Below are 44,545 nucleotides of genomic sequence, written 5' to 3' on the forward strand. Positions count from 1 at the left end.
TAATTGTAGGATTAAAAGCAGTATTGTATGTCTTGTTAGGGTATACATTTTTTGAAGTGTTTGCACTACAAAATGTCGGACTTAATTATATCTCACGAACACTAGGGACAACCATGATGACATTCGCTGTCGTTGGAATCTTAATGCTCACAGTGTATGGTAACTTTGAAATTGGAAAAAAGAAAAGTAAGCCAATTATATTCTCTACTACGGTGGCTGTAATGTTTACAGACTTTGTCTCATACCTACAGCTAATGATTATGAACACCAATCCCAACAACAATCATTCATTCCGGTTGGAACAACTTGATCTCTTACTGATTGTATTGTTAATTCAAATTATTGCGATTATTATCTTTGCATATTTAGGAAACTGGATTTACTTCAAAATTAATGATCCGGTGAATGCGTTAATCATCTATGATGGGAATCACCCTGAAGTGAGTGTACGAAAAATTCAACGCTATATCTCACGCTTTAAACTTCAGTACCGAGTCATTGATACAATTGATGCTTCGCAATGTGATTTAGGAAAATATGTTGATAAAGTAGACTATGTTATTTTTTCAGATCTACCAGAGTCAGTGCGTAAACCATTAGTGGATGTTTGCTATGAGCATGCAATTAACTTTACGTTTGCACCATCAATTACCGATGTAATTCAGTTAAGTGGAGAGCATATTACATTTGATGATAAACCGATGGTGGATGTCAATGTATCTGGTCTAACAATGGAGCAACGTTTCTTCAAACGTGTTCTTGATATTGTTGCCGCACTTGCTGGTATTGTAATCTCGTCGCCAATTTGGATTGTATCTGCAATTGCAATTAAACTTGGTGATGGTGGGAAAATTCTCTTTACGCAAGATCGATACACCATTGATGGTAAAATCTTTAAAGTTTATAAATTTAGAACGATGAAAGAGAATGTGGAGAATTTCTCATCTACAGAGAATGATGATCGTATAACCAAAGTTGGGCGTGTACTTCGAAAAATCCGCATGGACGAATTACCACAACTTATCAACATTCTCAATGGCGACATGAGCCTTGTTGGGCCGCGTCCAGAGATGACAGAGAATGTAGATAAATATGAATCAGAATTACCTGAGTTCCGTTACCGTCTTCGAGTAAAAGCTGGGCTCACAGGTATTGCTCAAATTGAAGGTAAGTATAATACGAGTCCTTATGATAAATTACTCATGGATCTCGTATATATTGAAAACTATAGTGTTTGGTCTGATATTCGACTCATTTTGAGAACGGTCATTGTTCTCTTCAAATCGGATAGTACAGAAGGATTTGAAAGTAACGACTAACTTAAAACATCACTTAAAAAGTGATGTTTTTTTCTGCGTAAATTTATAGAGTCTTCATAAAAATCAATTGAAAAGAAACATTTTCAAATTGTTTCTGTAAATAGTTACATATTGTGTGAAACTATGTTACAATCATACACATTACAAAGGAGAAAGTGTATGCAACAGATTATAAGTAGCTTTACAGAAAACAATAGCTTATTCTATTTTTTTATAATAATGCTAGTGTTTGGGTTCGCCGATTTTATGGGCGTATTTACGAAGGCCAAGGTATCCTCGGTCTTCGTAGTTATGGTTGTTTTCCTGGTTGGATTTATGACGGGAGTATTTCCAACCGATATCGTTGAGCAAGCATTTTTGACTCAATTTGCGTCAATGTCAGCCGCAATTCTAATTTTCCACATGGGAACAATGATTAATTTAAAACAACTACGTGATGAATGGAAAACCGTGGTTACGGCCGTCGCATCTATGCTTGTCGTAATCGTAACATGCTTCGTCCTAATACCTATTATTGGTAGAGAAAATGCAATGGTTGCAATTCCAGTCCTCAATGGCGGAATTATATCAACACAAATCATGAGTAGTAAAGCAGCAGAGTTGGGATTGGTAGTTCCTGCAGCCTTCGCCGCTATCCTCTATGCCGTTAAAAAATTTGCGGGATCGTATCCTGCTTCGTATGTTGGGATGCAAGAGGCGAAAACAGTTTTAGCTGCCTATCGTAACGGGACCTATGAATCGAAACAAACGCAAGATGCTGAGAAGAAACGAAAAGGACTTGCAACCAAGCATACGAAGTACTTTACAGACTTTGTATGTTTGATGATTGCAGTCTGCTTTGCGTGGATTGCTGTTTCTCTTGGGAAACTCATGCCAAGTATTAACTATTCAATTTGGTCATTGTTATTTGGAGCAATCTTAGGTTATTACGATGTCGTGCCAACACGCATTCTTGAAAAAGGTAAAGCATCAGGTGTCTTCTCAATGTTAGTTTATGTCACCATTATTCCTTCGTTAGGTAAAGTAACGTTTACAGATCTTATGGCATTGGGAATGAATATTGTTGTGACTTTAGGTGCAACGATAGCGGTGCTCTATGTTGTGTTTGCCATTTTACCAGGTTGGAAACTCTTAAAGTCCAAACATCTTGCCTTTGGTGTTGCTTTAGCCCAGTATCTTGGGTTTCCGGCAACATACCTGGTCTCACAAGAAATTTCCAAAGCAATTACTGATGATGAAACAGAACAACAAATCGTCTTTGACCACATCATGCCACGTTATGTGGTTGCGGGAATGACTACTGTAACGACACTTTCGATTGTGGTTGCGGGAATCTTTGTCGCATTCTTATAGGAGGAAATAACATGATTAACTTTGATCCATATATGCATCGTTATCCATCCCGTCGTAATTTAGTTTATGGTCGGAAGGGAATGGTAGGAACGGCAAGTCCGTTAGCGTCACAAATTGGCTTAGAAATTCTTAAACTGGGAGGGAATGCAATTGATGCAGCGATTGCGACTGCAGCGGCATTAACTGTAGTTGAGCCGAGTGGGAATGGTTTAGGGGGCGATTGCTTCGCAATTGTTTGGCATGAGGGTCAAATGTACGGGCTGAATGCGAGTGGTGCAGCTCCAGGGCTGATGACGAAAGATGCCATCACTGCAAAAGGAGATAAAGCAATTACATTGTTTGGCTTAGATCCGGTGACGGTTCCGGGTATTCCTAGTGGTTGGGTGGCCTTATCTCAGAAATTCGGGAAACTCCCGCTCGAGACGGTTTTAGAGCCCGCAGCGCGCCTTGCAGAAGAAGGCTTCCCTGTCGCACCTAATGTCGCACGCTTATGGGAAAGATATTATAAAATCTATTCAAAAAATATTGAACAGTATCCGGTTCTTAAAACCTGGTTCGATACATTTTGTCCACATGGGCGCGCAATGCGTGTCGGAGAAATTTTTCACGCTCCGGGTCATGCAAAGACGATTCGTGAGATAGCGAGAACGCAAGGTGATTCTTTCTATAAAGGAAAGATAGCTGATGCAATTGATGCATTCTCAAGAGAAAATGGCGGATATATTCGCAAAGAAGATTTGGAAAAGCATCAAGCTGAATGGGTAAATCCAATGTCGGTCAATTACAAAGGCTATGACGTGTGGGAGTTGCCGCCCAACGGTATTGGTATCATGGTACTGATGGCATTAAATGTTCTTGAGAATCTTCCATTAACAGGAAAAGACGAAGTAGATACCTATCATAAACAAATTGAATCTTTGAAGCTTGCATTTACAGATGGCATGAAGCACATAGGTGAGCTCTCATTCATGCGCAAAGATTGGGAGTATTTATTATCCAAAGAGTATGGGTCCCAAAGAGCTGCAACAGTTACGGATCATGCTATGGAACCTGCACCTGGTGAACTGGATAATGCTGGGACGGTATATTTTGCAACTGCGGATGGAGATGGAAACATGGTTTCGTTCATTCAAAGTTGCTATACAGGATTCGGGTCAGGAAGTGTCGTTCCGGGATATGGGATTGCATTGCATAATCGAGGCTCTCAATTTACGTTAGATGAAGCGCACCCGAACTGTCTTGAACCTGGCAAGCGTCCCTTACATACGATTATTCCAGGATTTATTACAAAAGACGGTAAACCCGTAGGTCCCTTTGGAGTGATGGGAGGGCCACTGCAACCACAAGCTCATATGCAGGTTGTTAGTAGTATGATAGACTTCCACCTTAATCCACAAGATGCATTGGACGCACCACGTTGGCAATGGACTCATGGAAAAAAAGTTCAAGTCGAGAATACATTACCATTCCATATTGCCGAGGGCTTGATGCGAAGAGGTCATGATATTGAGATTCTAAACGAGACCATAATGCTAGGACGTGGTCAGATAATTCTTCGTGATGAATCTGGAGTTTTAATTGGTGCTACCGAGTCACGATCCGATGGGCACCTTGCGGTCTGGTAGAAATGAAATAATTTACAATGGCAAATGAAAACAGTTCCAAACACTGTGAAAATATGTTACAATCTAACAAATCGGTGGGAATCGTTTCGAACAGATTCTAGACTCTACACGATTGCGTCAATTTGTATTTGTAAAATGCATGAAAGGTCGTAGTGTCACTACTCCTTATCATCAATACAAACATCAAACAATTACGGCCTTGCTGAGCACATGTACGGTACGAATGATGGAGGAACAAATTGATAATGTGTGCTATTTTGTAGAGTCTCCTAGATGTAATGAGCGATTGATTAAGGCAGTGTACACATTCACTGCTTTTTTTCTTACAAAAGTGTAACCCTAGTGTTAGGTTATCTGTATTGTTCGTGTGATACAATGGTTGTGTTACACGAGGCATACAGCCGTGGAGGGATTATATGAAAAAAAATAAAGCTGGAGCATTTCTTGCTGTTGCAATTCTTGCAGTTGTGGGTATTGGTGGATACTTCATCAAAGACTATTATGACGGTCGTTACAAAAAATCGGATACGTTCTATGTTCATGTACCAATGTCACAAGAAGCAACGGTTACGGATATAAAAGATAGTAATGGTAAAGTTGTTGATCGCGGTCGTTCTTATACGTTTACAGGGTATAATGAAAAAGGAAATGCACGCGAAGTCAGTTTTTCTTATCAAACAAATGACGCATCAAAATTATTGCAACCTGGACAGTATCTAGCTGTTGATGTAAGTAAGACAATCGTGATTGGCCAAGAAGTTATTGCGGAAAGTAAGGTTCCGGATGCAGTGAAGCCATTCTTAAAATAATTTTCAAGGTATGATATCAAATCATACCTTTTTCAATACAAAAGTTCATAAATTCACAAAGAACTTAAATATAAAATTGTATTTCTTAATTTTAATAGAAATATTGATTAATAATTTCGGAATAACCGCCATGTCGCATAGGAAGTGCTAAACTATTAGTATAAGAATACAAGCAGAAAGGAGGGGGGGTACTTGTATTCAAGCACACACAATCGAAGAAAAGAGGAATAAAATGAAATACAATAAAATTGCAACAGTAATTTTAACTATTGCTATGGCGTTTGTTTCTTTTGGAATTGCGCCAAGCACCTATGCTGAAACATCGCCTGTGCAACAAGCTGGTGATTTTTATGAAGACTATCCTCAAGCCCGAAACCATATCTTAGGGGCAGCAGGTTTCTTTCATATTTTTGGTCGAGATATAACATCGAACTCGCATACAAATGGCAATATAGCGGCGATTAACTTTGGTGGCCAAGGCGATATCGGAACAAAACAATATGCAGCTACAGGTAACGTCGATGTTTCGTATATTCGTAGTTACACCCACCTACAAAGTGGCTCATTTCCGAATAAGGGGATGAATAAATTTGTCGTCGGAAGTGGGATGAATGTTGACTTAAGTAATCCAAATCAACCACGCATTAATGGTGGAACACTTGATAACTTAAGTGCTACTTCGATTTACCAAGACCCTGCAGATCATTACTATATCGATATTGACGCCGAACTCAATAAACTTGCAACGACAAGTTCAACACTATCTCAGGAAGTTGCAGATCTTGTAATTACTAATGACTCATTTCCGGATCGAAACAACCGCGTAATTGATGTAACAGACATTGATAAGGATCAAATTTTTGTTAAGGTTGATGGAAGTGTTTTAGATATTGAGACACCAATTATCGTAAAAGGCCTTGAGAAAAATGAAGGCAGTGAGTTCAAACAAGTCTTTATTACAGTTGATTATAGCGGTGCGCAATCAGCAACTATTCAGTCGACCGTCATGCTTGAGTATGCTGATGGTTCAAGACGGGGAAACAAAGAAACGACAGACTTTGCCGATAGTACCTTACTGTGGAATTTCACGGCAAATGGTACGCCAATGGAAGGAACAATCACTTTCAGAGGAACGTGGATTGGCTCGATTCTTGCACCCAAAGCCCATGTTGTGAATGAGAAAAACATTGATGGAACAATCATCGTTGATACTTTCACGAGTTCTGGTGAAACACACCGGTGGGACTTCCAAGATCCTGAACCACTGATGATTCGCTTGCGTAAAGTAGATGCAAATGATTCCGCTCGCGCTCTCAAAGGCGCCGTCTTTAAATTGGTAAATGAATCAGGAAAAGTACTCTACGATCATTTGACGACAGATATCCTTGGTGAAATCAAAGTTTCCATTCCAAAAGCTGGAAGGTATTGTTTTATTGAGACACAGGCCCCAGATGGATATACTTTGGACACACGAGAAAAATGTATAACCATAACAGAATCCATGATGTCTAAAGCAGAAGTTTTATTCGAAGTTACGAATACTAAAATACCCGATATGCCCAATTCACTCCTATTGCGTTTGCGCAAAATGGATGCTGCTGATTCGAGTAAAGTTTTAGCAGGCGCTGAATTCAAACTTGTAGATGAGAATGATTCGATTATCGCTGAAAACCTCACTACTGATACATTGGGTGAACTTACAGCTACAGTGACAAGTCCGGGAACTTATTGCTTTATCGAAACGAAAGCACCTGATGGCTATACGTTGGATGTGACACCAAAATGTGTGACTGTGACAGAAGCCATGTTGAACCAACCCGAAGTGCTTATCGAAATGACAAATGTGAAGACACCGGATAAACCAGAACCACTCTTATTGCGTTTGCGTAAGATGGATGCTACTGATTCGAGCAAAGTTTTAGCAGGCGCTGAATTCAAACTCGTGGATGAGAATGATTCGATTATCGCTGAAAACCTCACTACTGATACATTGGGTGAACTTGTAGCTTCAGTGACAAGTCCGGGAACTTATTGCTTTATCGAAACGAAAGCACCAGATGGCTATACGTTGGATGCGACTCCAAAATGTGTGACTGTGACAGAAGCCATGTTGAACCAACCCGAAGTGCTTATCGAAATGACAAATGTGAAGACACCGGATAAACCAGAACCATTAAATCTTCGACTACGAAAAATTGATTCAAAAGATAGTCTCAAAGTTCTTGAAGGTGCTGAGTTTAAGCTCATTTTTGAAACAGGTGAGGTTCTTTACGACAAACTTACAACGAATGCTCTCGGAGAAATTAACGTATCTATCCCTACAACTGGAACGTATTGTTTCATCGAAACGAAAGCACCCGAAGGTTATACTTTGGATGCAACTGAACACTGTGTGGCGGTAACAGAGTCAATGATGACTCAATCCGAAGTGCTTATATCAGTTACGAACGTTCGAATACCAGAAAAACCAACACCAGAAAAACCAACACCAGAAAAACCAACACCAGTCAAACCAGTTGATCCTGAAAACAAGGTATTACCAAAAACTGGTCAATCGGATGACCTTGTTCGATGGGGGTTAATTATCAGTGCTATTGGAATTGTGATAGGTGGTATTGTAGTTTATACAAAAAAAGAAATGATGATCAATAATTGAAAACCTTCAGAAATGAAGGTTTTTTTTCGATAGATGGGGAAAGATAATGACGGATATAAGGGAAGAGTATAAATCGTCATGATAGACCTATAATTTGTCTCTATTGTAAGCGGTTAACAAAATCGTACAATATCATGGTATAGGAGGTAACACATGAAACGACTGTTACAATGTCTCGTAACAATGGGACTTTTGCTTACGAGTTTAGTTTTACCAGTTATGGCAGAAACATCCGGGGAAGATGGATCTGTACAAACAACTGATGGGATTCCGGTCATTGAAGATCGCCCATATTCTTCATTTTTCTTTCCAAATGATTTCTTAGAATGGGATTTCAATACGGACCCCGATGCAATTCATAATGTATCAAAGGTACCGTTACAAAAACGTGTCAAAGGAACACCGGTGAATCCGGACCAAAATCCGGATGCAAAAGTAGTATCACTACCGATTGCAAACAAGAATACAAGTGGGACACCGTCACAAGGTTCCAGTGAAAAAGCAATCTACAACTTTACAAACTGGCAATATGTTGATGCCCTTGTTGGATGGGCAGGATCAGCTGGAGAAGGGATAATTGTTCCTCCCAGTGCTGATTTAGTTGACGTTGCACACCGCAATGGTGTCCCTGTTATGGGAACCGTATTCTTTCCTCCGAAAGCCTATGGAGGACAAAATCAATGGGTCAGTGAATTCTTGGTTAAGCGCGATGATGGCAGTTTTCCAATGGCAGACAAACTCATCGAAATGGCAGAGCTGTACGGATTTGATGGTTGGTTTATAAACCAAGAAACCAGTACAGGTAGTCCTGAACATGGTCAAGGATTTTTAGACTTTTTAGCGTATTACAACAATAACAAAAAAGACCATATGGAGCTCGTGTGGTATGACTCAATGCTTGAAAGCGGTCAAGTTAGTTGGCAAAATGAGCTAAATGATCGCAACAAGCGTTATTTCCAAAATGGTGAGCAAAGAACGTCAGACTACATGTTCTTAAACTTCTGGTTTGGACCACAAATGGTTGCAGGAAGTCGTGATAAGGCGATTTCTTTAAACCGCAGTCCATATGATGTATTAGCAGGCTTTGATGTTCAAGCTCGAGGTGTGAACAGTGGTGATAAACTGTCAAATGCAGTTGGAAGCGACAACAAGGTAATGACATCTGTTGGTCTTTACGCTCCAGACTGGACATTACGCGATGGTGGTCAGTATAATGTCGACAAATACTGGCAAAATGAAAGTGACTTCTGGATCAATCAGGCGGCAGACCCAAGAGATACATCCCAAGGGAAAAATACCTGGCAAGGAATGTCACGTTACTTTGTTGAGAAATCTCCAGTAACAAGCCTTCCATTCCATACAAGCTTCAATGTTGGAAATGGGGATAACTATTATCAAGATGGCGTGATTGCGAAAGCTGGCACATTCAATAACCGCTCAGTTCAAGATATTATGCCAACCTACCGTTGGATTCTTGACCAAAGTGACAATGAACTTTCCGCATTTATTGATTATAGTCGTGCGTACAATGGCGGTTCTTCCATTGGATTGAAAGGAACCATGACTGAAGGTGCTACAACACGCATGGACCTGTATGCAAGTGATCTTGCATTAACTGCAAACAATAAAGGAATCGTTCGTCATCATGGGAATGCAACAATCGATTTGGTGTTAGATTTTACTGACGGAACCCAAGAAGTGGTCAAAGGAACACAAACACCGAAGGGTGAATGGATTGAGACTCACTTCGAACTTGCAAGCCTCAGTGGAAAAACAGTTAAGAAAATCGCAATTGATATTACCGCAGATGAAACGATTGCATCGGGCTTAATTAATATCGGTTATTTAGGTATTGATGACAATACAGATAAAGCAGTGTCAGCGGTGAGTGACGTAAAAATCGTTGGGAAAAATGTCACCGATAACGTGAGTGCAAACTTACGATTGACATGGAACCATGATCAAGTAAATACACGTCAATACGATATTTATCGTGTCGAAGATGGTGTTCGCTACTATGAAGGAAGCACCGCAAATACAGCTTATTATGTAGAAAATCAACAGAGACCAGAGACTGGAAAACTTCACTATGAAGTCGTTCCAGTTGACGAAACAAATGTAAAACATTTTAATAAAGCGGCATCCGTAGACTTTAAATTTGAAGCTGTGGGTCTTCCAAGTGGAGACTTTAGAATATCCTCAAGTTTTGTTAAGGTTGGTGAGGAAGTAACCTTAACAGCGGTTCCATCACAATCAACAAAAACAGTTAACTGGCTTGTTGAAGGTGCTGTGACAGATCGACTTGAAGGTGTTGAGACAACCGCCTCCTTTGATCAAGCAGGTGTCTACAGCATAACTATGACGTTAGGCAATGAGGCAGGAACTACGGATGTTCGTAAACAAAATCTAATTTACGTTTATGATGATACTTTAGTTACGAAACCACAGTCCCTTTCAAATCTTGCACAAAATTTCAAAGTGTCAAATTCATGTGCGCCAAGTGAAGGTGCAGCTCAAGCTTTTGACGATTCAGACGCAACGAAGTGGTGTGATAATAAGACAGAGAAACCATGGCTAGAAGCATCATTCCCACAAACTGTAACACTAACTGACTTTGAACTTCATCATGCTGAAGCTGGTGGGGAAAACAAGGAGTGGAATACACGTGACTATGAAATTCTAACAAGCATGGATGGTGAAACATGGGAAACTGCCGTCATGAGAACATGGAATACAGATGCCATTACCAAAGACGCGATTCCTGCAACGCAAGCAAATCATATTCGACTTGTGCTCCATAAAGCTGAAAGTACCGGAAATGTTGCACGAATTTACTCATTCAAAGTAAATGGTATTAACGGTGTGGATATTGAAGTACTACCAAACCAAAACGAAATAAGTGCACTTCGAAGTTTACAGTATGAAACAGATGTAGATTTAACAAAATACACGGACGAATCAGCACGTGTTCTTGTCAGTGCACGTACACGTATGAATGAAATTCTTGCTAACAATGGAATTGGTGTGGATAAAGAAACAATTCTGAATGTCATTGCGGAAGTAAAGGATGCATTTGCAGGCTTAGAATTGAAAGATATTGATCCAATCGATCCAATCGATCCAATTGATCCAATCGACCCAATCGATCCGATTGATCCTGTCAAACCCGTTGACCCTGAAGTTGTGAAGCCGAAACCGGAAACGAAGGAAGAGAAGCTACCGGCAACAGGAATTGGAAATACTTTACTAATTTCGGGTGGATTCCTGACTTTAGTGGGTGTTGGTGTTTACGAAGTCAACCGTCGTCGCAAACAATAAACTTAAAAGTATGCACAGATACTGTGCATACTTTTGTATGTAAGTTGAGCCTTAAATGAAGGGTTTTAGCAATAATTTCGAAAAGGTGTTGACATTTGAAACATTATTGGTAATAATAGTGAAAAGCGATGAAAAGGAAAGTAACTTCATGAAAGTTCTTACAGAGAATCTACGTATGGTGAGAGTAGACGAACGGAAACGAAGCGAAAATGGCCTTGGAGCAATGATGCTGAAACACGAAAAGTGGTTTAGGCACATCGGGAGTGCCCGTTAAAGCGCTAGAGAATGATAGTTCTTGAAGAGGTTTATGATCGTGAGACATAAACGAATTAAGGTGGTAACATGAGCAGCGCTCATCCTTAGGGATGGGCGCTTTTTATATGCTTACAAAGCAAAGGGAGAAAGAATATGACACACAAAATTGATGAATATGTAAACCAACAACACGAAATATACAAAAAAATTGCCTTGGATATTCATGCGAAACCAGAAGTAAGTAATTACGAGTTCTTTGCGAGTGAGACCCTCGCAAACCAACTTAAAGCAGAAGGTTTTGATGTTAAGGTCGATGTTGCAGGACACCGTACAGGTTTTGATGCACGATATGTTTCAAAGAAACAAGGACCTGTAATTGCATTTCTAGCTGAGTACGATGCGCTTGTCGGAATCGGGCATGCATGTGGGCACAACCTCTTTGGTGCAACCTCATCCTTAGCGGGTGCTGCTTTAAAACAAATTGTTGATGAAGTCGGCGGTGAAATTCGAATCTATGGAACACCGGGAGAAGAAGGTGGCGAGAATGGATCTGCAAAAGGAAGCTTTGTTCGTGAAGGGTTCTTCGAAGATGTAGACGCTGCATTATGTGTCCATCCAGGTCACTTGCATGGAGGAACGACATCAGGACTTGCAAATGATCCAGTCGATGTTGAATTCTTCGGACGAGCAAGTCATGCGTCTGGTAATCCCCAACATGGAATAAACGCTCTGGACGCAGTCATTCAAGTGTTCAACAGTGTTAACGCATTACGTGAACACTTAACTGATGATGTTCGAATTCATGGAATTGTAACGCATGGTGGTGATGCACCAAATGTAGTACCTGAATATGCATCAGCGCGCTTCTACCTACGTGCCAAAAGCCGTACAACCCTTAATGATGTTTACCAAAAATTTGAGAACATTATAAAAGGTGCAGCACTAGCTACTGGATGTACACATAAATTTGGACTCTTCCAAAACAGTGTTGATAATATCATCCTTACCCCGTCCTTCGATGCAATTTATGAAGCAAAACTTGCAACGTACGGTGAAGTATTCACACCACGCAAAGTCACTGGAGGGCAAGGATCCTCAGACGTAGGAAATGTGAGTCAGGTTGTTCCAACGATTCAACCCTATATTAATATCAACAATACACCAATGGCTGGACACAGTGTTGAATTTAGAGAAGCATCGAAGAGTGAGCTTGGACTCGATTCAATTGCTCTAGGTGCAAAAGTTCTTGCCCATACAGCATTGGAATTACTGACAAATCCTGAATTACTAGAAGCAATTAAAAAAGAACATCGAGAAAATGTGGTATTGCAAGGAGAATAAGAATGATTGAATTTCAAAATGTATCCAAAACATTTCAAACAAAGCAACTGAATGTCCATGCACTTCAAGACGTTAGTTTTAAGGTTACACCGGGAGAAATATTCGGCGTTATCGGATTTAGCGGTGCAGGAAAGAGCACGCTTGTTCGCTGCATTAATTTACTAGAGCGCCCAGAATCGGGAAAAATTATCGTGAATGGCGTTGATGTGAAGTCGTTAAATCCACGCGAACTTCGCAATGAGCGTCGTAAAATTGGAATGATATTTCAAGGCTTTAACTTACTAAATTCCCGAACTGTTTATGAAAATATTGCATTTCCGTTACGCTATAAAGGGAAGACTAAACATGAAATCAAAGATAAAGTTGAGTCCCTTCTCGAACTGGTGGGAATTGCAGACAAACGCGATGTTTTTCCATCACAATTGTCAGGTGGCCAAAAACAACGTGTTGCGATTGCACGTGCTTTAGCGAACGATCCAGACATTCTGTTATGTGACGAGGCCACGAGTGCTCTTGATCCGCAAACCACCCAGACAATATTGAAATTATTGAAGGAAGTTAATGAACGTTTGGGAATCACAATTGTAATTATTACGCATGAAATGGCTGTTGTAAAAACAGTTTGCGATCGTGTGGCTGTGATGGAAAATGGCCATATTAAAGAGTTGGATGCAGTGACCGAAATATTTGCAAACCCACAAGCATCCATTACCAAAGATTTTGTAGACACGACTACCAATCTTACGTCACTGCAAGCATTAATCAACGAGAAACCTGAAGTCTTAGCACTCGATGAAGCTCAGCAATTAGTAAGACTTGATTTCCGGGGGAATATTACCCAAGAGGCAATCATTTCAGAAGTAAGTTTACGTTTCAATGTTAAAGCAAGTATTGTCTTTGCGAATGTCGAAATTGTTCATGACGAAGTGTTAGGGATTCTCGTGGTCATCTTGACTGGTGAACGTCAAATTGAAGCGCTTGAATTTTTACAGGCGACCGGGGTGAAAGTAGAGGTATTTGAAAATGACAAGCGTGCTTGAAACATATTTACCGAACCTAATGAACTATCAAGATGAGTTCGTAAAAGCGATTTGGCAGACGATTGAAATGGTTGTTCGTAGTGGAGTGATTGCCTTTGTCATCGGAATTACTTTAGGTGTGATTTTGGTGGTTACCCGTGAGGATGGTATTCTCGAAAATAAATGGGTGTATCAAGCTTTGGATAAATCCACCAACTTGTTACGCTCAATTCCATTTGTCATTTTGATAACTTTCATTGCACCACTAACACGAATTATTGCAGGAACAAGTATTGGGATTGATGGTGCGATTGTACCACTCGTAATTGGATGTGTTCCCTTCCTAATGCGACAAGTTGATATGGCGCTATCTGATATTGATTCTGGTTTGATTGAAGCAGCAACTGCAATGGGAGTTTCCCCGGTAGGGATTATCTTCCGTGTTTATTTGAAAGAAAGTATTCCAGCACTCGTTCGTGCCACAACCATCACAATTGTAAGCCTGATTGGTCTTACTGCAATGGCAGGTATCGTCGGTGGAGGCGGTCTTGGAGATTTTGTAACTCGTTATGGTCATGCCCGTTACATGCATGATATTACCAATGTTTCAGTTCTTGTAATTCTAATTATGATCAGTGTTGTGCAAGGATTAGGAACCATTATTATTAAGAAAACAACACACTAAGGAGAAAATATATGAAAAAAATAGTCACAATCCTCATCGTAGGATTATTGGTTTTAGTAGGATGTGGATCAAAACCAGCACCAGCTACAGGTGATGAAAAGGTCGTTAAAGTAGGAATGATCGGGAGTGATTCGGTAGTTTGGAAACATGTTGCTGAAGAAGCTGCCAAAGAAGGTATCAAAATTGAAATTGTTGCTTTTAGTGATTATACGCAACCCAATGCTGCCTTAAACAATGGCGAAATTGATTTAAATGCGTTTCAACATCAAGTCTATTTGGAGAATGAAGTTGAAACGAATAAGTATGATTTAGTCTCGATTGCGAAGACATCAATTGCACCACTGGGTCTTTACTCAAACAAAATTACCGATTTAAAAGAGGTTAAAGAAAATGATAAAGTCGCAATTCCAAATGATGTTACAAACGGTGGTCGTGCATTACAACTCTTACAAGCCAATGGGTTTATCAAACTGAATGATGCGAAATTCCCAACCTTAAAAGATATTGTAGAAAATCCACTAAACTTGGAGATTGTTGAATTGGCAGCTGCGCAAATTCCAGCATCGTTACCGGATGTTGCATTTGCAGCCGTGAACTCCGGAATTGCGGTTGATGCAGGGCTTAATCCGACCGAAAAAGCAATCGTTTTAGAAGATGTAAGTATCTCACAAGAGAATCCTTATGTGAACTTAATTGCAGCTCGTAGTGAAGATAAAGATAATCCAACTTTCAAACGTATTGTTGAATTGTATCAAACAGATGCTGTGAAACAACTTGTGATTGAAGACAGTAAAGGTGCCTCAATTCCAGTGTGGTAGAAAAATAGTGCTGCGGCACTATTTTTTTCTGCAAAAGAATCCCTAAAGAGTGGCTGAAATGCTCATTATTAAAAATTATTTCCAATATTTTACCGAATATAGTGAAATATTATTTCTAACGTGTATAATAAATGTAAGCGCTATAGGAGGAAAATATGAAAAAAACTTTGGTTTTATTTCTAGCACTTTTTTTAGGATTATCAACATATCAAGTTGGAGCATCAACCTCTGAACCTCTGTATAAGTACAAAAAACTTGCAGATGAAACAATGGGGTATGACAAAACAGATCCAGTCATGTATTACAACGGCAGTACGGAACAAATCGAAATTCCTGTTGCTTACAATCAAGAACAAACGCAATTTAAATCATCGTGGATTGGTACGATTTTCAACCTACACTTCCCACAAATAAGTGACGAAACGGCATTTAAAGAAATGTACGAATCGCGTCTTGATGATTTTGAATCATGGAATATGAATGCAATGATTTTCCAAGTTAGACCTTTATTAGATGCATTCTATCCATCAGCAATAAATCCAACATCAGAATTCTTAAGTGGTAAACAAGGACAAGATGTAGATTTTGACCCTCTTGCATACATGGTCGATGCAACGCATGAACGTGGTATGGAATACCATGCTTGGTTTAACCCTTATCGTGTCACGAATTCAGATATTATGTCAGCAGGTGTGTTAGCAAAACTATCTGCAGTTGGTTTTAGTAAAGAAGATGTAGCGGCTATGAATACAGGCGAGCGTGTTGCAGCACTTAACAAAGCCGGTGTCCTCGCCGATACAAACTTCGCAGTTAAAAATCCAGGATACGTTCTTGAGTTTCAAGGAAAGTTATTCTTAAACCCAGGTGAGCCGGATGTTATTAACCATGTTGGCGATACCATTCACGAAGTTGTAACTAACTATGATGTTGATGCGATTCACTTCGATGATTACTTCTACCCATATAAAGGGGCAGTACTCAAAGATGAAAATGGCGTTGATATTCCAAATAGCGAAATTTTCGGAAGTAAAAATGAAGATCGAGCAACATTCGAAAAATATGGAAAAGGCTATGAGGACTCCCCAGCAGGAATAGAATCATGGCGTCGTGATAATGTTACCAAACTCATCGACAAAGTGAACGACGTTATTGGAACACACAATAACAAAACGGAATCATCCGTTCAATTTGGAATTAGTCCATTTGGGATTTGGGAACACAAATCAATTGATGATCGAGGCTCAAATACTCCTCAAGGATCATCCAAGTCATACTCCCAAACAATTTTTGCGGATACTTACCAGTGGATTAAAGATGGCAAATTGGATTATGTAGCACCACAAATTTACTGGGCATTTGGTGCTGGAGCAGCCCCATACGGTGAACTTGCACGTTGGTGGGACCAAGCTGTAGAAGGAACTCAAACTAAACTATATATTGGCCATGCCAACTACAAACATGTTAATAACTCATGGGATAGCGATTGGAAGAATCCTGAAGAAATCAACAATCAAATGAAATTTAATCAAACACTATCCAACATTGCAGGTAGCGCGTTGTATGGATACTCAGACATAATGCCATCCAATCTGGATACTGTTGATCCAGCGAAACGTGGGGCCCACGCTATTAAGAATGAGAGTTTAGAAATCCTACGTAATGACTCATTTGCGAAAGTGTCACTATCGCCAAGTCATCCTCAGTTATCACATGGTAACGTCGTGCCATTAGACGGCATAGAATTGAAAGATAATACCCTTTTATGGACTGAAACGAACAATACCAACGCACGTATGTACGTTGTTTATGGTGGCGACGAAGGTCAAAGTGTTGATGACATCATGCAGACAGGTACAATTCTTGGGAAAGTGAATTTCGCTGGAAAACAAGATTATGTATTTGACGTTTCTAATGCCTCATATGATACATATGTTGTGAGTGTTGTAGACAAAGCATATGTTCAAACGGACGGAAAAACGGCGGAAACATTTGTTTTTGATGCAACGCTACAAAACCTTGCGTTAGAGATCAAAAAAGATACGACGCTAACGAAACAACAATTTTTAGACTTACTGCAAATTCAAGCAAATGATACCTACCAGGTTGCTACAAACTTTGATGAAGTCTTTGATGCAAGCAAACTGGGAACAGTTCAGATTTCGGTAACACTGACTTCGGATAGAACAGGCGCAAGTGTTCCGTTCAGCGTAAACTTAAATATTGTGAAAGCTGATACGAATCCGGAAGTAAAACCAGAACCCGAGCCAAAACCTGAAACAAAGCCAGATAAAGATAACAATGAATCACCAACAACCCTACCAGCAACTGGTGTTCAAGAAAATTACCTCGGTTATAGCATTTTGGTTGCAGGATTTGTACTCGTAATCTTTGGTAAGCGTCGCCATAATAAAGCAAAATAGCAGATAAAAATCATCTGTTTCAACGTAAAAAAAGAACGATTAGAGTGTCATAATCATTAATAATCCTCGCAATCAAGTATTAAAAAAAAACTTATCCAAATGCCAATGGATAAGTTTTTTTATGGTATCAAATAGTTGTGGAAGTCGACGAAAATACTGAAAAAAGAGGAAGCAAGAATCAAAAAGAAAATTAGTGTATAATATACAAGTAGGAATGTAAAGATATTAAACATAATTAGAATTAGGAGTACACATGGAAGTAGGATTTTATTTTAGAGACTATATTTATAACCGCGGTGAAACGCTATTAGAAGAATCAAAAGTTCAAATTATTGAAGATACAAAAGAAGTGATACGAGCTCGTGTGCAAGGCAGTGATTTGTATATCGTTCGGATTGAAATTACAGGGAATGCAGTGGATTCAATGTATTGCTCCTGCGAACATGCAAAAAAAGGCAACAACTGTAAACACATGGCTGCAACTATTGCGTCATCGATTAAAAACGGAAATATCCACAACTTTAGTGTTGAGGCACTCGAAACCTTTGATGATTATGCTTCCGACTTGGATATGCAAGAAGGTACTTTGACCCCAGAATTAATGGTTGAAGTTGGTCACCTCTTATCGCTATTGTCGCATGATAATTTGATTGAATATTTAATCGTGTTATTTGAGCGTTATCCGCAATTAGCACAACAATTTTCAGAGTTTGATTTCACATTTGATGGACAAGGTGAAGACTTGTCATAGGAGCCAGTATGAAACGTAAAAGTTATATTCAAATAGGGATTGTCGCTATTTTTGCGTTATACGCAATTTACTCACTCACAAAAATTAAAACACCGGTTGAGTCAATGCAAGATAAAATGACGGTTGAAGTGGGAACAATTATTGATTTGGGTGCCATCGCAAAACAACAGAATATTGAGTCTGGTGTTGTTGAAGTGAATGGGAAAGTTGCCGAAAGTAATCAATACACTATTAATAAACCAGAAAAAGTAAAAGATAAGAATCTAGCCGTTGTCATTTCATCGAAAAAAGAGAATCGTGTGCATCGTTTTGAGATTGCAATTGTTGAAAATCGTGATGTCGCACTAACGGTACGTCATAACGATCAGGTATTGAAAGATCAAGAGCGTGTGAATGCTACAGCGGGATCCTTAGTTGCAAGTGCAGATTATATCAAAGACTATGATAAAGTTGCAGCAACAGTGACGTCAAATCTCGATACAGTCGATTGGGATACGGATGGTGAATATCCTGTAACTTTTGAGACAAGTGCTGAAGGAAAATCGCAAACAATCAACATTACAGTTGTTGTTGGGGCCGCAGAAGAACGTGATACAACAGAAGATGTTGCAGTAAAACCGGAACCTGAAACCAATGAAGAAAAACCCAAAGAAGCATCAAATGAGAAACCACAGTCAGAACTTGCAAGTGTTACTAATGCAGGTTCTGAACTCGTTTTGGTGACTAAGCAACGAGCATTACCGGCAGATTATGTACCTCCACTCAAAGACATTCCTGAAGCATATGCGGTCAGCACCGGGTATGAGGCAACGCCTGCTACAGTCGACGCCTTTATTGCGATGGTAGACACCATGAAAAGTGAAACGGGAATGTGGATGTATACGACATCATCATACCGTGATTATGACTTTCAAAATGAATTGTATACCAATTATGTAGCGCAACATGGCCAGGCCGAAGCTGATCGTATGTCTGCTCGACCAGGGACGTCTGAGCATCAAACAGGTCTTGTTATCGATGTAGTAACACCAGGTGGTTACATGTTTGATTTTGCACAAACTGAGCAGTCAACATGGGTTAATAACAATGCCCATAAGTTTGGATTTATTGTGCGATATCCTGAAGGAAAAGAACACATTACAGGCTATATGCCAGAGGCATGGCACTTGCGTTATGTCGGGAAAGATATGGCCACAAAAGTTAAGAGCTCAGGACTAACCTTTGATGAAGTGTTAGCACAAAGTTAAAAATAAATGATTAATAAATTTGACATCTTAGAAAAAATTACGTAAGATAGCAATAACGAACGAAAGGCGGTGTGGCAATGTACAACTCATCCTATACAGCATAAATAATCAAAATAGGAGGAGTTTGCCATGCTAAATTTTAATATTGGTGTGAAGTCACCACAAGGGCGCCAACTAGTAGCGCCTTTTTCTATGTCCGTTCATGAGAACGAAAAAATTGCAATTATCGGAGAAGAAGGAAATGGGAAAAGTTTATTTCTAAAAGCCCTACTGAATCATCCGTCTTTAGATACTTTGGAAGTAACTCGAAGTGTATCATCGAAAGTTCTTTTCGGTTATGTATCCCAAGATATTGCAACCGAGGATCTTCTACGCTCAAGTAGAGACTACATCATTGAAGATCAATGGGAGCGTTATGAATCCTTTGGCTCGGTACATCAGGATTTATTACCGCATTTTTCGGAAGATGATTTTGATAGACCGTTACAAAGCCTTAGTGGTGGAGAACGTGTTCGGATTCAACTTATGAAAATTCTTGTGCAGGATGTTGATGTCTTTTTACTTGATGAGCCAACCAACGATTTGGATATTGAGACACTGATGTGGCTCGAATCATGGATTTTAAGTCAAAGTAAGCCGATTCTGTATATTTCTCATGATGTAAAACTACTAAAAAACACAGCAAATCGAGTCGTTCATTTTGAACAGACGCACCGAAAAACGCGATCACATATCACAGTCTTTGAGGGTACTTACGATGACTATGTGGAAACACGCAATCTGGAAATCGCAACGCACAACCATCAAGTTGAACGGGACCAAGCAGCACGTGCCAAACGATACGACCGTTGGTTACAATTATATCAAACAGTAGAACATCGCCAGCGGACACAAACCCGTCAAGATCCTGCAAAAGGGCGCTTGCTCAAGAAGAAAATGAAGACAATTAAATCTATGGAGCGTCGTTTTGACCGCGAAACACACGAAACGAAAATCGATACCGAATCTGCAATTTCCATACGTTTTGACAATCAAGAAAAAGTGCATCGTAAGAAAATTGCTGAAATTGACGTCGACGCACTTGAAGTTGCCGGCAAGACACTTGGTTATAATTTCTATCTGGATATTTATACACCAGATAAAATCGCGATTATTGGTCGAAATGGAATCGGAAAATCGAGTTTGTTGAAGCAGGTTTTCGAAAATCACGATGCAATGATGCACCAGGATTATCGTCTGAATCTAGACTTTGAAAAGTCGCCGATTGATAATTGTGTACGAGAAGGGTCGCGTGAGGAACGAGGTCTCATCACCAATCGCTTGGGAAGTTTAAAGTTCACCGAAACGGAAATGAATACGCCGATGCGCCTCCTTTCTGGAGGACAGAAAGCCAAAGTGTCATTGCTTAAGCTCGTGCTTCAAAAACCACAATTTATTATACTGGATGAACCAACACGAAACTTAAGTCCCCTTTCAGTTCATGAAATTTATAGTATGCTTCAAGGATTTCAAGGGGCTATACTTTGTGTAACCCATGACCGTTCCTTGATTGAGAACGTATTTGATACGGTCATTGTCATGACTGAAGATGGCTTTGAACCGGTGAGTGAGTAAAGTCGATAATCAATCAGTGAAGGAGAATCAAACAAATGAAAAAGAAACTTAGTGTATACGGATGTTACTTAATATTTGTTGGAGGACTCTATGGCATCGAACATGGTTTAGGATGGTTTGCGTTTAGTCACTATGCTGGAATAGCGATTAGTCTGGCACTTCTTATAACCCTGTTTACATCAGTGCCTTTATTCCATAACGATTTTGAAACTGTTGGAAGCATTGCTGATCGAGCAAAAGAAAGCGCACCAATTATGTCAATTGGTCTGGCCTTTGCATTGATCTTGCCGCTTATAATCTACCTATATTTCTCGTAAAAAAGCCGATTTAGTCGGTTTTTTTCAAATGACATTTGCGAGGTGATGAAGCAAGGTCAATTCAAACGACCCAAGCAACAACATAATCAACACAAGTCATCTTATGGGGAAAAAAAGATATAATAGAATTAAGCTAGAAAGGATGGATTTTGAAATGAATGTGGTACTTATGATGTATCATTCGCTTCTTGAATTTGTACGAAATATTGATCCAATTATCGTATTTACAATCAAAATATTGATAATTATCATTCTAATACAAACTGTCGTCTTTCTGCGAAAAATAAACAAGAAAATGCATCACCAATAAATGAGAAGGGCACAATAAAATGTGTCTTTTTAGTACAAACTATGCAACGCATAGAGCGAACAATTTCCAATTTTGGACTACTTGCCGATGATACAGGTTTGTCCTATTAACAATGTGGGTAAAGATTTGGTATAATTATAGAAAGGTGGTATGGCTTATGTGGGAAATTCTAGGAATCGATGCAACAACAGATATCGAACAAATCTTTGAGGCGTATGCTTCAAAAGTCGCAGAAAATGGCGAATCAGATGCATTAACGAAGGCATATGAAGATGCGCTGGTTTATGCAGAAGGCACTTCCGATACCCGATTTGACGATCTCATGCAAGAGTTGTCCTTGATGGATGTGAAGGAGCGATTTGCTTGGCAAAAATGGTTTGATGCACTTGACAGTTTGGAAGTGTATGAGCGTTTTGAAGATGTCGAAATCCTCAATACGTCACTTCAACGCGTAGATGTTCGCTTGATTCCAAGTGGGGTCATGTTTGAAATAATTTTGCCACATTTGCGAAAGATAGCACATTACAGTAATGAGAATGAATCTGAGTTAAAAATGACGATGGACCACTTCGAATCCTATGTCCGATTCCGTGAAGAAAGTCGTATTGGGTGGCGTGATCAGGGGAAAGCAAAACGCAAGAACCAGTCGAATGCGAAACACGTATGGTCTGTTATTCAGATGATTGTACAGTTTATTGGGTGGGTGACGGTATTCTTGTTGATATTTCAAATGTTGGGTATTTTCAATATCTTCGGTACGCGTCAAGATACGCGGAACCCTGAGCGAGAAATTACACCACCAACCAGTGAATTTGTACATTATGAAAGCCAGTTTTCTGATGCATTGGTTGAGGCAATTCAAGAAGGGGTACGCGATCAATCACTCCAAGCCCATCTTGACTTTGATACACTGAGCCGCTTAGAGACAAACTCATGTTTTGATAAAGATATCGACTATGATGCATGTGAAGGCGCGTTTTTGTTAGATCTTACAGAGCGCCAATATAAACGAATCATGGCGAATTCCTATCTTCAAGAAGGGTTGAATGATGATTTGTACGAAGCTTTTCCTGCTGAAAGTATCTACTATTATGAAACATATTATGATGAATTCGCGGACCTTCTCAAGAACAACAAATCGTATGCTTTAAATGACATTACACAAGGATTGCATCTCAATGAAGCACTCTATGATGAAGCATATCGTGCATATTCTGACGAAGTCTATGATGTCTTCTTCAAGCAACTTGTGCAGGAGAATCACAATATAAACCTACAAAGATTTACCAAGGATGCATTATAATCATTGACGTTAGAAATATAAAACGTATAATGAAGGCGTACAATTGAATCCATAAATACAAGGGGTGCCCGCAATAGCGGCTGAGACTAAACGCACGTTTTAAACCCTTAAACAGGAAGTCCTGTTTAGCACTTGATCCAGATAATACTGGCGGAAGGATGTATATCGTAGCTCGTTTATTAACGTATATACATATACCTCTTTTCGGAAATGAAAAGAGGTTTTTTTTATGAAAGATGGAGGATTTGCAATGAATGCAAGTATCGCAATACAAGTATTACCCCACGTAGATGGGAACCAAGAAGTAGTTCGAATCGTTGATGAAGTTATCGATTACATTAAAGGAACCGGTCTTCATTACACCGTTGGAGCATTTGAAACAGCGGTTGAAGGCGATTATGATACGTTAATGGAAATCGTAAAACAATCACAGATTATTGCACATCGTGCCGGGGCTGATAAAGTTTCAGCATACGTAAAAATCGTGTACGCACCTCAAGGTGAGATGCTCACAATTGATGAAAAAATTACGAAACACCAACAATAAGCGTTATGCGTTTATGTCGGTTGGTCTTGTCATAGTACTGTGGCAACTCATAGTATGGAGTGGTATTGTGCCCCAGTTCATGCTTCCAGGTCCCGCTTCGGTTATTATGGCATTGTATGAAGACCGTGCATTGTTATGGATGCATGCTCAAACAACCCTGCTAGAAGCCTTTCTGGGGCTTTTAGGGGGTGTTGGGTTGGGTGTCACATTAGCGTTACTGATGGATCGTTACGATCGCGTTTATCGTATGGTTTATCCGTTGATGATTCTCACGCAGACAGTCCCAACTGTCGCCGTTGCACCACTGCTTGTCTTATGGTTAGGTTATGGAATCTTACCGAAAATTGTACTCATCGTTTTAACATCATTTTTTCCAATGGCTATCGGTTGTTTCCAAGGCTTACAGGCTGTCGATCGAGACAGCATTCAACTCTTACGAAGTATGGGGGCGAATACAGTACAACAGTACCAGCACGTTCGGATTCCGGAAAGTATATCACCATTTTTTGCTAGTCTAAAAATTGCGGTTTCGTATGCAGTTGTTGGGGCTGTTATTGCGGAATGGCTCGGTGGAACCAGCGGACTGGGAGTCTATATGACACGTGTTCGAAAAGCCTATGCATTTGACAAAATGTTTGCAGTAATTGTGCTCATTTCACTATTAAGCCTACTCTTAATGGGGTTGGTCAATGTTTTGGAACGGAAAGCGATGCCGTGGAAAGATGTGGAATAAAGGAGATATTATGAAACGAATTGTAGTGAGTTTATTAGCGTTGCTAGTCTTAGCAGGATGTAGTACTTCCAAAGATACTCAGAAAGTGCGCTTTGTACTGGATTGGACACCCAATACTAACCACACAGGCCTATACGTAGCGCTTGAAAAAGGATACTTTGAAGAAGCAGGGATTGCGTTGGAAATAGTTCAACCGCCTGAGGATGGTGCTGTTGGTTTGGTTGCAGCTAAGGGCGCAGAATTCGGTGTCGGGTTCCAAGATACCTTGGCGCCAGTCTGGGCACGCCCAGAACCTTTACCAGTAACTGCAGTTGCAGCGATGATTCAGCATAACACATCTGGAATTGTCTCGTTGAAAGACAAAGGTATTGACCAACCATCTAAAATGGCGAATCATTCCTATGCGACATGGGATATTCCCGTTGAACAAGCAATCTTAAAATATGTAATTGAACAAGATGGCGGTTCATTTGACAGCGTCTCATTAATCCCAAATACCGTGACGGATGCTGTCAGTGCACTCCAAAGCAATGTCGATACAATTTGGATTTATCGCGGTTGGGATGGTATTGCTTTAGAAGTTGCGAACCAAGAGATAAACTACTTTGCATTCGCCGATTATGCGAAGGAATTGGATTTCTATAGCCCAGTAGTCATCGCAAATAACGATTATCTGAAAGATAATCCAGAGCAAGCGAAAGCATTTTTAGCAGCATTGGGTAAAGGATATCAGGACGCTGTTGCTAATCCTGAAGAAGCTGCACAAATTCTGATGAAACATGTCCCGGAATTAAAAAGCAATGAGGTGTTAATCATTGAAAGCCAAAAATATCTTGCGGGTGAGTATATGCGTGGCGAAGCGCAGTGGGGAAAATTTGATGCAAACCGTTGGAATGCTTTCTACAATTGGCTCGGTGAGAAGCAATTGATTGAGCAACCGATTCCTGCCGGATTTGGCTTTACGAATGATTTCCTTGCTTCATGAAACCACTTTTAGAAATTCGTAATCTTGGTAAGTCGTTTGGAACGCATACAGTCATTGCCGATGTAAACTTTGAAGTGTATCCAGAAGAGACGGTTGCTATTTTGGGGCAAAGTGGTGTTGGAAAATCAACACTCTTTCAAATTGTAGCGGGCTTAAGCAAACCGGATACAGGAGATGTGCTCCTTGAAGGTGAGTCTATTGTTGATAAACCCGGATCGCTTGCGTATATGCTCCAGAAAGATTTATTGTTAAATCATAAAACTGTGATGGAAAATGCAGCACTCCCTTTGACGATTCAGGGGATGGATAAAGCCGCTCGACACGCGAAGGTTATGCCATACTTGGACACCTTTGGACTTGCCCAAACAGAAAACAAGTACCCACGTCAATTATCAGGTGGGATGCGCCAAAGGGTTGCATTTCTACGTACTTATATGATGAACAAACCAATTATGTTACTGGATGAACCGTTTAGTGCATTAGATCCAATGACAAAATATCAAATCCATGAATGGTATCAGGATTTAAGTGATAAGTTTAAAATTACGACATTGTTTATTACCCATGATGTTGGAGAAGCAATTAAACTCTCTGATCGCATTTTGATTTTGAATGGAGCCCCTGGACGCATTCAGGAGACGCTTGAGATTGCATCGCTTAAAAAGAAGCACTCTGATTTTTTACAAACGGCTGCTTTTTTGGAATTGAAGGCATCCATTCAGGAAAACTTTATGATGAAACCATAACAGCTTATTGAACTCAAAAAAAGATGAACCCTAGGGCTCATCTTTTTTTAGATTATGACGCGGTTATTGATGCTAAGATGTAGAATTTCAGCTTGTTCCGCTGAACCATTCCATAGGAAAATCAGCTTGGAAATGTTTGGGCGACCCCGTTGTACGGGTTCTTTAATAATAACGGCCACTTTGTTTGGACCTTGATTTTCGAATTGCCACTGACTGCGGTCAGGAGCGGTAAATCCATAATCAGCAAACGTTTGAATTACAAACTCATCTTGAGTGAGACCACTGGTGGTTTCGACGGGTGTTTCTTGAGGCTCTTCAATGGGTTCTTCAACTACGACTTCTGGTTCTTTGATTTCTACCTTTTCTGGTTCTTGTTTGCCTTCCTTTGGTGTTTCCTTCTCTTGCGTGGGTGCTGTTTCATTGGGTACCGCTTCCTTTGCGCTACATCCATAAAGCAAAGCACTCACGACTAATAATACTAAAACGCGTTTCATAAATATCCTCATATCTTTCTTATGTATGCTTGTGATTGCACAAGAACATTCACTATACGTCCTTTCTGACATTAATCCTTAGTGTGTGCCCCAAGTGCGTGATTGATGTTCCAAAATAAAAAGACAGTACCGAAGTAGCTGCCTTTAAACCATCTACTGGTCAGTTCCAAACTTAACGGTGTTTGAGACCATGACATGAAGTAATTCTCCAGTCTGCATTTGATTATCCCAAAGGAATACAAGTTTGGAAATGTTAGGTTTTCCTTGACCAATATTCTCTTTAATAATGACCGCAACTTTTTGTGGTCCTTGTTGTTCTACAATCCATTGAGAACGGTCAGGCACCGTGTAGCCGTATTCTGCAAATGTATCGAGAATATAGGCATCTTGTGCCGAGATGGCATCGGTTTGAGGTTTATTTACATTCGCATCGTTTGAAGATGGGTTAACAGGAGTCTCTTGCTGCGGTTTTGGTTCTTGAGGTTTCGAATCATCAGCAGGGAAGTTCACACTAACACATCCCGTCAGCACGATTACAAACAATGCTAAGGTGAGTAGTTTTCGCATGATATTTGTCCTTTCTAAGAAGCCCTGGACATAGTGATACTATGATTCGACTATTCTTAAACTTTATCATATAATTAGATTTGAGAAAAAGGAACAACCCAGGAGGCATTATGAAACGCTGCACATGGTCGACACATTCGACAAATGAAATGGAATATCACGACACAGAATGGGGGAAGCCGAATCATGATGATCGCTACCTCTTTGAAATGTTGAATCTCGAGGGGCAACAAGCAGGATTAAGTTGGTCAACCATCCTAAACAAACGCGATACGATGCGCCAAGCATACGCAAACTTTGAACCATCGGCCCTGATTAAATTTACGGAAAATGATGTAGAAAGACTGCTTCAAGATGCTGGAGTGATTCGTCACCGTCTGAAAATTCAAGCGGTAATTCATAATGCACATGCGTATCACGATATTGTGGCAAAACATGGCAGTTTCAATGATTTTTTGTGGGCGTATGTGGATAACGCACCTGTTGAAAATGATGTCCAACATTATACGGACGTTCCAGCAGAAACGGAACTCTCGAAGCAAATCAGTAAAGATTTACGAAAATTAGGATTTAAATTTGTGGGACCAACAACTGTTTATGCATTTATGCAAGCCGTTGGTATGGTAAACGACCACGAAAATGATTGTGCATTTCGTCACCAATAAAAAATAGGTCGAAGAACCTATTTTTTTTCGTCTGTGGGTAATGTTTGTTTATTCATGTAGGCTTCATACCGTGCATCGAGTTTATCCACATGCATCTTAAAAATGTCTTCGAAAGACAAATCATAATGGTTCGCAATGACCATTAAGTTTCCGAGCACATCCCCAATTTCGGACGCTAATTCTGCTTTGAGGTCGGTATCTACAATATCGTGGTCTTCACGTCCTAATTCAATGGCTCGGACCGAACGGGCAACTTCTCCTGCTTCCTCAAACAAAAAAGTTACACGAATGAAAATATCCAAATCCGACCACCCACGTTTCTTATAGTAAGTATCGACCCATTGTTGAAATAATTCGACGTTCATATATATATCCTCCCATTCTTTTGGAAATTATAAATTAATTTTCGGATGAATAAAATAGTTAGGTGGTATTTTCACGAGAAACTGATGTCTTCGGTGTTGTTACGGGTCTAAGTTTGATACAATATAAACATAACTTAGCAAAAGTCTAAGCATATAGGAGGTATTATGGATTTAAGAAAAAAAATTGACGACATCTTTGCAGACTATCAAAGAGATTTAGGGCGTCTGGTTTCAATCCCTAGTGTCCTAGAAGAGGGCGGCGATGCACCGTTTGGCGCGAATATCCAACGTGCATTAGAAGAAGTATTAAAAATTTCTGAAGAACTCGGATTTAGAACATTCATAGATCCCAATGGATACTATGGCTATGCTGAAATTGGTGATGGTCCGGAAATGTTCGGTGTTCTTGGACACATGGATGTTGTGCCAGCGGGTGATGTAAAAGCTTGGGATTCGAATCCATTTGAGTTAGTAGAGAAAGATGGATTCTTAGTTGGACGTGGTTCGTCTGATGATAAAGGACCAACTCTTGCAGCTATGTATGCGCTTAAGACTTTATTAAATGAAGGAAAAGAACTTAACCAACGTGTTCGTTTTATTTTTGGAACGGATGAAGAATCACTATGGCGTTGTATGAACGCATATGTTGAGAAAGAGGAACTCCCAACTAAAGGGTTTACACCAGATTCGGGATTCCCACTCATTTATGCAGAAAAAGGCTTAATTGAATTTATGTTGTATTCGCATCAAATGTCTGATGTTCGTCTCGAAGGTGGTGGAGCCCTTAATGCTGTACCGTCACAAGCAACAACCGACTACGATGCCAATGTTGCTGCTGCATTGGATGAATTAGGATATACCTATACAGTTGATGGCAATGATTTAACGGTTGAAGGAATGGCAATTCACGCTAAGGATGCAGACAAAGGTAAAAACGCAATTGTTTATTTAGCTGAAGGGTTGCACAAAGCAGGTAAAACAAATGACATGATTCGTTTTATTGTAGAAAAAATGTCCAATCCTAATGGAACCCTTGTCTTTGGTGAAGTTGAAGATGATGTATCAGGAAAACTCATGTTAAATGTTGGGAAAGTAAGTTTCCGCGAAAACGTACAACAAATTGGAATTGACATTCGATTCCCAGTAACTTATCCCGTGGAAAACGTCAAAGAACTTTTAACAAAAGATGCACACAAGTATGAAATTGTCGTTGAATTGTACGATTACTTGAAATCAATCTATGTTGAGAAAGAATCAGATTACATTCAATCACTGATGAAAGCATACCAAGATGTAACCGGTGATACGGTATCACAACCAATTACAAGTGGTGGTGCAACGTATGCCCGCGCGATGGATAATGTCGTTGCGTATGGTGCTTTACTACCAACAGGGTTAAAAACAGAACATCAAGTCAATGAACGTATTAGTATTGAGGATATGAAAATAGCAATGCATGTCTATGCACAAGCATTCCTAAACATCGTTATCAAATAACACTGAACGGGGGAAATATTGATGGAGAAGAAAAAGAAATTTTCAATGCCGAGTTCCTATACAATTGTTTTTATTGCATTGGTAATTACGGCAGCATTAAGTTATTTTATTCCACAATCAGTATTCGATAAGCAATCAGGAGACATTATCTTTGATGCAATTCGAGGACCACAAGGTGAAATTCTTCAAGGACAAGGAATGCAACCTTTTGGACTGTGGGATGTCTTAATGGCACCAATTAAAGGATTCCAATCCGCAAGTGATGTCGCGATTGGAATTCTATCAGCAGGAGGGTTCTTAGCTGTCTTGAATCATGTCGGCGCACTTGAAGCTGGAATTGGAAGCCTATTATCAAAATTTAAAGGAAATGTATTGATTGCAATCATGATGTTTGTGTTTGCAGTTCTGGGTACATCTTTTGGATTTTGGGAAGAAATAACTGCCTTCGCAGTCGTAATTATTCCAATGTTCGTCCTGGCTGGCTATGATGTTATGACAGGATTGGCAGTTCTCTTTATTGGGGCGTCCATCGGGAATATGGCAAGTTTGGTTAACCCATTTTCCACCGGTGCTGCGGTAGCGGCAATCGGAAACCCAGATCTTTCAATTGGATCGGGAATTGTCTTACGATCAATTATCTTTGCAGCATTGTATGTTGTGGGAACAATCATGGTAATTGGATATGCATCTAAAGTAAAAAAAGACCCAAGTAAGTCAATTACGGCAGACTTGGAAAACGTCAATACACTCGTTGATGCGAAAGAAACATTACCTGAATTTACGACACGTCGAAAATGGTCGGCATTCGTCTTAATCATGGTTGTAATTATTGTTATTTTGGGATATTTCCCTTGGGCCGATCTTTTAGGACAAGGCGTTTCGGATGCGATTAACGCACCATTTACGATGCTTGCGAAAGTCCCAGTTCTAGGCGATATTTTAGGAGCTGGCAATATTACACCCTTAGGAACTTGGGGTTTTGATGAATTCGCCTTCCTCTTCTTAATGGGGGCATTCTTACTCAAGTTAATCAATGGTTTGGGTGAAATGGAATTTATCAACAAATTTATTGAAGGAATGAAAGATCTCTTTGGAGTTGTTGTGGTCCTTGCGATTGCCCGAGGCATTGCAATCATCATGGGTAGCTCAACTGAGGGGATGTCGATTACCTTTATTTACTGGATATCCAACGCACTCTCGAGTGTTCCATTATGGGTGTTTGGAATCTTTGCAATTGCTGCATACGTCTTAATTGGAATTTTCTTGCAATCCACAAGTGGTGTTGCGGGAATCTCAATGCCCATCTTGGGAGCTGTTGCAGCCGCACTCTTTACATCAAATGTCATCGGTGCTGAAGGTGGTCAAATTATTCTGATTTCTGCCTTTGTTGCAGGGGTTAACTTTATGTCCGGTGTCTATCCGGGAGCAACCTTGATGGGGACCCTGGAACTTGTTAATATCCCATATGACAAATATTTGAAGTTTACATTGAAAATACTAGGAACATTATTATTCGTCGCTGCAGTAATTATTGCAGTCGCACCATATATAGGAATCGTACGATAACATGAACATTACATATAAAAAATTTACACAAGAAGATATACCGTTTTATTACGCATGGCGTAATGATCCAGAGGTCGCACAATATGACCAAAGTGGATTCTTACGTCCAATGTCATTTGAAGAAGTCGAAGAGTGGAGTCAAATCCTCGTTAATGGCATGACTTACACTGTTCTGGCAGATGAAAAGCCAATTGGAACAGTAGCATTCATGAATCTTGATCAAAGAAACCGTCATGCAGAGCTTGCTATTGTAATTGGTGATAAAAACTATTGGGGTCAAGGACTTGGTCCACAATTGATGAAACAACAACTAGAATGGGGATTTAATGGTTTAAACTTAAACCGCCTCTATCTTCATGTTTTTTCATTCAACGAGCGTGCTCAAAAATTGTATAAAAAAATGGGATTCCAACACGAAGGAACGAAACGTGAAATGCTCTTCCGTGATGGAAAATACCAAGACGTTGAAGTTTATGGCCTCTTACGCCGAGAGTGGGAAGCTCAACGCTAAGAATTGAAAAGTCTCTTCTAACTTAGAAGGGACTTTTTTTGGCTAATGGTTGGTTTAAACGTAGTGTTTTGATTGCAAATAATGACTGCCTAAGTTGTTTGAAATCAATTCTTGCAAACACTTACATTGACAAGTTAAGCACGTTATGTTAATTTTGAGGCAGGATTGTTACCACTTGGGCTATACCTACACACTGTAAAGTAAAGAGGAAATGCGTATGATCATTGTAAAAGTTATCAACAATAATCTCGTGATTTCTGAAAATGATGACAAACAAGAAGTGATTCTTATGGGAAAAGGACTCGGCTATCAAAAAAAGATAGGCGATGTCGTAGATGAATCGACCATAGAAAAAAGATTCGTTAGTGGTGAAACAGCTAATACAAATAAATTAGTGACACTACTCGCTGAAATTCCTCATGAACAAATTGCCGTAGCAACAGAAATTATCAGTTTTGCTAAGGTATCGTTAGGGAAGACATTAAGCGATAGTATCTTCATTACGCTAACCGATCATATTAATCATGCAATTGAACGTCATCAAAATGGCTTAGCACTAAAAAACGCACTATTGTGGGAAATTAAGCGCTTTTATAATCATGAATTCCTAATAGGAAAAGAAGCTGTAAACATTATCCACCAACGACTCAATATTACACTCAATGAAGATGAAGCAGGGTTTATTGCCTTACACATTGTGAATGCTGAGTTGGATTTAGATCGTGTAAGTCAGGTTTCGGAAATGACTGAAGTCATTCAGAATATTCTGAATATTGTTAAGTATTACTACAAAATTGAGTTAGACGAATACTCGTTAAATTATGAGCGGTTTGTTACCCACTTGAAATTTTTTGTACAACGATTGATGAGCGGTGTCTCATTAGAAGATGAAAACGATCAATTCATCACTATCTTGAAGGATAAGTACACAGAAGCTTACTCTTGTGCACTCAAAATTCGGGATTACATCCTTAAGAATTTCAACCGTGATTTGACAGAGAATGAAATGATTTATCTCACGATACATATTCATCGTGTGACGACACAATAAAATAGGATTGTTACCTTAAGAGGGCTAGACCGTTATAAATTGTAAATTTATGAGGGTCTTTTTATGCTTAAAAGAAGGAGAAACGTATGAACTACGAAAAGCTCGCACAAACTGTGATTGAAAACGTTGGTGGCGAACAAAATATTTCTGGGTTGGTCCATTGTGCAACCCGTCTTCGATTCAATCTTGATGACGAAGCAAAAGCAAACACAGAAGTTTTAAAAGCAACTCCTGGTGTCATGGGAGTTGTCTCAAAGGGTGGTCAATTTCAAGTCATTATTGGAAGTGACGTTGGAAATGTTTATAAAGAAATTACAAATCAAATTGATATCCAGAATGGGGCACCAAAACCGAAAGATGGTCAATCAAAAGTTAGTCTTGTAATTGATACCATCACAGGTATTTTTACACCGATATTACCCGCAATTACTGCTGCTGGAATGATTAAGGCAATCTTATCACTTTTAATTGTCTTCAAAGTTATGACAGCACAAGATCAGTCATATCAAGTTTTAAGTTTTATGGCAGATGCTGCATTCTACTTCTTGCCAATATTACTTGCTGCTTCGGCTGCAAGAAAATTTAACACGAATATGTACTTGGCAATGATGCTGGGTGGTGTATTATTACACCCTAACTTTATAGCGATGACAAAGACAGCGGCTGAAACTGGTGGGATTCATTTCTTGGGAATGCCGATTGCTGCAGTATCGTATGCATCATCCGTAATTCCAATCATTCTCACGGTTTGGTTAATGTCTTTTGTAGAACCTGTTGCAGATAAGGTTTCGCCCAAATCAATAAAATTCTTCACGAAACCATTAATCACAATTTTAGTGGTTGCGACAGCTTCATTAGTCGTGATTGGACCATTTGGTTATGCTGTGAGTGATGCAATTTCAAACGGAATTAAGTACCTCGAAAGTTTCAGTCCATGGTTAGTGCCGCTCATTGTTGGTGGATTTACACCGCTTCTTGTTGCAACTGGTACACACTATGGCTTAATACCAATTGGTATTAATAACCGTATGACGAATGGTTATGACACTGTGGTTTATCCAGGGATGCTTGCATCAAATGTGGGACAAGGTGCTGCCGCATTAGCGGTGGCGTTAAAAAGTAAAAAATCAGAAGTGAAGCAACTTGCATCCTCTGCAGGATTAACTGCTATTTTAGGAATTACAGAACCAGCATTGTATGGTGTTAACTTACGTTTTAAAACACCTTTATATGCAGCAATGATTGGTGGTGGAGTTGGTGGTTTCTTTATGGGAGTTATGGGAACGCGTAACTTTACTGGGGGATCTCCTGGCTTGATTACACTGCCAAGTTATATTGGAGATGATACTTTGGTTCATTTCTATTCCGCAATTGCTGGGGCTGCAATAAGTATCATAATTTCATTTGTTGTTTCATATATATTGTATAAAGATGAAGTAACAGAAACACCGGTAATGACACCTGAAATAAATGCCGATGCACTTCATGATACTCTGGTCGCACCGATGGACGGTCGCAGTGTTGCACTAAGTACAGTTAATGATGCCATGTTTTCCCAGGAAATTTTGGGGCAAGGGGTCGGAATTATCCCAAGTTCAAACGAAGTCTATGCCCCCGTAGCTGGTGTGGTTAGCGCTGTCTTTGAAACGAAACATGCCATTGGAATAACCGATGATGCAGGTGTAGAGATATTGATTCACGTAGGTATTGATACAGTACAAATGGGCGGATCAGGATTTGCCTATCACGTTGAAAAAGATGCCAGAATCGAAAAAGGAGATCATCTCATGTCCTTAAGCATTGAAGCCATTCAAGAGCACGGGTATGACCCGACAACAATGATGGTTATTACGAATTCAGACAGCCTAGGAGATATCCTTGTTACAACAGATCGTGAAGTGCATGTTGGTGACGCATTAATAAAAATAGTAAAGTAGGTAAAGATATATGACATTTCCAAAAGATTTTCTATGGGGTGGCGCGACGGCTGCCAATCAGTCAGAAGGTGCGTATAATTTAGATGGTCGAGGTCTCGCGAATGTCGATGTAATTCCACATGGAGAGAAACGTCGTGCTGTTATGACGGGGAAACTTCCGATGTTTGATTTTGAACCGGATTTATACTACCCAGCTCAAGGTGCAGTGGATATGTACCATCATTACGAAGAAGATATTAAGTATTTTGCAGAAATGGGATTTAAAATATTCCGCTTATCGATTGCGTGGAGTCGTATTTTTCCTAAAGGTGATGAATTAGAACCCAATGAAGCGGGCCTTGCTTATTACCAACGTGTTTTTGAAACCTGCAAACGGTACAATATCGAACCATTAGTGACTATTACGCATTTTGATGTACCAATGCACCTCGTCACGACATATGGTTCGTGGAGAAATCGAAAAATGATTGAGTTTTATGAACGTCTCTGCCGTGTTCTATTCACACGATTTAAAGATTTAGTAACACATTGGTTGACGTTTAACGAAATTAATATGATTCTTCATGCACCTTTCTTAGCTGCAGGTCTCACATTCTCGGAAGGAGAAAATGAAATTGAGATTAAATATCAAGCAGTACACCATCAACTTGTAGCGAGTGCGCTTGCCACAAAAATTGCTCATGAAGTGAATCCCAAAAATAAAGTTGGTTGTATGCTCGCTGCGGGGCTTTATTATCCGTTCAAATGCCATCCGAATGATGTAGCGGAAGCGCAACGTATGAATCGTCAAAATTATGCCTTTATTGATGTTCAGTCACGTGGGGAGTATCCAAGCTATTTATTAAAATCATGGGAGCGTGATGGTGTTAATGTGGTGATGGATTCAGACGATGCCGCAATTTTAAAAACATATACTGTCGATTTTATTTCGTTCTCCTATTATGCTTCGCGTGTCGCTACTGCAGATCCAAATGCCGGTGAGCGAACTCAGGGAAACTTACTCCCAACAATTCGTAATCCGCATCTTGAGGTCTCAGAATGGGGTTGGCAGATTGATCCACTTGGATTCCGTTCAACGATGAATGAATTGTATGACCGTTATCAAAAACCGTTATTTGTGGTAGAGAATGGTTTAGGAGCACAAGATATTCCAGATGCTAATGGTTACGTCAAGGACGATTACCGTATCGCATATCTTGCGAAGCATATTGATGCTATGCGTGATGCGATTGAGCTTGATGGAGTTGACGTTATGGGTTACACCACATGGGGTTGCATTGATTTTGTTTCCGCAAGTACCGGTGAAATGAAAAAAAGATATGGATTTATATATGTTGATCGTGATAATACAGGGAAGGGAACACTTCAAAGAACCCCGAAAGCATCATTTGAATGGTATAAAAAAGTAATAGCAACAAATGGTGAACATCTTTGAACCGATAAATTGAAACGCTCATTCTTAACTGTAGTGCATCGTATAGATGCGAAAATCAAGGGCCTATTAACCAAGACGTGTCGCAAAGAGATGTCCATACAATTAGAGTTAGAACCATCATCGTAGAAATATGATGATGGTTCTTTTTGTTTCTACGGCTAACCTTTAAACCATAGTGTCTTCTCTATCTCTTATTCTGTCCAACGCTAAACCTCGAATCATGATAATCTCGTAACAACACTAGAATATGAAGAACCATTATTTTGTACACAAACAAAGGGTAAAAAAAAGGAGATTAATCAAAATATCACACTATTTAATAAAATGTCATATGGGTCATAAAATCTTCATTTTGGAACATCATGAACAAAATATGAAGATTAACTTGATAGTCTAAACTTATACCCACATGACCAGTGGAAGAGAGGACATAGATATGAGGAAAGTAGTGAAGAATACGCTGACAGCACTCCTTGTTATGGGAGTCGCTGCCGGATCACTTCGTGTTTATGCTGATGATAGAGGAACAACCCAACCCATAACATCGGTAACGAAGACACAACAAGAGCAAACAGAAATACTGAATGACCCTGAATTTGAGGATATTGTGGAGGTCCCTGAGCAAAAAATTGATGCTTCAAAAGCTAATATTCAGGACGAGACGCAACAAAATAATGACATTGTGAAGCCTGTGTCGCATCAAGCTCGTGTTCAAGTGCTTGCAGATAGTCAGACATTAGAAGTTGGTAAAACAGCATCGTATCGCATTGTAGTTGGTGTTGACGGGGCAAATGAGATTATTCCTAATCTTGATCTTATAATTCAGCTACCAAACGTAGTAGATGGTACTGCAGTTCAGTTTAATCAGAACTTAGAAACCCTTGCATTACGCGACGTCATTCCAAGTTATGACGCTAATACGAATCAGTTGCATTATCACCTTACAAATCTTTCAGGTGGTTTTGATACAACCCTGATGCTTAAACTTGAAACAGAAAATGGAAGTGCCTTAAATGGTCAACAGTTATTGGTTCAAGCAATAATTAGCGGCGATACTATTGCGGAAATAAGTAGCGACGCATCCATTGAATTAGTCGCAAATCAAAATGCTTCGATTAGTAATAAGCTGCGTGGAATTATGGTAAATGATATTCCTGTAGACCGTTCAAGTATTCGCTATTTAGATGAAGCAATTTTTGATGTGGGATTTTCAATCAATAAATTCGAAACAGGTACTGTTGCACCAGATACAACTGATATGATTCGTTTTAGTTATACCTTACCTGAGGGCGTTGATTACGTTCGTGATTCAAGTGGCAAAACACCCACAATTAATGGTAAGACAATCACATGGGAGTTCGATGCTACAACGAATGTAGATGCAGAGTATTACTTCAATGTGAACTTTAACATCATTACTAAAGTATCAGGAAACCTAACTTTATTTAGTACTGTTGATACGATTGCAGCATCGGATGTTAAGTTTATCGATGGTAGTTCGAAAAATTTCCAAACGAAAGCAAGTGTCATGATTTCACCTAACTTTGAGTATGTTCCGGATGCACTCTTTGGTGGTGGCCCATTAACATCTGTTTTTAGTGGTCCTGCTGATAGTTTTGGTGGTGTAGGATGGATCAATAATGATGATCCAAGTGTGACAGATGGCGCAACCTTGGGTTGGCGTTTATACTTAAGTTCATTGGATGCGACCAGTCCAATTCACGGACTCAATAGTTATGATGCGTTCTTTATGCCAGATCAAGCATTAAACGTTACACAAATTTATACTGGAAAATTCTACCAACGTCCATCAAGTGTTTTCCCTGCGGGAATTCCAGCTGAAGAAGATGTCTTCTTTTCCTTAAGTTTCCGTTACGCTGGCGAGACGGAATGGCAACGTTCGATTGCAGAACTAAAACAAGAACGTTATTACTATGCTGATGAAATGGGAATTGATCCAAATAGAAAAGTATCCGAGATATGGTTCCATTTCCATGATGGCGAAAACAATATCTTTGCAGACAGTGTCGATTTCGTTCAAGAGACAATGTTTAAGATTCCAACGGGATTGACAAACATGAACTTAACGGTTTTCACAACCATTGATGAAGGTTATGTTGGTCCAGTCCAATCCAATGCTGGAATTGCATACTCTGGCTGGTACCCACAAAAAGAAGACCTAACAAACTCCTATCGTACAGATCAGCAATCAAAATATGTACCTACTGATTTAAAAGACAAGTATTATTCAGATATTAACAGTCAATATGAATCACGCTTAGCACCAAAAACGGCGCAAGTTGTAACTGCACCAGAAGGAATTACCCGTTTTATTAAGTCTAATATTACGTTTAATGAAAAACAATCCAACCTCGTCAATCAAGGGGATAATTTTATCCGTCTGGAAATCAACAATGATGCAGCATCCACACAAACGATGACGGGACCATTCTCAACATATGCGTTAGTCGATCATGGCGTTGAAATCCTTGACTTGGATACGATTACCAATGCAACGGTTACTGTTGCAGACACGAACTATCAAAACTCAAACCGGACATTGCTGAAAATTGATTTAAATGTTGAGCGTTTAGAAATTAATCGACGCGCAATTGTAAGAATTCCGGTTCGTATCAGTGAAAATGCTCCGAATACGATCAATGTTCAAATGTTTGGTTATTTAAATGAAACGTTCTCCGTATCGGATGTTTCGAATACAGATGGCTCGTTTACAATTCGTACAACGGATAGCCATGATTTCGATGGTGATAATGATTTCGATGAATATGTCTATTCAACCAAAAACACATTTACCTACCGTAATGCTTATGACTTTGTAGCAACAGCAACTGCTCATGATAATCTTTCAGTAACGATGCATCCGAATACCATGCAGACCTTTGATCTAACAGTCTTTAATGAAAAGGATACACCATTCTCAAGTTTAGAGTTGATTGGGGTCTTACCACGCATTAACGATACATTTGTAACAAATGATGAACATCGAAATTCAGTCTTTGACGTCTACTTAACAGGACCAATTCGATTACCAGAAGGGTATGAGTCATTGTTTGATGTTTCTTATTCGACATCACAAGAACCGCTGATTGAAGGGGTTCTCGATATCAATACAGATCCAGAGTTGATGCCGATGACATATCCAACAGAGGTGGATGATCAACCATGGTTATCAGAATCTGAAGTGACTGATTTTGAAGCAATCAAATCATTCAAAATCAGTATTAAAAAAGATGGCGGGTCAATTCATGAAGCATCACTACAATTTAAAATGGATGCACATATCAATGCGCCAAACCTTACAGGTGATGAAGCACTTGCAGACCGTATCGCATTCTTCAGCTTTGGTATCGCAGCAAACCAATCAAACATTTTTGAAACACAATCTGTGTCGGTGATTTATGAGAAAACACCAGTATATACGATTGCGGGTCGTGATGTTGAAATGTATTTAAGTGATGTAAATCAACTAATTGCTGATCAAACCTTTAATGATAAACTTCTTGAATCCATTAATCCAATCGTCACTAAAAATGATGAAATCGTGGTAGATCCGATGGTGGTCGCAACGATTCTTGACGAACCTGTAAATTACGCACCAGGAACGTACACAGTAAACCTGAGCTACTACGATACACTCCGTAGTGCACTCGCCGAGACAACTGTAGTCTTGACAATCTTGGATGATCCAGCTGAGCCAATCGAACCAACAGAGCCAACAGAGCCAACTGAACCAACTGAACCAACTGAACCAACTGAACCAACTGAACCAACTGAACCAACTGAACCTACAGATCCAGTCGATAAAGAAGAAACACTACCAAGTACGGGTGTTTCGGAAAACCGTATCGGTTATGCATTGGCTGTAGCGGGTCTTGGAATGAGTATTGTAGCTGGTTTAAGACGAAAACGTGAAAGAAACACGTCCCATTAGATAATTTGTAGAAATATATCACCCTGAAGCAATCGTGTCTTATATGCAGACCGTTGCTTTAGGGTGATTGTATGAAAGAGGAGGCAATATGAAGAAAAAAGCAGGGTGGATACTTGCCCTAATGATGTTTGTGCTTATTGGATGTACTTCCAAAAATGTTGGGTACGCCATCGCGGAAAGCATGAATACAGATGACTTACGTACAATTCTTAACGATAGTTCGATAACACCTAATGTTGGAATTCTTGATACAGAATCACTTCAAGATGTCTATGAAGAACTGGCATTTGAAATCGACAGTTTCAACCGTGAATTACAACTCATGGAAAGTGAGGATTTCGATGAACTTGAGGGTGAATTATTGCAAGATGTATTTGCTACACTAGCAATATATGCACAAACGATTGTTGATTTGATGGATGAAGACACAGCGTTCAATGCGTATTATCTTGGCGATGATCGAGATGTGGAATCGATTTACGGGATTTCAGTACTCGTCTTCTCTAAGCCCATCAATATCGATTCGGAATTGGTTGAGTTTATGAATGAACTTGCCAACGAGGAGATTGGCGAAGCAGTGTATGTCAATGACAAGATTTTAGTGATTGCAGAGTCTGATTATATTTCGGACATCGATCAATTCTTAAAATTGGCGGAGCAAGCTGTCACCAAACATGTGAAGGCATCATAAACCCCATTCGTATCAAATAATATTCTTAAAAAAGATGCGATTACGCGTCTTTTTCTTTGCAGTTACTTCAAGGGAAACCTCAAATGATGTGCTTTCTGCTATGCTATACTTAACTTGCCGCTTGCGTAATGGTTCAAAGCATGCTGAAGTGTACAGATTAATGGGGGAACGAAACAATGGGGTTTTTAGTGAGTATCGGGATATTAGTTCTATTTATTATTGTGATAAGTATGTTATTTAACGGTGTTGTATTGGGAGTGCATTCTTTAATCTTAAATAATGAATTGGTGGAAGATTTGGCGAATAAATTGAATCGTTTTGTGAGTTCTCGCAAACACCTCATCAGTTTTAGTCTTTTGGTGTTGTCTGGATTTGGGGTACGCCAAGTGACCATTTACTATCTGTTTTCAGGTGTATATTTCTGGTTTGTTATTTTTACTTTTGGACTTCTGTTGCCACTCTATATTGCGCCTATTAGTGCAATGTTCCTCCCTAATGTAAAAAAAGAGTATAAATATTGGAGTTGGTTTTCCAAGTTTTATTGGAACGTCATTGGTTCAAGTTCGTTATTGTGGGGTTTACTGATGCTAATCGACACGAGTACTAAGATATATGCGGACGAAAGTGGTGGAACATTTCACTATGGCAATCACAGTTTAAAAATACTTGGAGGCCTGTGTCTTATCATAGTGTCAATGTATGTTGCAACGTCACTGGCGGGGCGTAAACGGACTGCATCTCAGCATTAAAAAAGTAGACAGAATATTTCTGTCTACTTTTAATTATGATAATGTAGGCTACTCAGCTTTGGTGAAGATAGCTTCAATCAAGGTCATGAGAAGGGCAACGACAGGAAACATAATCCATCCTATCGCAAAGAAATCGTGATTCATGAGTCCAATCCCGACATAGACCATTGCTGTTAGTCCCATGAGTGCACCTGTAATCTTACCGAATTTCTTTTCTTGTGCGGTTGTGTGCATGGTATCACCATGATTTTCAGGATTTAAGAATCGGCTCGGCATTTCGGCTTTGATGGGCACTGAGATAAGGAAGAAAACGCCGATTGCAACAAACATCAACATTCCTACGCCAGATAAGTTGTCATTAATGCCAAGTTCTTCCATCACAATCGTGCTAAGAACTCCCAGTAAAATTATTGCGATACCACTTGGTATTGCCGCAATCATTTGCTTTTTATAGGGTTTTTTAAAGGCGTTCACGCGTTCTCTGTCGTGGGGTGTAAGTTCAGATCCAGTGATTTCAATATTGCCTAAACGAAGCCCGTAAACGATAAATAACGAGACACCAATAATCACTGCAGTCAAGAAGACAACATATCCGATAATTTCAAGATGCAAATACTCGAAGAGTGGAAAGAGTGCCGTTCCGACAATAATAGTTGAGACACCACCAGCAATTGCCGTTGCAAATTTAGGAATGAACTTTAAATAGGTATCTACAGTTCTTGAATCAAACGCATCAAGAGATGGTTCTTCCAAATTGAGTGCTTCTTTTAGATCATCAATCGAACCAAATTCACCAATTACTCTTCCGATTGCGGTTGCTTCCTCCATCCCTTCCTGGCGGTACTGCTCATATTTCGTTTCCATCGAATCTAGAATGTTGGCTTTAATGCCGAGGACTTCGTGTGTTTGAGGTAATGATTTAAACATTACGTCTACATAATCTCTAATTTGTTGCATAATCCTTCTCCTTTGTGTTTGTAAAGATATCAATGACTTCTTTTACCAGTTCCCATTCCGCTTGCTTTTCTTTGAAGTATTGCTGACCGGCATCGGTAATTCGGTAGTATGTACGAATGCGCCCCTTTGTTTCATCGCCTTCGTACGAGGCAATATAGTCGTTTTTTTCCAATCGCGTAAATGTTGAGTAAAGTGTTGTTTCTTTGATGACATATTTCCCTTGACTCATGGTGGCGATATTTTGTCCAATTTCATACCCGTAGGAATCCCCCTTAAGTAAGATATAGAGAACGATCGTATCATTGTAACCACGAATAACATCACTACTAATCATGTTGGCCTCCTTTACTTCATCTGTCGTAGTAATCGTAGCACAAAGTACTACGACAGGTAAAGTACTTTGGGGAAATTAGTGATAAAAGGTGCAAAAAGAGGCTGTTTACGATAGAATATAATGGGAAAAGGGGAAGAATATGAAAAAATCTATTATAAGTGTCCTACTTGTGACACTCCTATTATTTGTAAGTGGTTGTACTCAAACCGGTGATAGTTATAAAATTGCCCGAACAATGAATACGGATGCATATACAGCAATTGTCGCGGATAAAGTGAAACAAAATGTGGGAATCCTTGATGGTCAATCTGTCATTGATGCCTATAAAGAAGCATCATCAAGCCTTGATGACATCTACATGGAGTTGGATGATGAAATGATTGAAGAAGGTTTGGATTATGTTTTCGCAGCAATGGGCTACTATTATGAAACAGTCTACCAACTACTCAGTCAAGATTCTAAATTTGAAGCCGTGTATTTGGGTGATGATTCAAACCAAAATTCAATTGACGGGGTTACAGTGCTTAAATTTACCGAAGCGCCAGAAATTGAACCAGAGCTTATCGAAATCATGAATGATATCGCACGTGAAGAAATAGGTGAAGCTGTGTATGTCCAAGGAAACTATATGGTAGTCGTGAATGCAGAATACATTAATGATGTTGATGCATTTTTAGCACTTGCAAAAACTGGTGTTGCATCAGTAATCAAAAAATAACCTCTGTGAGGTTATTTTTTCAATCAAGATTGGGATAATTGAGAATGCGGATGGAGAGTTCGACGACAAAATCATCGACACTCGAAACGGTAATTTCGCTAAGAAGTAAATCTTCGTAAAAATATGCATCCAAATCGAGATTGTGTGCTTGTGCAAAATCTAAAATGGCGTCATAGCCGCGGTATAGCGTTTCAAAATCACCATGATGGTAGTAAGTGATATAGTGACCCTCAGGTTTGCGTGTGAGGTTTGGTGTTGTGTCGGGATCTAATGCAATAAAGTAAAAATATGAATGATTGCGATAATTACCGTCCTTAATATCTTCCAAGCTCGTTATTGTTCCAATCGAGTTCGCAAATGTCATGTTTTGTTCTTGCGCAAATTGGGTATATTCGGAAACGAAACTGTGACGACTTCGAGTCGGAGAGGGACTGCTTTGAACTAACCATTCCTCTGGTAGATATGAAATGGATGGCGTATTTGCTCGTGATTTATCGGCTGTATCAAGATTCGCTAAGGTACGATCGATGTACCGTTGGCTGAGTTCAAGGCGATGGATATGATCTTGAAGTGATTGTCTACGTTGGGCTAGTAAGTCCGTTAGGTGTTGCGGAGAACGATGATCCAGATAATCTTGAATTTCACTCAACGACATCCCCATTTCTTTAAAAAAAGAAATAACAGAAAAGGCGTAATACTGGTGATATGCATAGTATCGATAGCCATTTTCAGCAATGACTTCGGGCTTAAAAATTCCGATTTCATCATAGTAAAATAAAACATGTTTCGGGACACCGGCTAACTTGGCAAATTGTCCTGTTGTTAATTTATCATTAATTCTATTCATAATGTATTAATCTCCTTGACTATAAGGTTACCTTATAC

General features: G+C 39.6%; 37 protein-coding genes and 1 other annotated feature. Of the genes, 31 read left to right on the plus strand and 6 right to left on the minus strand.

Annotated elements, in window-relative coordinates:
* Positions 1–2 precede the first annotated feature (2 nt).
* From GVV20_RS06220 to GVV20_RS06315, 20 genes are all read left to right on the plus strand, one after another.
* Positions 3–1,319 carry an exopolysaccharide biosynthesis polyprenyl glycosylphosphotransferase gene (locus GVV20_RS06220; protein ID WP_250690176.1) on the plus strand — a complete coding sequence of 439 codons (1,317 nt, stop codon included), beginning with the start codon at positions 3–5 and terminating at the stop codon, positions 1,317–1,319.
* Between the two features lie 159 nt (positions 1,320–1,478).
* A complete protein-coding gene (locus tag GVV20_RS06225) occupies positions 1,479–2,672 on the plus strand; it encodes a hypothetical protein (RefSeq protein WP_159739991.1) in 1,194 nt (397 codons plus the stop codon).
* Between the two features lie 11 nt (positions 2,673–2,683).
* Positions 2,684–4,297 carry a gamma-glutamyltransferase family protein gene (locus tag GVV20_RS06230; protein WP_159739992.1) on the plus strand — a complete coding sequence of 538 codons (1,614 nt, stop codon included), beginning with the start codon at positions 2,684–2,686 and terminating at the stop codon, positions 4,295–4,297.
* Between the two features lie 416 nt (positions 4,298–4,713).
* A complete protein-coding gene (locus GVV20_RS06235) occupies positions 4,714–5,106 on the plus strand; it encodes a YxeA family protein (RefSeq protein WP_159739993.1) in 393 nt (130 codons plus the stop codon).
* 232 nt (positions 5,107–5,338) lie between these two features.
* Positions 5,339–7,762 carry an MSCRAMM family protein gene (locus GVV20_RS06240; RefSeq protein ID WP_159812659.1) on the plus strand — a complete coding sequence of 808 codons (2,424 nt, stop codon included), beginning with the start codon at positions 5,339–5,341 and terminating at the stop codon, positions 7,760–7,762.
* 153 nt (positions 7,763–7,915) lie between these two features.
* Entirely contained in the window at positions 7,916–11,080 is a 3,165-nt protein-coding gene (locus GVV20_RS06245) for an endo-beta-N-acetylglucosaminidase (RefSeq protein WP_159739995.1), read from the plus strand.
* A gap of 119 nt (positions 11,081–11,199) precedes the next feature.
* Positions 11,200–11,444, plus strand: a binding site (T-box leader).
* 44 nt (positions 11,445–11,488) lie between these two features.
* Positions 11,489–12,676: a M20 family metallopeptidase gene (locus tag GVV20_RS06250; RefSeq protein WP_159739996.1), complete on the plus strand. Its 1,188-nt coding sequence runs from the start codon at positions 11,489–11,491 to the stop codon at positions 12,674–12,676.
* A gap of 2 nt (positions 12,677–12,678) precedes the next feature.
* Positions 12,679–13,716 carry a methionine ABC transporter ATP-binding protein gene (locus GVV20_RS06255; protein WP_159739997.1) on the plus strand — a complete coding sequence of 346 codons (1,038 nt, stop codon included), beginning with the start codon at positions 12,679–12,681 and terminating at the stop codon, positions 13,714–13,716.
* The gene (locus tag GVV20_RS06260; protein ID WP_201287497.1) at positions 13,700–14,380 is read left to right on the plus strand and encodes a methionine ABC transporter permease; all 681 of its coding nucleotides are present in this window, start codon (positions 13,700–13,702) and stop codon (positions 14,378–14,380) included. Before GVV20_RS06255 ends, GVV20_RS06260 begins: the two co-directional genes overlap by 17 nt.
* Before the next feature lie 11 nt (positions 14,381–14,391).
* A complete protein-coding gene (locus GVV20_RS06265; protein WP_159739998.1) occupies positions 14,392–15,198 on the plus strand; it encodes a MetQ/NlpA family ABC transporter substrate-binding protein in 807 nt (268 codons plus the stop codon).
* A 155-nt stretch (positions 15,199–15,353) separates the two neighbouring features.
* Positions 15,354–17,618, plus strand: coding sequence for a glycoside hydrolase family 10-like protein (locus tag GVV20_RS06270; protein ID WP_159739999.1), 2,265 nt, complete (start codon positions 15,354–15,356; stop codon positions 17,616–17,618).
* 253 nt (positions 17,619–17,871) lie between these two features.
* Positions 17,872–18,369, plus strand: coding sequence for an SWIM zinc finger family protein (locus GVV20_RS06275; protein ID WP_159639297.1), 498 nt, complete (start codon positions 17,872–17,874; stop codon positions 18,367–18,369).
* Between the two features lie 8 nt (positions 18,370–18,377).
* Complete coding sequence (locus GVV20_RS06280; protein ID WP_159740000.1) at positions 18,378–19,616, plus strand: M15 family metallopeptidase; 1,239 nt, start codon at positions 18,378–18,380, stop codon at positions 19,614–19,616.
* Between the two features lie 129 nt (positions 19,617–19,745).
* Positions 19,746–21,230: an ATP-binding cassette domain-containing protein gene (locus tag GVV20_RS06285; RefSeq protein WP_159740001.1), complete on the plus strand. Its 1,485-nt coding sequence runs from the start codon at positions 19,746–19,748 to the stop codon at positions 21,228–21,230.
* A 35-nt stretch (positions 21,231–21,265) separates the two neighbouring features.
* Positions 21,266–21,547 carry a hypothetical protein gene (locus tag GVV20_RS06290; RefSeq protein ID WP_159740002.1) on the plus strand — a complete coding sequence of 94 codons (282 nt, stop codon included), beginning with the start codon at positions 21,266–21,268 and terminating at the stop codon, positions 21,545–21,547.
* Between the two features lie 467 nt (positions 21,548–22,014).
* Positions 22,015–23,160: a hypothetical protein gene (locus GVV20_RS06295; protein WP_159740003.1), complete on the plus strand. Its 1,146-nt coding sequence runs from the start codon at positions 22,015–22,017 to the stop codon at positions 23,158–23,160.
* A gap of 229 nt (positions 23,161–23,389) precedes the next feature.
* Positions 23,390–23,707, plus strand: a complete 318-nt coding sequence (locus tag GVV20_RS06300; protein ID WP_236261755.1) for a thiamine-binding protein — start codon at positions 23,390–23,392, stop codon at positions 23,705–23,707.
* Positions 23,679–24,440 carry an ABC transporter permease gene (locus GVV20_RS06305; RefSeq protein ID WP_201287496.1) on the plus strand — a complete coding sequence of 254 codons (762 nt, stop codon included), beginning with the start codon at positions 23,679–23,681 and terminating at the stop codon, positions 24,438–24,440. Before GVV20_RS06300 ends, GVV20_RS06305 begins: the two co-directional genes overlap by 29 nt.
* Positions 24,441–24,450: 10 nt before the next feature.
* Positions 24,451–25,425 (plus strand): ABC transporter substrate-binding protein, encoded by a 975-nt coding sequence (locus tag GVV20_RS06310; RefSeq protein WP_159740005.1) that lies wholly within the window; start codon positions 24,451–24,453, stop codon positions 25,423–25,425.
* Entirely contained in the window at positions 25,422–26,171 is a 750-nt protein-coding gene (locus tag GVV20_RS06315; RefSeq protein ID WP_159740006.1) for an ABC transporter ATP-binding protein, read from the plus strand. Before GVV20_RS06310 ends, GVV20_RS06315 begins: the two co-directional genes overlap by 4 nt.
* 47 nt (positions 26,172–26,218) lie before the next feature.
* Here GVV20_RS06315 and GVV20_RS06320 read toward each other — a convergent pair whose 3' ends face one another.
* Positions 26,219–26,665, minus strand: coding sequence for a hypothetical protein (locus tag GVV20_RS06320; protein WP_159740007.1), 447 nt, complete (start codon positions 26,663–26,665; stop codon positions 26,219–26,221).
* 153 nt (positions 26,666–26,818) lie between these two features.
* Positions 26,819–27,232 (minus strand): hypothetical protein, encoded by a 414-nt coding sequence (locus GVV20_RS06325; RefSeq protein WP_159740008.1) that lies wholly within the window; start codon positions 27,230–27,232, stop codon positions 26,819–26,821.
* 110 nt (positions 27,233–27,342) lie between these two features.
* On the opposite strand from GVV20_RS06325, the gene GVV20_RS06330 reads away from it, so the two are divergent.
* Positions 27,343–27,897, plus strand: a complete 555-nt coding sequence (locus tag GVV20_RS06330; protein ID WP_159740009.1) for a DNA-3-methyladenine glycosylase I — start codon at positions 27,343–27,345, stop codon at positions 27,895–27,897.
* A 17-nt stretch (positions 27,898–27,914) separates the two neighbouring features.
* Here the strand turns inward: GVV20_RS06330 and GVV20_RS06335 are convergent, their stop codons facing one another.
* Positions 27,915–28,262, minus strand: a complete 348-nt coding sequence (locus tag GVV20_RS06335; RefSeq protein WP_159740010.1) for a MazG nucleotide pyrophosphohydrolase domain-containing protein — start codon at positions 28,260–28,262, stop codon at positions 27,915–27,917.
* Positions 28,263–28,427: 165 nt separating this feature from the next.
* On the opposite strand from GVV20_RS06335, the gene GVV20_RS06340 reads away from it, so the two are divergent.
* The 9 genes from GVV20_RS06340 to GVV20_RS06380 all read left to right on the plus strand — a co-directional run bounded on the left by GVV20_RS06340 (position 28,428) and on the right by GVV20_RS06380 (position 41,651).
* On the plus strand, positions 28,428–29,759 hold the full coding sequence (locus tag GVV20_RS06340) for a Sapep family Mn(2+)-dependent dipeptidase (RefSeq protein WP_159740011.1): 1,332 nt from the start codon (positions 28,428–28,430) through the stop codon (positions 29,757–29,759).
* 21 nt (positions 29,760–29,780) lie between these two features.
* Positions 29,781–31,325, plus strand: coding sequence for a YfcC family protein (locus GVV20_RS06345; protein ID WP_236261754.1), 1,545 nt, complete (start codon positions 29,781–29,783; stop codon positions 31,323–31,325).
* A gap of 1 nt (position 31,326) precedes the next feature.
* Positions 31,327–31,836, plus strand: a complete 510-nt coding sequence (locus GVV20_RS06350; RefSeq protein ID WP_159740013.1) for a GNAT family N-acetyltransferase — start codon at positions 31,327–31,329, stop codon at positions 31,834–31,836.
* A 217-nt stretch (positions 31,837–32,053) separates the two neighbouring features.
* Positions 32,054–32,887: a BglG family transcription antiterminator LicT gene (gene licT / locus GVV20_RS06355; RefSeq protein ID WP_159740014.1), complete on the plus strand. Its 834-nt coding sequence runs from the start codon at positions 32,054–32,056 to the stop codon at positions 32,885–32,887.
* Between the two features lie 86 nt (positions 32,888–32,973).
* Positions 32,974–34,824, plus strand: coding sequence for a beta-glucoside-specific PTS transporter subunit IIABC (locus tag GVV20_RS06360; protein WP_159740015.1), 1,851 nt, complete (start codon positions 32,974–32,976; stop codon positions 34,822–34,824).
* Between the two features lie 10 nt (positions 34,825–34,834).
* Positions 34,835–36,259 carry a 6-phospho-beta-glucosidase gene (locus GVV20_RS06365; protein ID WP_159740016.1) on the plus strand — a complete coding sequence of 475 codons (1,425 nt, stop codon included), beginning with the start codon at positions 34,835–34,837 and terminating at the stop codon, positions 36,257–36,259.
* 436 nt (positions 36,260–36,695) lie between these two features.
* Complete coding sequence (locus GVV20_RS06370) at positions 36,696–40,211, plus strand: LPXTG cell wall anchor domain-containing protein (protein ID WP_159812657.1); 3,516 nt, start codon at positions 36,696–36,698, stop codon at positions 40,209–40,211.
* Between the two features lie 88 nt (positions 40,212–40,299).
* On the plus strand, positions 40,300–40,902 hold the full coding sequence (locus GVV20_RS06375) for a hypothetical protein (RefSeq protein WP_159740018.1): 603 nt from the start codon (positions 40,300–40,302) through the stop codon (positions 40,900–40,902).
* A gap of 176 nt (positions 40,903–41,078) precedes the next feature.
* Positions 41,079–41,651 (plus strand): hypothetical protein, encoded by a 573-nt coding sequence (locus GVV20_RS06380; protein WP_159740019.1) that lies wholly within the window; start codon positions 41,079–41,081, stop codon positions 41,649–41,651.
* A gap of 48 nt (positions 41,652–41,699) precedes the next feature.
* Here the strand turns inward: GVV20_RS06380 and GVV20_RS06385 are convergent, their stop codons facing one another.
* Positions 41,700–42,608: a permease prefix domain 1-containing protein gene (locus GVV20_RS06385; RefSeq protein ID WP_159740020.1), complete on the minus strand. Its 909-nt coding sequence runs from the start codon at positions 42,606–42,608 to the stop codon at positions 41,700–41,702.
* Complete coding sequence (locus tag GVV20_RS06390) at positions 42,595–42,942, minus strand: PadR family transcriptional regulator (protein WP_159649522.1); 348 nt, start codon at positions 42,940–42,942, stop codon at positions 42,595–42,597. The genes GVV20_RS06385 and GVV20_RS06390 overlap by 14 nt, the downstream gene beginning before the upstream one ends.
* A 139-nt stretch (positions 42,943–43,081) precedes the next feature.
* Here GVV20_RS06390 and GVV20_RS06395 point away from each other — a divergent pair, with 139 nt between their 5' ends.
* Positions 43,082–43,660 carry a hypothetical protein gene (locus tag GVV20_RS06395; protein WP_159740021.1) on the plus strand — a complete coding sequence of 193 codons (579 nt, stop codon included), beginning with the start codon at positions 43,082–43,084 and terminating at the stop codon, positions 43,658–43,660.
* 19 nt (positions 43,661–43,679) lie between these two features.
* Here the strand turns inward: GVV20_RS06395 and GVV20_RS06400 are convergent, their stop codons facing one another.
* A complete protein-coding gene (locus GVV20_RS06400; RefSeq protein WP_159740022.1) occupies positions 43,680–44,507 on the minus strand; it encodes a MerR family transcriptional regulator in 828 nt (275 codons plus the stop codon).
* Positions 44,508–44,545 lie beyond the last annotated feature (38 nt).

The organism is Erysipelothrix aquatica (assembly GCF_009828775.2).
Lineage (GTDB): Bacteria > Bacillota_I > Bacilli_A > Erysipelotrichales > Erysipelotrichaceae > Erysipelothrix > Erysipelothrix aquatica.

Excerpts from the sequence above, each read along its gene's own strand:
- GVV20_RS06390 (WP_159649522.1), bottom strand. The coding sequence starts at position 42,942 with ATGATTAGTAGTGATGTTATTCGTGGTTACAATGATACGATCGTTCTC.
- GVV20_RS06285 (WP_159740001.1), top strand. The coding sequence starts at position 19,746 with ATGCTAAATTTTAATATTGGTGTGAAGTCACCACAAGGGCGCCAACTA.
- GVV20_RS06295 (WP_159740003.1), top strand. The coding sequence starts at position 22,015 with ATGTGGGAAATTCTAGGAATCGATGCAACAACAGATATCGAACAAATC.
- GVV20_RS06335 (WP_159740010.1), bottom strand. The coding sequence starts at position 28,262 with ATGAACGTCGAATTATTTCAACAATGGGTCGATACTTACTATAAGAAA.
- GVV20_RS06330 (WP_159740009.1), top strand. The coding sequence starts at position 27,343 with ATGAAACGCTGCACATGGTCGACACATTCGACAAATGAAATGGAATAT.
- GVV20_RS06240 (WP_159812659.1), top strand. The coding sequence starts at position 5,339 with ATGAAATACAATAAAATTGCAACAGTAATTTTAACTATTGCTATGGCG.
- GVV20_RS06340 (WP_159740011.1), top strand. The coding sequence starts at position 28,428 with ATGGATTTAAGAAAAAAAATTGACGACATCTTTGCAGACTATCAAAGA.
- GVV20_RS06275 (WP_159639297.1), top strand. The coding sequence starts at position 17,872 with ATGGAAGTAGGATTTTATTTTAGAGACTATATTTATAACCGCGGTGAA.
- GVV20_RS06305 (WP_201287496.1), top strand. The coding sequence starts at position 23,679 with ATGAAAAAATTACGAAACACCAACAATAAGCGTTATGCGTTTATGTCG.
- GVV20_RS06300 (WP_236261755.1), top strand. The coding sequence starts at position 23,390 with ATGAAAGATGGAGGATTTGCAATGAATGCAAGTATCGCAATACAAGTA.
- GVV20_RS06265 (WP_159739998.1), top strand. The coding sequence starts at position 14,392 with ATGAAAAAAATAGTCACAATCCTCATCGTAGGATTATTGGTTTTAGTA.
- GVV20_RS06385 (WP_159740020.1), bottom strand. The coding sequence starts at position 42,608 with ATGCAACAAATTAGAGATTATGTAGACGTAATGTTTAAATCATTACCT.
- GVV20_RS06225 (WP_159739991.1), top strand. The coding sequence starts at position 1,479 with ATGCAACAGATTATAAGTAGCTTTACAGAAAACAATAGCTTATTCTAT.
- GVV20_RS06380 (WP_159740019.1), top strand. The coding sequence starts at position 41,079 with ATGGGGTTTTTAGTGAGTATCGGGATATTAGTTCTATTTATTATTGTG.
- GVV20_RS06290 (WP_159740002.1), top strand. The coding sequence starts at position 21,266 with ATGAAAAAGAAACTTAGTGTATACGGATGTTACTTAATATTTGTTGGA.
- GVV20_RS06315 (WP_159740006.1), top strand. The coding sequence starts at position 25,422 with ATGAAACCACTTTTAGAAATTCGTAATCTTGGTAAGTCGTTTGGAACG.
- GVV20_RS06320 (WP_159740007.1), bottom strand. The coding sequence starts at position 26,665 with ATGAAACGCGTTTTAGTATTATTAGTCGTGAGTGCTTTGCTTTATGGA.
- GVV20_RS06350 (WP_159740013.1), top strand. The coding sequence starts at position 31,327 with ATGAACATTACATATAAAAAATTTACACAAGAAGATATACCGTTTTAT.
- GVV20_RS06400 (WP_159740022.1), bottom strand. The coding sequence starts at position 44,507 with ATGAATAGAATTAATGATAAATTAACAACAGGACAATTTGCCAAGTTA.
- GVV20_RS06310 (WP_159740005.1), top strand. The coding sequence starts at position 24,451 with ATGAAACGAATTGTAGTGAGTTTATTAGCGTTGCTAGTCTTAGCAGGA.
- licT (WP_159740014.1), top strand. The coding sequence starts at position 32,054 with ATGATCATTGTAAAAGTTATCAACAATAATCTCGTGATTTCTGAAAAT.
- GVV20_RS06235 (WP_159739993.1), top strand. The coding sequence starts at position 4,714 with ATGAAAAAAAATAAAGCTGGAGCATTTCTTGCTGTTGCAATTCTTGCA.
- GVV20_RS06270 (WP_159739999.1), top strand. The coding sequence starts at position 15,354 with ATGAAAAAAACTTTGGTTTTATTTCTAGCACTTTTTTTAGGATTATCA.
- GVV20_RS06250 (WP_159739996.1), top strand. The coding sequence starts at position 11,489 with ATGACACACAAAATTGATGAATATGTAAACCAACAACACGAAATATAC.
- GVV20_RS06255 (WP_159739997.1), top strand. The coding sequence starts at position 12,679 with ATGATTGAATTTCAAAATGTATCCAAAACATTTCAAACAAAGCAACTG.
- GVV20_RS06365 (WP_159740016.1), top strand. The coding sequence starts at position 34,835 with ATGACATTTCCAAAAGATTTTCTATGGGGTGGCGCGACGGCTGCCAAT.
- GVV20_RS06280 (WP_159740000.1), top strand. The coding sequence starts at position 18,378 with ATGAAACGTAAAAGTTATATTCAAATAGGGATTGTCGCTATTTTTGCG.
- GVV20_RS06325 (WP_159740008.1), bottom strand. The coding sequence starts at position 27,232 with ATGCGAAAACTACTCACCTTAGCATTGTTTGTAATCGTGCTGACGGGA.
- GVV20_RS06375 (WP_159740018.1), top strand. The coding sequence starts at position 40,300 with ATGAAGAAAAAAGCAGGGTGGATACTTGCCCTAATGATGTTTGTGCTT.
- GVV20_RS06260 (WP_201287497.1), top strand. The coding sequence starts at position 13,700 with ATGACAAGCGTGCTTGAAACATATTTACCGAACCTAATGAACTATCAA.
- GVV20_RS06360 (WP_159740015.1), top strand. The coding sequence starts at position 32,974 with ATGAACTACGAAAAGCTCGCACAAACTGTGATTGAAAACGTTGGTGGC.
- GVV20_RS06245 (WP_159739995.1), top strand. The coding sequence starts at position 7,916 with ATGAAACGACTGTTACAATGTCTCGTAACAATGGGACTTTTGCTTACG.
- GVV20_RS06395 (WP_159740021.1), top strand. The coding sequence starts at position 43,082 with ATGAAAAAATCTATTATAAGTGTCCTACTTGTGACACTCCTATTATTT.
- GVV20_RS06370 (WP_159812657.1), top strand. The coding sequence starts at position 36,696 with ATGAGGAAAGTAGTGAAGAATACGCTGACAGCACTCCTTGTTATGGGA.
- GVV20_RS06230 (WP_159739992.1), top strand. The coding sequence starts at position 2,684 with ATGATTAACTTTGATCCATATATGCATCGTTATCCATCCCGTCGTAAT.
- GVV20_RS06345 (WP_236261754.1), top strand. The coding sequence starts at position 29,781 with ATGGAGAAGAAAAAGAAATTTTCAATGCCGAGTTCCTATACAATTGTT.